General features: G+C 74.8%; 51 protein-coding genes and 2 pseudogenes (1 of these 53 only partly in view). 30 read left to right on the plus strand and 23 right to left on the minus strand.

What is annotated here, in order from left to right:
• From ACI792_RS16105 to ACI792_RS16120, 4 genes and pseudogenes are all read left to right on the plus strand, one after another.
• Window positions 1–329 (plus strand): annotated as a pseudogene (locus ACI792_RS16105) (CpaF family protein); the annotation flags it as partial.
• Window positions 326–1,267 (plus strand): type II secretion system F family protein, encoded by a 942-nt coding sequence (locus ACI792_RS16110; RefSeq protein ID WP_456603480.1) that lies wholly within the window; start codon window positions 326–328, stop codon window positions 1,265–1,267. The pseudogene ACI792_RS16105 and the gene ACI792_RS16110, both read left to right, overlap by 4 nt.
• 12 nt (window positions 1,268–1,279) lie before the next feature.
• Entirely contained in the window at window positions 1,280–2,161 is an 882-nt protein-coding gene (locus tag ACI792_RS16115) for a type II secretion system F family protein (RefSeq protein ID WP_456603481.1), read from the plus strand.
• A gap of 53 nt (window positions 2,162–2,214) precedes the next feature.
• Window positions 2,215–3,351 (plus strand): OmpA family protein, encoded by a 1,137-nt coding sequence (locus tag ACI792_RS16120; protein ID WP_456603482.1) that lies wholly within the window; start codon window positions 2,215–2,217, stop codon window positions 3,349–3,351.
• 31 nt (window positions 3,352–3,382) lie between these two features.
• On the opposite strand, the gene ACI792_RS16125 is transcribed toward ACI792_RS16120, so the two are convergent.
• Window positions 3,383–3,727, minus strand: a complete 345-nt coding sequence (locus ACI792_RS16125) for a hypothetical protein (protein ID WP_236825644.1) — start codon at window positions 3,725–3,727, stop codon at window positions 3,383–3,385.
• Between the two features lie 174 nt (window positions 3,728–3,901).
• Between ACI792_RS16125 and ACI792_RS16130 the strand changes: the two genes are divergently transcribed.
• The 4 genes from ACI792_RS16130 to ACI792_RS16145 are packed head-to-tail and all read left to right on the plus strand — an operon-like array spanning window position 3,902 to window position 5,954.
• Complete coding sequence (locus tag ACI792_RS16130) at window positions 3,902–5,035, plus strand: baeRF2 domain-containing protein (RefSeq protein WP_456603483.1); 1,134 nt, start codon at window positions 3,902–3,904, stop codon at window positions 5,033–5,035.
• 44 nt (window positions 5,036–5,079) lie between these two features.
• Entirely contained in the window at window positions 5,080–5,337 is a 258-nt protein-coding gene (locus ACI792_RS16135) for a DUF2795 domain-containing protein (RefSeq protein ID WP_456581879.1), read from the plus strand.
• 1 nt (window position 5,338) lies between these two features.
• Entirely contained in the window at window positions 5,339–5,569 is a 231-nt protein-coding gene (locus ACI792_RS16140) for a hypothetical protein (protein ID WP_456581878.1), read from the plus strand.
• 1 nt (window position 5,570) lies between these two features.
• A complete protein-coding gene (locus ACI792_RS16145; RefSeq protein WP_456603484.1) occupies window positions 5,571–5,954 on the plus strand; it encodes an acyl-CoA thioesterase in 384 nt (127 codons plus the stop codon).
• A gap of 7 nt (window positions 5,955–5,961) precedes the next feature.
• Here the strand turns inward: ACI792_RS16145 and ACI792_RS16150 are convergent, their stop codons facing one another.
• Entirely contained in the window at window positions 5,962–6,510 is a 549-nt protein-coding gene (locus ACI792_RS16150) for a DUF4240 domain-containing protein (RefSeq protein ID WP_456581876.1), read from the minus strand.
• Window positions 6,511–6,669: 159 nt separating this feature from the next.
• On the opposite strand from ACI792_RS16150, the gene ACI792_RS16155 reads away from it, so the two are divergent.
• A complete protein-coding gene (locus ACI792_RS16155) occupies window positions 6,670–7,098 on the plus strand; it encodes a ChaB family protein (protein ID WP_456581875.1) in 429 nt (142 codons plus the stop codon).
• 43 nt (window positions 7,099–7,141) lie between these two features.
• On the opposite strand, the gene ACI792_RS16160 is transcribed toward ACI792_RS16155, so the two are convergent.
• Together ACI792_RS16160 and ACI792_RS16165 are read right to left on the minus strand one after the other, a co-directional pair.
• On the minus strand, window positions 7,142–8,440 hold the full coding sequence (locus ACI792_RS16160; RefSeq protein ID WP_456603485.1) for a M24 family metallopeptidase: 1,299 nt from the start codon (window positions 8,438–8,440) through the stop codon (window positions 7,142–7,144).
• A gap of 57 nt (window positions 8,441–8,497) precedes the next feature.
• The gene (locus ACI792_RS16165; RefSeq protein ID WP_456603486.1) at window positions 8,498–9,619 is read right to left on the minus strand and encodes a diguanylate cyclase; all 1,122 of its coding nucleotides are present in this window, start codon (window positions 9,617–9,619) and stop codon (window positions 8,498–8,500) included.
• 173 nt (window positions 9,620–9,792) lie between these two features.
• On the opposite strand from ACI792_RS16165, the gene ACI792_RS16170 reads away from it, so the two are divergent.
• From ACI792_RS16170 to ACI792_RS16185, 4 genes and pseudogenes are all read left to right on the plus strand, one after another.
• Window positions 9,793–9,987, plus strand: coding sequence for a hypothetical protein (locus ACI792_RS16170; protein WP_456581872.1), 195 nt, complete (start codon window positions 9,793–9,795; stop codon window positions 9,985–9,987).
• A gap of 60 nt (window positions 9,988–10,047) precedes the next feature.
• Window positions 10,048–10,743 carry an NADPH-dependent F420 reductase gene (gene npdG / locus ACI792_RS16175; RefSeq protein ID WP_456603487.1) on the plus strand — a complete coding sequence of 232 codons (696 nt, stop codon included), beginning with the start codon at window positions 10,048–10,050 and terminating at the stop codon, window positions 10,741–10,743.
• A gap of 83 nt (window positions 10,744–10,826) precedes the next feature.
• Window positions 10,827–11,573: a helical backbone metal receptor gene (locus ACI792_RS16180; protein WP_456603488.1), complete on the plus strand. Its 747-nt coding sequence runs from the start codon at window positions 10,827–10,829 to the stop codon at window positions 11,571–11,573.
• A gap of 39 nt (window positions 11,574–11,612) precedes the next feature.
• A pseudogene (locus tag ACI792_RS16185) lies at window positions 11,613–11,870 on the plus strand (DUF2784 domain-containing protein); the annotation flags it as partial.
• A gap of 91 nt (window positions 11,871–11,961) precedes the next feature.
• Here ACI792_RS16185 and panB read toward each other — a convergent pair.
• The 3 genes from panB to ACI792_RS16200 form a co-directional block, all read right to left on the minus strand.
• Window positions 11,962–12,792 carry a 3-methyl-2-oxobutanoate hydroxymethyltransferase gene (gene panB, locus ACI792_RS16190; RefSeq protein ID WP_456603489.1) on the minus strand — a complete coding sequence of 277 codons (831 nt, stop codon included), beginning with the start codon at window positions 12,790–12,792 and terminating at the stop codon, window positions 11,962–11,964.
• Window positions 12,789–14,624, minus strand: coding sequence for an NAD+ synthase (locus ACI792_RS16195; protein WP_456603490.1), 1,836 nt, complete (start codon window positions 14,622–14,624; stop codon window positions 12,789–12,791). The genes panB and ACI792_RS16195 overlap by 4 nt, the downstream gene beginning before the upstream one ends.
• A 142-nt stretch (window positions 14,625–14,766) precedes the next feature.
• Window positions 14,767–15,630 carry a universal stress protein gene (locus ACI792_RS16200; RefSeq protein WP_456603491.1) on the minus strand — a complete coding sequence of 288 codons (864 nt, stop codon included), beginning with the start codon at window positions 15,628–15,630 and terminating at the stop codon, window positions 14,767–14,769.
• A gap of 151 nt (window positions 15,631–15,781) precedes the next feature.
• On the opposite strand from ACI792_RS16200, the gene ACI792_RS16205 reads away from it, so the two are divergent.
• The 7 genes from ACI792_RS16205 (at window position 15,782) to ACI792_RS16235 (ending at window position 24,165) form a co-directional block, all read left to right on the plus strand.
• Window positions 15,782–16,216, plus strand: coding sequence for a MarR family winged helix-turn-helix transcriptional regulator (locus ACI792_RS16205; RefSeq protein WP_456603492.1), 435 nt, complete (start codon window positions 15,782–15,784; stop codon window positions 16,214–16,216).
• Between the two features lie 123 nt (window positions 16,217–16,339).
• The gene (gene glnA / locus ACI792_RS16210; RefSeq protein ID WP_456581864.1) at window positions 16,340–17,680 is read left to right on the plus strand and encodes a type I glutamate--ammonia ligase; all 1,341 of its coding nucleotides are present in this window, start codon (window positions 16,340–16,342) and stop codon (window positions 17,678–17,680) included.
• Window positions 17,681–17,778: 98 nt separating this feature from the next.
• Complete coding sequence (locus tag ACI792_RS16215; protein WP_456603493.1) at window positions 17,779–18,510, plus strand: type 1 glutamine amidotransferase; 732 nt, start codon at window positions 17,779–17,781, stop codon at window positions 18,508–18,510.
• Entirely contained in the window at window positions 18,507–21,620 is a 3,114-nt protein-coding gene (locus ACI792_RS16220) for a bifunctional [glutamine synthetase] adenylyltransferase/[glutamine synthetase]-adenylyl-L-tyrosine phosphorylase (RefSeq protein ID WP_456603494.1), read from the plus strand. Before ACI792_RS16215 ends, ACI792_RS16220 begins: the two co-directional genes overlap by 4 nt.
• A 93-nt stretch (window positions 21,621–21,713) precedes the next feature.
• Window positions 21,714–22,787: an AMIN-like domain-containing (lipo)protein gene (locus ACI792_RS16225; protein ID WP_456603495.1), complete on the plus strand. Its 1,074-nt coding sequence runs from the start codon at window positions 21,714–21,716 to the stop codon at window positions 22,785–22,787.
• Window positions 22,788–22,844: 57 nt separating this feature from the next.
• Window positions 22,845–23,168, plus strand: coding sequence for a CDGSH iron-sulfur domain-containing protein (locus tag ACI792_RS16230; protein WP_456603496.1), 324 nt, complete (start codon window positions 22,845–22,847; stop codon window positions 23,166–23,168).
• Window positions 23,169–23,271: 103 nt separating this feature from the next.
• The gene (locus ACI792_RS16235) at window positions 23,272–24,165 is read left to right on the plus strand and encodes a bile acid:sodium symporter family protein (RefSeq protein ID WP_456603497.1); all 894 of its coding nucleotides are present in this window, start codon (window positions 23,272–23,274) and stop codon (window positions 24,163–24,165) included.
• Window positions 24,166–24,177: 12 nt separating this feature from the next.
• Here the strand turns inward: ACI792_RS16235 and ACI792_RS16240 are convergent, their stop codons facing one another.
• Complete coding sequence (locus tag ACI792_RS16240) at window positions 24,178–25,191, minus strand: iron-containing redox enzyme family protein (protein ID WP_456603498.1); 1,014 nt, start codon at window positions 25,189–25,191, stop codon at window positions 24,178–24,180.
• Window positions 25,192–25,266: 75 nt separating this feature from the next.
• Here ACI792_RS16240 and ACI792_RS16245 point away from each other — a divergent pair, with 75 nt between their 5' ends.
• Window positions 25,267–26,109 carry an SDR family NAD(P)-dependent oxidoreductase gene (locus tag ACI792_RS16245; protein ID WP_456603499.1) on the plus strand — a complete coding sequence of 281 codons (843 nt, stop codon included), beginning with the start codon at window positions 25,267–25,269 and terminating at the stop codon, window positions 26,107–26,109.
• Between the two features lie 165 nt (window positions 26,110–26,274).
• Window positions 26,275–26,679 (plus strand): DUF1353 domain-containing protein, encoded by a 405-nt coding sequence (locus ACI792_RS16250; RefSeq protein ID WP_456603500.1) that lies wholly within the window; start codon window positions 26,275–26,277, stop codon window positions 26,677–26,679.
• A 12-nt stretch (window positions 26,680–26,691) separates the two neighbouring features.
• On the opposite strand, the gene ACI792_RS16255 is transcribed toward ACI792_RS16250, so the two are convergent.
• Window positions 26,692–28,764: a GDSL-type esterase/lipase family protein gene (locus tag ACI792_RS16255; protein WP_456603501.1), complete on the minus strand. Its 2,073-nt coding sequence runs from the start codon at window positions 28,762–28,764 to the stop codon at window positions 26,692–26,694.
• Window positions 28,765–29,037: 273 nt separating this feature from the next.
• On the opposite strand from ACI792_RS16255, the gene ACI792_RS16260 reads away from it, so the two are divergent.
• Window positions 29,038–29,508 (plus strand): anthrone oxygenase family protein, encoded by a 471-nt coding sequence (locus tag ACI792_RS16260; protein WP_456603502.1) that lies wholly within the window; start codon window positions 29,038–29,040, stop codon window positions 29,506–29,508.
• Window positions 29,509–29,622: 114 nt separating this feature from the next.
• Here ACI792_RS16260 and glnA (ACI792_RS16265) read toward each other — a convergent pair whose 3' ends face one another.
• A complete protein-coding gene (gene glnA, locus ACI792_RS16265) occupies window positions 29,623–31,056 on the minus strand; it encodes a type I glutamate--ammonia ligase (RefSeq protein ID WP_456603503.1) in 1,434 nt (477 codons plus the stop codon).
• 186 nt (window positions 31,057–31,242) lie between these two features.
• On the opposite strand from glnA (ACI792_RS16265), the gene ACI792_RS16270 reads away from it, so the two are divergent.
• On the plus strand, window positions 31,243–31,662 hold the full coding sequence (locus ACI792_RS16270; RefSeq protein WP_456603504.1) for an RDD family protein: 420 nt from the start codon (window positions 31,243–31,245) through the stop codon (window positions 31,660–31,662).
• A gap of 194 nt (window positions 31,663–31,856) precedes the next feature.
• Here the strand turns inward: ACI792_RS16270 and ACI792_RS16275 are convergent, their stop codons facing one another.
• The 3 genes from ACI792_RS16275 to ACI792_RS16285 all read right to left on the minus strand — a co-directional run bounded on the left by ACI792_RS16275 (window position 31,857) and on the right by ACI792_RS16285 (window position 34,962).
• Window positions 31,857–32,705: a DUF4191 domain-containing protein gene (locus tag ACI792_RS16275; RefSeq protein ID WP_456603505.1), complete on the minus strand. Its 849-nt coding sequence runs from the start codon at window positions 32,703–32,705 to the stop codon at window positions 31,857–31,859.
• Between the two features lie 83 nt (window positions 32,706–32,788).
• Entirely contained in the window at window positions 32,789–33,775 is a 987-nt protein-coding gene (lipA, locus tag ACI792_RS16280; protein WP_456603506.1) for a lipoyl synthase, read from the minus strand.
• An 83-nt stretch (window positions 33,776–33,858) separates the two neighbouring features.
• Window positions 33,859–34,962 carry a hypothetical protein gene (locus ACI792_RS16285; protein ID WP_456603507.1) on the minus strand — a complete coding sequence of 368 codons (1,104 nt, stop codon included), beginning with the start codon at window positions 34,960–34,962 and terminating at the stop codon, window positions 33,859–33,861.
• Window positions 34,963–35,076: 114 nt separating this feature from the next.
• On the opposite strand from ACI792_RS16285, the gene ACI792_RS16290 reads away from it, so the two are divergent.
• Complete coding sequence (locus ACI792_RS16290) at window positions 35,077–36,006, plus strand: LLM class F420-dependent oxidoreductase (protein WP_456603508.1); 930 nt, start codon at window positions 35,077–35,079, stop codon at window positions 36,004–36,006.
• An 18-nt stretch (window positions 36,007–36,024) separates the two neighbouring features.
• On the opposite strand, the gene ACI792_RS16295 is transcribed toward ACI792_RS16290, so the two are convergent.
• Window positions 36,025–37,083 (minus strand): class I SAM-dependent methyltransferase, encoded by a 1,059-nt coding sequence (locus ACI792_RS16295; protein ID WP_456603509.1) that lies wholly within the window; start codon window positions 37,081–37,083, stop codon window positions 36,025–36,027.
• A 180-nt stretch (window positions 37,084–37,263) separates the two neighbouring features.
• On the opposite strand from ACI792_RS16295, the gene ACI792_RS16300 reads away from it, so the two are divergent.
• Window positions 37,264–37,956 (plus strand): winged helix-turn-helix transcriptional regulator, encoded by a 693-nt coding sequence (locus ACI792_RS16300; RefSeq protein ID WP_456603510.1) that lies wholly within the window; start codon window positions 37,264–37,266, stop codon window positions 37,954–37,956.
• A 6-nt stretch (window positions 37,957–37,962) separates the two neighbouring features.
• Here the strand turns inward: ACI792_RS16300 and ACI792_RS16305 are convergent, their stop codons facing one another.
• Window positions 37,963–40,317, minus strand: coding sequence for a putative bifunctional diguanylate cyclase/phosphodiesterase (locus tag ACI792_RS16305; RefSeq protein ID WP_456603511.1), 2,355 nt, complete (start codon window positions 40,315–40,317; stop codon window positions 37,963–37,965).
• Window positions 40,318–40,500: 183 nt separating this feature from the next.
• On the opposite strand from ACI792_RS16305, the gene leuS reads away from it, so the two are divergent.
• Window positions 40,501–43,443, plus strand: coding sequence for a leucine--tRNA ligase (leuS, locus tag ACI792_RS16310; protein WP_456603512.1), 2,943 nt, complete (start codon window positions 40,501–40,503; stop codon window positions 43,441–43,443).
• Between the two features lie 49 nt (window positions 43,444–43,492).
• Here leuS and ACI792_RS16315 read toward each other — a convergent pair whose 3' ends face one another.
• From ACI792_RS16315 to ACI792_RS16330, 4 genes are all read right to left on the minus strand, one after another.
• Window positions 43,493–44,086 (minus strand): carboxymuconolactone decarboxylase family protein, encoded by a 594-nt coding sequence (locus ACI792_RS16315; protein WP_456603513.1) that lies wholly within the window; start codon window positions 44,084–44,086, stop codon window positions 43,493–43,495.
• A 72-nt stretch (window positions 44,087–44,158) separates the two neighbouring features.
• Window positions 44,159–44,812, minus strand: coding sequence for a lipoyl(octanoyl) transferase LipB (lipB, locus tag ACI792_RS16320; protein ID WP_456581842.1), 654 nt, complete (start codon window positions 44,810–44,812; stop codon window positions 44,159–44,161).
• Between the two features lie 75 nt (window positions 44,813–44,887).
• Window positions 44,888–45,622 (minus strand): Type 1 glutamine amidotransferase-like domain-containing protein, encoded by a 735-nt coding sequence (locus tag ACI792_RS16325; RefSeq protein WP_456603514.1) that lies wholly within the window; start codon window positions 45,620–45,622, stop codon window positions 44,888–44,890.
• On the minus strand, window positions 45,622–46,869 hold the full coding sequence (locus tag ACI792_RS16330; RefSeq protein WP_456603515.1) for an NAD(P)/FAD-dependent oxidoreductase: 1,248 nt from the start codon (window positions 46,867–46,869) through the stop codon (window positions 45,622–45,624). The genes ACI792_RS16325 and ACI792_RS16330 overlap by 1 nt, the downstream gene beginning before the upstream one ends.
• 93 nt (window positions 46,870–46,962) lie before the next feature.
• Between ACI792_RS16330 and ACI792_RS16335 the strand changes: the two genes are divergently transcribed.
• Entirely contained in the window at window positions 46,963–48,573 is a 1,611-nt protein-coding gene (locus ACI792_RS16335; protein WP_456603516.1) for a protein kinase domain-containing protein, read from the plus strand.
• A gap of 16 nt (window positions 48,574–48,589) precedes the next feature.
• On the opposite strand, the gene ACI792_RS16340 is transcribed toward ACI792_RS16335, so the two are convergent.
• The 3 genes from ACI792_RS16340 to lpdA all read right to left on the minus strand — a co-directional run bounded on the left by ACI792_RS16340 (window position 48,590) and on the right by lpdA (window position 52,863).
• Window positions 48,590–49,495, minus strand: coding sequence for a TIGR01777 family oxidoreductase (locus ACI792_RS16340; protein ID WP_456603517.1), 906 nt, complete (start codon window positions 49,493–49,495; stop codon window positions 48,590–48,592).
• A gap of 86 nt (window positions 49,496–49,581) precedes the next feature.
• Window positions 49,582–51,435: a 2-oxoglutarate dehydrogenase, E2 component, dihydrolipoamide succinyltransferase gene (sucB, locus tag ACI792_RS16345; RefSeq protein WP_456603518.1), complete on the minus strand. Its 1,854-nt coding sequence runs from the start codon at window positions 51,433–51,435 to the stop codon at window positions 49,582–49,584.
• A gap of 48 nt (window positions 51,436–51,483) precedes the next feature.
• Window positions 51,484–52,863 carry a dihydrolipoyl dehydrogenase gene (gene lpdA, locus ACI792_RS16350; RefSeq protein ID WP_456603519.1) on the minus strand — a complete coding sequence of 460 codons (1,380 nt, stop codon included), beginning with the start codon at window positions 52,861–52,863 and terminating at the stop codon, window positions 51,484–51,486.
• A 152-nt stretch (window positions 52,864–53,015) separates the two neighbouring features.
• On the opposite strand from lpdA, the gene ACI792_RS16355 reads away from it, so the two are divergent.
• The gene (locus ACI792_RS16355; protein ID WP_456603520.1) at window positions 53,016–53,360 is read left to right on the plus strand and encodes an oxidoreductase; all 345 of its coding nucleotides are present in this window, start codon (window positions 53,016–53,018) and stop codon (window positions 53,358–53,360) included.
• A gap of 98 nt (window positions 53,361–53,458) precedes the next feature.
• On the opposite strand, the gene ACI792_RS16360 is transcribed toward ACI792_RS16355, so the two are convergent.
• Window positions 53,459–54,970, minus strand: coding sequence for a leucyl aminopeptidase (locus ACI792_RS16360; protein WP_456603521.1), 1,512 nt, complete (start codon window positions 54,968–54,970; stop codon window positions 53,459–53,461).
• Window positions 54,971–55,134: 164 nt separating this feature from the next.
• On the opposite strand from ACI792_RS16360, the gene gcvT reads away from it, so the two are divergent.
• On the plus strand, window positions 55,135–56,073 hold the 5' portion of the coding sequence (gcvT, locus tag ACI792_RS16365) for a glycine cleavage system aminomethyltransferase GcvT (protein WP_456603522.1). The gene runs 180 nt beyond the window's last position; 939 of the gene's 1,119 nt are visible here — the first part of the coding sequence; it begins with the start codon at window positions 55,135–55,137; the stop codon falls past the right edge of the window.

The following is a 56,073-nucleotide window of genomic DNA, read 5'->3' on the forward strand; positions in this document are numbered from 1 at the left end:
GGATGGACCTGCCGCTGCGGGCGATCCGGGAGCAGATCGCCTCGGCCGTCGACGTGGTGGTGCAGCTGACCCGGCTGCGGGATGGCACCCGGCGGGTCACCCACGTCACCGAGGTCCAGGGCATGGAGGGGGAGACGGTGACCCTGCAGGACGCGTTCCTGTTCGACTACTCCGCCGGGGTCGACCCGGTCACCGGCCGCTTCCTGGGCAAGCCGGTGCCCACCGGTGTCCGCCCCCGCTTCACCGACCGCTTCACCGACATGGGCATCACCCTCTCCCCCCGCGTCTTCGGAGTCCCCGCGGACCGTCTCTCCGGAGGCTGGCGATGAGCGGTACTGCGGTCCTGGCGCTGGGAGTCCTCGCCGCCACGGCGGCGCTGGTCCTCGGCGTCCTGGCGGTCGTTCCGCCGCAGCAGCGGATTGCCCTCGACCGGCTCGACCCGACCATCGGCCCACCGCCGAGCGCGCTCACGGGTCTCACCCAGCGGGCGCAGGGTGGGATCGAGACCGTGCTCGCGAAGCGTGACGGCGGTTCGGGGCTGGCCCGGGACCTGCAGGCCGCCGGCCTGCGGTTGCGGCCGGCGGACTTCGTGCTGCTGACGCTCTCCGGCCTCGTCGTCGCCGGGGCGCTGGGCCTGCTGCTCGGTGGGCTGGTCCTCGCCGTGCTCCTGGCCGCACTCGCGCCATTGATCGCGAAGGTGCTGCTCAGCGTGCTGGCAGGCCGGCGCCGGGCGGCGTTCGCCGACCAGCTGGACGACTCGCTGCAGCTCATGGCCAGCAGCCTGCGGGCCGGCCACAGCATCCTGCGGGCCGTCGACTCCGTCGCCCAGGAGGGTGCGGCCCCGACGTCGGAGGAGTTCGCCCGGATCATCAACGAGACCCGCGTCGGCCGCGATCTCGGAGTCGCGATCGACGAGGTCGCCGAGCGGATGGGCAGCGAGGACTTCACCTGGGTGGCCCAGGCCATCGCCATCCAGCGCGAGGTCGGCGGCAACCTCGCCGAGGTCCTCGACCGGGTCGGCCACACCATCCGGGAACGCAACGCCATCCGCCGCCAGGTCAAGGCACTCTCCGCCGAGGGCAAGCTCTCCGCGTACGTCCTCATGGCCCTCCCCATCGGGGTGGGGCTCTTCCTGTTCGTGATCAGGCCCGAGTACATGAGCGTCTTCACCGAGAGCCTCATCGGCTACGCGATGCTCGCCGCCGTCGCCGTGCTGCTCACGGCGGGTGGCTTCTGGCTGCGCAAGACCGTCCGCATCACCTTCTGAGGGGGGCACGACATGGTTCTCGTCTCCGGTGCCGCCTTCCTGGTGGTGTCCGCATTCTTGCTGCTGGGCTGGGCGCTGGTCGCCCGGCCCGACGCCGCGGCGGCGACCACCCGCGCGAACCTGGTGCGCGGGCTGGATGTGACGACCCGCAGGCCGGGCGCCGGTGCCCGGCCCGGGTCGTCCTCCCTCGTCGCCGCGCTCACCCCGCGCGGCACGGCCGCGCGCCTGCAGCGGCTGATCGCGGGCGCCGGCTACCCGAAGGAGTGGCCGCTGCCCCGGCTGGTGGCCGCCAAGCTGGTGCTGGCCGCCGTGGCCGGTGGTGTCGGGTTCCTCCTGCTGGCCGACGGGCTCAGCTTCCTCCGCGTGCTGCTGCTCGTGGCCATGGCCGGGATCTCCTACTTCGTGCCGGAGTTGCTGCTCTACAGCCGGGGCCAGGAGCGCCAGCAGGAGATCCAGCTCCAGCTCGCGGACACCCTCGACCAGATGACCATCGCGGTGGAGGCGGGCCTCGGCTTCGAGTCGGCGATGGACCGGGCCGGCAAGAACGGCAAGGGAGCGCTGGCCGAGGAGCTGACCCGCACGCTGCAGGACATCGCCGTCGGCCAGCCGCGCCGCGACGCCTACCTGGCCCTGGCCGAGCGCACCAACGTGCAGGACCTGCGCCGGTTCGTCAGCGCGATCATCCAGGCCGACCAGTACGGCGTCTCCATCGCCGACGTGCTGCGCACCCAGGCCGGGGAGATGCGGCTCAAGCGCCGCCAGCGCGCCGAGGAGAAGGCGATGCAGATCCCGGTGAAGGTCATCTTCCCGCTGATCCTGTTCATCCTGCCGACGCTCTTCATCATCGTGCTCGGCCCGGCCGTCATCGACATCATCGGCGCGTTCGGCGACTGAACCACGTCGCCGATCACCCGTCGTCGCGTTTGGCGCTGATCCCGAGGAGAACCATGTCCATGCAGTCCGTCCGGCGGCGCCTGCCGGCCGTCGCCGGCTCGCTCGCCGTGGCCTGGACCCTCATCGGGTGCACCGCCACCCCACCGGCCGACCCCAGCGGCGGGCTCGCCGTCGTGGTCGGTGCCCACAGCAACATGCCGCCGGCGGCGGCGGTGGACGGCGTTGCGGAGCAGGTCCTCACCAACGCCGTCCGCACCCGCGCCGAGATGTCCGTGGTGGTCGCCGACGGCGCCCCGTTCGTCGTGGAGGACGCCCGGTCGACGGGTGCCGACCGCGAGTCGCTCGACCAGCACCTGACCTCGGCGGCAGCCAGGACGCCGGAGACCGACCTGCTGGCCGCGCTCGGTCTCGCCGCCGCCGAGATCTCCGCGGCGGACGGCCGGCGCACGGTCCTGGTCGTCGACTCCGGGCTGTCCACCACCGGGGCCCTGGACTTCCGGCAGCGCGGCCTGCTCGACGCCGACCCGGCCGACGTGGTGGCGAGCCTCCAGGCGGCCGGCGCTCTCCCGGACCTCAGCGGCGTGCACGTCGTCTTCCAGGGCCTCGGTGACACCGCCGCCCCGCAGCCGCCGCTGGGTGAGGCGGTCCGCCGCCAGCTCGCGGACCTCTGGACCGCCGTCGCCCTGGCGGCCGGGGCGCTGGACGTCACCGTCGAGCGAACCCCGCTCGAGGGCGAGCCCGTCGCGGGCCTGCCGCCGGTGAGCTTGATCGGCCCCGGCGGGGGAGTGACATGCACGCAGAACACCGTCGTCCTCGACGGCGGGGCGGTCGCCTTCCAGGCCGACACTGCGGCGTTCCAGGACGCCGCCGCCGCGGCGGCGAAGCTGCAGCCGGTCGCTGACCGAATGCGCGCTGCCGGCGTCACCGCGACGCTGACCGGGACGACCGCCGATGTCGGGGACGACGACGGGCAGCGGCGGCTGAGCCAGCAGCGCGCGCAGGCCGTCGCCGATCTGCTCGGTGACCTCGGGGTGCCGGCCGAGCGCATGACCGTCCTCGGTCTCGGCAGCGACTTCCCCGGCTACGTCCAGGACCGGGACGGGAACGGCACGCTGCTCCCGGCGGCGGCCGCGCAGAACCGGAGAGTGACCATCGAGCTCGTCGGTGCGGGGCCGGCGGTCTGCGCGTAGACCGCCGGCCCCGCACCGGACAGGTCGAGGGTCAGCCGGTGGAGCGGGGCTGAGCGGGGTTGGTCGGGTCGCCCTGCGACGGCGGGTTCATGGCCGGGCCGGTCGTCGCCTCGGAGACCTTCGAGCCCCCCGCGGCGTGCGACGGGTCGTCGGCGGCCGGCGCGGCCGGGTCACCGCCGGAGGGCTGGGCGCCCTCGCGGAGCGACTGCAGGCGGTTCTCCATGATCGTGACCACCTGGACGCGGTCGGCGTGGGCGCGTTCGTACTCGAGCAGGGTCTCCAGACCCTGGGCGTCCAGCGTCCGGATCCGCGAGGCCAGGCCCTCCACGGGCAGGTGGTCGTAGTCGGGCAGGGGCAGCTGGTCGTGCTCGGTCATGCCTCGTCCTCTCTGCGGTTCCGTGTCGCGGGACCGCCTACCCCCGCCCTCCGAAATCGACACCGGGTGTGAGGGGCCGGTCGGTGGGTAGGCGGCGACGGCGGGAGCCGCGGCTCCGAGAGCCGGCCCCGCCCACCGAACACCCCCGATCGACCGAGGAGTTGTCCCCCCGACATGGACGTGTCCTTCCTGGAGCCGGTGTTCGCCGCCGCTGGTCCCTACGCCACGGTCTGCGCCGACGTCACGCACACGACCGAGAACGCCGACACCGAGCTGGACCTGCGCGTGCGGGCGCTGACCGAGCAGCTGACCGAGCAGGGCGCCCCCGAGGTGGTGACCGAGGCCGTGCGCGCCCGGCTGCTCGAGGGCAACGAGGGCGGCCAGGCCGGCACGCTTAAGGGGCGCGCCGTCGTCGTCGCGTCGGACGGGTCCGTCGTGCTCGACGAGGTGCTGGCCGACAGCCCCGCCCGGGAGACCGCCCAGTGGTCGGCGCACCCCGATCTGCTCCCGGTGCTGCGCCAGCTCGCCGGCCGCGTGCCGCACATCGTCGTCGTCGCCGATCGGGTGGGCGCCGATCTCACCGTCGCCGGGCTCTCCGGCCGGCCGGACGAGGAGCGGCAGGTGGAGGGTGACACCTTCCACATGCGCAAGGTGAAGGTCGGCGGCTGGGCGCACAACACCTACATGCACACCGCCGAGAACCAGTGGGAGGAGAACGCCGGCCGGGTCGCCGACGAGATCGACTCGTTCGTCCGGCGACTGCCGATCCGGTTCATCCTGCTCGCCGGTGACGTGCGCGCCCGCCAGATCCTGAGCGACAAGGCGCATGCGGCGTGGTCGGACCTCGTCGTGTCCATGGACGAGGGGGGTCGCGCCGCCGGCGCCGACCGCGAGCCCGTCCAGCGCCGCGCCGCCGAGCTGATCGCCGAGCACGAGGCCCGCGACATCGCCGACGCCGTCGACAAGGTGCAGGCCGCGGGCGCCCACGGGCTGGCCGTCACCGGTACCGACGCGGTCGTCGAGGCGCTGCGCAAGGGCCAGGTCGAGACCCTCCTCCTCACCGACGAGCAGGACGCCGACGCCACCCTGCTGGTCGGCGGCGGCCCGCTGGAGCTCGGTGTCAAGCAGCAGGACATGGACGCCCTGGGCGTGCACGGCGAGGTCGCACCGGCCGGCGCCGCCCTGGTCGAGGCCGCGGTGGCCAGCGCCGCCGGCGTGCTCGCCGTCCCGCGGGCGGCGCTGCCCGACGACGAGCCGGTGGCCGCGATCCTGCGCTACACCGACGCCTCCACCGACGCCGGCAACTGACCCCGGCACCCCGACATTCCACCGCCACGACGAAGGAGATCCCCGTGACCGACCCCCACCAGGCCGCCACCGCGCCCGGCACCGACCAGCGCGACATCGAGCACCGTGCCGCGCTCGCCGAGGCCCTCGGCAAGGAGGTGTGGCCCGCCGACCGCGACCAGTTGATCGCCAAGGCGCAGGAAGGCAACCCCACCGACCGGGTGCTGTCGGACCTGCGGCGGCTGCCCGCCGGGCAGCGGTTCGAGAACGTCCAGGAGGTCGCCCGCGCCCTGGGGATCGGCACCGAGCAGCAGCGGTTCTGACGTGACCACGCAGAAGAAGCCGAGCCCGGAGGCACTGGACAACGTCACCGAGGACAACGTCGGGACGCGGTCGCAGCTGCTGCCGGAGGAGGAGGCGTTGCGGGGCAGCGGCATGGAGGAGGTCGCGGCCGAGGTCATCCTCGCCGAGTCGGAGGAGCGGACGGTCCACCCCGACCCGGACGATGCGCAGGGGGCGCACCGGCAGTCCGCCGAGACCGCGGACCTGCCCTGACGTGCGGCACGAGCACCCGGTCCGGCTGCGCTGGTCGGACCCCGACATGCTGGGCCACGTCAACCACGCCCGTGCGCTGAGCCTCCTCGAGGACGCGCGGCTGGCGCTGGGCGGCGACCACACCGGTGGCGGGCTGATCCTCGCCCGCCTCGAGGTCGACTACCTGCGCCAGCTCTACTACCGCGTCGGCGAGGAGCTCTGCGTGCGGAGCTGGGTGACCCGGTTGGGCACGAAGTCCTTCACCCTCCGGCAGGAGCTGGAGCAGGACGGCCGGGTCGCGATCCGTGCGGACTGCGTCCTGGTGGTGTTCGACTTCGCGGCCAACGCCAGCCGGGCGATGACCGACGCCGAGCGGGCGCACTGGACGCGGTACCTGGACGGCTAGACCCCGGCTAGACCTGGCCGTAGGCCGCCCAGAGCCGGGGGAACCGGGCGGCGAACCACTCGTCGTCGTCCTCCGGGAACGGTTCGCCCGCGGGCTTGCCGAACTGGTCGTCGACCTCGTCGGGGCCCGGGTCCAGGTCCTCCTCGGCGAAGCCGCGGTCGTCCAGCACCTCCAGCGGGGCGTAGGCCCACTCCTCGGCGCAGCCGAAGTCGTCCTCGTCCTCGTCCCACTCGAGGTCGGCCACGGCGTCCGGGTCGGCGAGCACCCGCTCGTAGGCGTCCCGCCCCAGGCTGATCAGCCAGTTCCGGAAGTCGAGGAAGGCGTCGTCGCTCGCGCCGCCGAGCGCCAGGTACGCGGCGGCCCACAGGTCCCAGCGGTTCGCCCGGGCGCGGGCGGTCATCAGCTGGCGGTAGAAGCCGAGGACGTCGTCGTCGGAGAGCTCCTCGAGGGCGGCCGTGAGGGTGGCGACGTGCTCGGCGACCACCGAGCCACGCGCCGTCTCGGCGGCCTCCGCGCGGGTGTCCTCGACCAGCGTCCAGAAGGTGCTCTCGTCCACGGGCGGAACCTACCGGCGCAGGAGGGCCGCGTGGAGCTCGCCGAGCCCGCTTGACGGGCCGGTTCGCGGATCCGCTGGTGAGCGGCTCGTGACGGCTCGACGGATGTGATCGTCCGCGGCGCCCGGGGTAGGGCCTGGCGGACACGAGAGGAGAGAGCGATGCCGAAGACGACGAAGAAGGGCGACGCCAAGCAGTCCGAGCTGCCGAGCACCCTGCAGCGCTCGCCGAAGAAGGCACAGCGCACCTACGCCAAGGCCTACGACTCCGCGGTGGACGAGTACGACGACGAGGAGCGGGCCGCCCGGACGGCGTGGGCCGCGGTCAAGCACTCGTTCGAGAAGGTCGGGGACCGCTGGCAGAAGAAGGAGGGCGGCAAGAAGGGACCCTCCGACGCCCAGGCCGCCGGTGGTCGCGACACCGACCGGAAGACCAAGGGGGGCGTGGACGCCAACGCCTCGAAGAGCCACCTGTACGACCTGGCGAAGAAGCTCGACATCTCCGGCCGGTCGAAGATGAAGAAGAAGCAGCTCGTCGACGCCATCCAGAAGGCCAATGACAAGCGGACGGCGAAGTCGCGCCAGAAATGACCGCCCGGCTCTCGCCGCTCCCGTCCGCGGGGGCGGCGGGGTGTCAGCCGATCAGGACGAACGCGGTCTGCCGCCCGTCGAGGTACTCGACGCCGTCGGCGGTGAGGGCCACGCCTTCCTCGAGCCCCAGCCGGACGCACTGGCCGCCCCACTCCGGCACCGGCCGGCGCACCGCGAGCTCGAGCGCGTAGGCCGTGTCGGGGCGCACCGGGTAGTCCCCGGCCCCCGGCACGCCGTGCTGCTGGTCCCACTGGCCGATGGCCGGGCCGGCGCCGTGCCCGTGGTAGCCGATGGGGTGGGAGTAGACGTCGCCGTCGATGCCCTCGTCCGCCGCGGCGGCGCGGGCGGCGGCCAGCACCTCGTTGCCGGTGCGGCCCGGCAGGAGCGCGGCCGCGGTGAGCTCCTGCAGCCGGTTGGCCGCCCGCAGCGCGGCGCGCAGCCCGGCGGGAGCGTCGGTCTCGCCCGGCCGCAGGACGTAGGCGTTGCGCTGGGTGTCGGTGCGCAGGCCCAGGCAGCTCAGCCCGACGTCGCAGTGCACCAGGTCGCCGGGCAGCACCGCCGCGTCGCGGGGGACGGCGGGCAGCAGCGTGCCCTCGTCCTCCGCGAGCGGCACCCCGGCGCGCTGCAGCAGCACCGAGGGCTGGAACCACGGCTCCACCCCGAGGTCGTGGAAGCGCTGCCGCAGCCACCAGGCCAGGTCCAGGGCGGTCGTCTCGCCCGCCCGCACGACGGCGGGTGAGAAGGCCTCGGCGATCACCTGGTGCACCAGGCGGTTCATCCCGCGCAGCGCCTCGATCTCCTCGGGCAGGCGGGTCTCCAGCCAGCTCACCGCCAGCCGCTCCGCGGAGACCAGCCGGTCGGCGTACGGGCCCAGCGCCTCGCTGAGCAGCCGGTGCTCGGAGTGGGAGAGACCGTCGGCGAGGGCGAAGTGCTCGGAGACGTCGATGCCGATCCGTCGCGGATCGGCCTGCTCCACGAAGCGGCGGACCTCCGCCCACTGGTCGCGCCCGGCGGGCTCGCGGGTCTCGGCGGTCCAGGCGGGGAGGAACTGGCCGACCGGGTAGCGGGAGACCGCCGCGGGGGTCACGCCGTCGTCGCTGCGGTGCAGCAGCAGGATCGTGCGCCGCCGGGCGGAGAGCCAGGACGCCGGGAGCAGCGTGGCGAGCACCGGGTCCTCGTTGTACTCGCGGCCGGCCACGATCCACAGGTCGATGCCCGCCTGGTCCATCAGCCCCGGCAGGACGTCGAGCAGCCGCTGGGTCAGCCACCGGTCGCGGACGTCGGCCTGCTCGCGCAGCGGCGGCGGCAGCGTGCGCGTCGGGGCGGGCGCGGCCTGCGGCATGCCCCTAGGGAAGCAGAGAACCGCGGAATCCACCGGTCGAGGAACGCACCCGGGCGGCTAGGTGCTGGTCTCCTCGGCGCGCGGGCTGCGGGCGCGGGGGACGCCCGCGGTGGCCACCCGGTCCCGGCCCTCGCGCTTGGCCCGGTACATGGCGGCGTCGGCCTCGTCGACCAGCCGCCACAGCGCCGCCACCGCGTCCTCGCCGTCGAGCGGCCGGGTGACGGCAAGACCCACGGAGGCGGTGACGCCGTGCCCACCGGCGCCGTGGCCCCGGGCGACCGCCGACCGCAGCCGCTCGGCCAGCCGGCCGGCCTCGGTCGCGTCGCTCACCGAGCCCACCACCACCAGTTCCTCGCCACCGATGCGCGCCAGCACGTCGGCGGGGCGGACGGCGGCCGCGAGCGAGGTCGCCACGGCGCTGAGGACGGCGTCGCCGACCGCGTGCCCGAACTCGTCGTTGAGCCGCTTGAAGTGGTCGAGGTCGAGCACCATGGCGCACACCCGGGTGCCGTCCCGCCGCGCCTGCCGCCAGAGCCGCTCGGCCTGCTCGACGAGGTAGCGGCGGTTGTGCAACCCGGTGAGGGGGTCGATCCGGGTCAGCGTCTCGGTCGCCGCCAGGAGACGCTGCACCCGCCGGCGCAGCAGGAAGACCGATGTCGCCGCGCCGTTCAGCGTGCAGGCGTTGACCCCCACCTGGACGCCGAGTGCCATGGCGCCGTCGTAGCTCGGCCAGAGGGCGGCCAGGCAGACGGCGGTCGTCACCGCCATGTGCACGGTGAGCGCCCGCGCCTCCAGGAACCAGGCGGCCGCGAGCGCGGGGAAGAGCAGCATGAGCGGCGTGGCGTAGCGCAGCGGGTCCTCGATGCAGAGCACCACCACGAGGTAGATCAGGTCGCCGAGCAGCACCAGGGCGAGGGTGTACCCGGGCCCCAGCCGGCCGCGGATGCCCAGCGCGACGGCGAGGGTCAGCAGCAGGAGCATGGTGCCGGCGTAGGCCCACCGGGCGGCGCCCTCCCGCAGCACGCCGTCCACGACGAGGTTGATCGATCCCATGACGGCGCCGGTGGCCAGCAGCACGGCGACGGTCAGGGCGGCGACGCGGTGCTCGGAACCGTGCGGGGTCGCCGGCTCCGGGGTGACGGTGGCCTGGTCAGAGGCGCGCACGTCCCGGCCGGTCACCGGTGCAGGATGCCGCACGGACCGGCGTTCCGACACCCCCCGTTCCCTCACCGTCACCCTCCGGCGCCCTTCCGGGTGAGGTCGGAGGCGTCGCGCCGGCGCCACCGCCGTCCGAGCGGGCCCGCGCGACCGGTGGAAGGCTGGGGACGTCCGACGAGCGAAGGAGGTCGCGCATGAGCGAGGGGCCCTGGTTCTTCTGCCTCAGGCACCACACCGTCGAGCCGCGCGAGGGCTGCGCCGAGCGGCACCGGCTCGGCCCGTACGAGACCCGCGAGGAGGCCGAGCACGCGCTGGCCTCCATCGCCGAGCGCAACGAGGAGCTGGACGCCGAGGACCGCGAGTGGCGGGGCGACCCCCCGCCGTCCTGACCGGGCGGGGCATGATCGGTCCGAGCAGCCGGGCTGTCCGGCGCCGCGGGAGGGGTGGACGTGACGGACGGTCGCGCGGTCGAGGAACTGGTCGTGGGTGTGCTGGGCGGCACCGGTCCGCAGGGGCGCGGGCTGGCCGTGCGGCTGGCCGCCCAGGGGCAGCGGGTGCTGCTGGGCTCCCGCGACGCCGAGCGCGCCGCCGAGGTGGCCGCCGAGGTCGCCGAGCGCGCCGCGACGGTGGCCGGCGGCGTCGAGGTGTCGGTCACCGGCGGCTCGAACGTCGACGTCGCGGGCGCGGCGGACCTGGTCATCGTCGCCGTCCCCTTCGCGGGGCACGGCGACACGCTCCGCGACCTCGCCACCCCGCTGGCCGGCAAGATCGTCGTCGACTGCGTCGTGCCCATGGGCTTCGACGAGCTCGGCGCGTACGTGCTCGACGTCGAGGAGGGCAGCGCCGCCCAGCAGGCCGCCGCGCTGCTGCCCGACTCGCACGTCGTCGGCGCCTTCCACCACCTGTCGGCCAAGCTCCTCGAGGACCTCTCCCAGCCGACCATCGACGGCGACGTGATGGTCGTCGGGGACGACCGGGCGGCGATGGACACGGTGCAGGCCCTCGCGGGGCGGCTGCCGGGGATGCGCGGCATCTACGCCGGGCGGCTCCGCAACGCCCGCCAGGTCGAGGCGCTGACCATCAACCTCGTGTCGGTCAACCGCCGGTACAAGGTGCACGCGGGCGTCCGGATCACCGACGTCTGATGAAGGACCCCCTGCCCCCCACCGCTCGCACGCGCGCGGCGGGGCCCTGCAGGGGGCCGCTCCGGCACCTCACCGGCGGCGGCATGTGGGACGACCAGCGGCGGCTCTACGCGGGGCCGCCGCCGCGGCGGGTGGTCTCGCTGGTGCCGTCGTTGACCGAGGCGATCGCCGCCACCGACGTCGGCCTGCTGGTCGGGGCGACCGACTGGTGCAGCCACCCGGCAGGGCTCGACGTCCCGCGGGTCGGCGGCACCAAGTGGCCGGACGTGGGCCGGGTGCTCGACCTGGCGCCGGACCTGGTGGTCGCCAATGCCGAGGAGAACCGGGACCCCGACGTCGCGGCGCTCCGGTCTGCGGGCGTGCCGGTGTGGGTCACGGCGCCGGCCACCGTCGACCAGGCGCTGGACTCGCTGACCCGGCTCTGCGCCGTGCTGGACCGCCCCGACCCCGGCTGGCTGGCCGCGGCGCGGGCGGCGTGGACCGCGCCGGCGCGGCTGCCGGACGTGCCGGCGGTCGTCCCGATCTGGCGTCGTCCCTGGATGGTGCTGGGCCGTGACACCTTCGCCGGCGACGTGCTGGCCCGGCTCGGCGTCCGCAACGTGCTCGCGGAGCACGCCGACCGGTACCCGAAGCTCCGCCCGGACGAGCCCGCGACGGTGCCGGCGGAGCTCGTCGTGCTCCCCGACGAGCCCTACGCGTTCACGCCCGAGGACGGCCCGGAGGCGTGGCCGCAGGCCCGGCCGGTGTTCGTCAGCGGGCGGCACCTCACCTGGTACGGCCCCTCGCTGGCCGAGGCGCCGGCGGTGCTGCTGGCCCAGCTCGCCGGCTGACCGGCGCCCGAGCTCCGCCCCGGGTGGCACAGTGGAGGAGTGCTGCTCGCGAACGCGGTGGCGCTCGTGCACGCCGCCGCCGTCCTGTTCATGCTGGTCGGCGCCCTGCTCGCCCTCCGGTGGCCCCGGCTCGTGCTGCTGCACGCCCCCGTCGCACTGGTGATCCTCGTCGTCAACCTGGCCGGCGCCGACTGCCCGCTCACCGACCTCGAGCTGTGGCTGCGCGAGCGGGCCGGCGCACCGGGATACGAGGGCGGCTTCCTGGGGCACTACGTCTTCGACCCGCTGGGCCTGGACGTCGACGCGACCGGCACGCAGGCCGGCACCTACGCCACCGCGCTCGGCCTCAACGGGCTCGGCTACGGGTTGCTGGCGCTCCGGTACGCCCTCAGTCGAACGAGTGCTCCGGCCCCGGGAAGACCCCTCCGCGGACGTCGTCGGCGTACTCCCTCGCCGCCCGCAGCAGCTCGCCTCGCAGGTCCGCGTACTTCTTCACGAACTTCGGCACCCGGCCGCCGTTGAGCCCCGCCATGTCCGGCCACACCAGCACCTGCGCGTCGCAGTCCACGCCGGCGCCGATGCCGATCGTCGGGATGGAGAGCTCCTTGGTCACCTGCGCGGCGACGGCGGCCGGCACCATCTCCAGGACGACGGCGAAGGCGCCGGCCTCCTGCACGGCGTGCGCGTCGGCCAGCAGCTGCTCGGCCCCGGCACCCCGGCCCTGCACCCGGAACCCGCCGAGCGCGTGCTCGCTCTGCGGCGTGAAGCCGACGTGCGCCATGACCGGGATGCCGGCGTCGTGGAGCAGCCTGATCTGCGGCCCCACCCGCAGCCCGCCCTCGAGCTTGACCGCCTGGGCGCCGCCCTCCTTCATCATGCGGACGGCGGTCTCGAAGGCCTGCTGCGGCCCCGACTCGTAGGACCCGAAGGGCAGGTCGGCCACGATGAGCGCCCGCTTGGTGGAGCGGGTGACCGCCTTGGTCATCAGCAGGATGTCCTCGACGGTCACCGGCACGGTGCTGGTGTGCCCGAGGACGACGTTGCCGGACGAGTCGCCGACCAGCATCACCGGGATGCCGGCCTCCTCGAAGATGGCCGCGCTGTACGTGTCGTAGGCGGTGAGCATCGCCCACTTCTCGCCGCGCTCCTTGGCCTGCTGCAGGTGGTGGATGCGCACCCGCGCCGTCGACTGCCCGCCGTACAGGACCGACTCGCTCATGCCTGTGCTCCTTCTCGCACGGTGGGCACGGTCTCCCGCCACCGGTTGGTGACGGGCAGCCGCCGGTCGCGACCGAACGCCTTGAGGCTGATCTTGGTGCCGGGCGCCGACTGGCGGCGCTTGAACTCGGCGCTGTCCACCAGTCGGAGGACCCGCGCCACCACCTCCGGGTCGTGGCCGCGCTCGAGCAGCTGGGCCATGCCGAGGTCGCGGTCGACGTAGTCGGCGATCACCGCGTCCAGCTCCTCGTAGGAGGGCAGCGAGTCGCTGTCGACCTGCCCGGGCGCGAGCTCGGCCGACGGCGGCTTGTCGATGGAGTTCCATGGGATCGGCTCGGTCTCGCCGCGCCCGGCGGCGTGCGCGTTGCGCCAGCGGGCCAGCTCCCACACCAGCGTCTTGGGCACGTCCTTGATGGGGGCGAAGCCGCCGGCGGAGTCGCCGTAGAGCGTGGAGTAGCCGACGGCGACCTCGCTCTTGTTGCCCGTCGTCAGCAGCAGGTGCCCGTGCTGGTTGGACAGCGCCATGAGCAGCGTGCCGCGCACCCGCGCCTGCAGGTTCTCCGCCGCCACGCCGGAGAGCTCCACCGAGGCCTCGAACGCGTCGACCATCGGCGCGATCGGCACGACCGAGTAGTGCAGGCCGGTGCGGCGGGCGAGGTCCTCGGCGTCGGCCAGCGAGTGCTCGCTGGACCACTTCGACGGCAGCCCGACCCCGTGCACCCGGTCGGCGCCGAGGGCGTCGACGGCGAGGGCCGCGCAGACCGCGGAGTCGATGCCCCCGGAGAGGCCCAGGACGACCGACGGCATGCCGTTCTTGTCGATGAAGTCCCGCAGGCCGAGGACCAGGGCCCGCCAGACCTCCTCGCAGTCGCCGAGCGGCTCGGCCACGGTCGCCGGCCGCGCCTCGTACGCCGGCACCGGGGCCTCCGACAGCACGTGCCGGGTGACGGTCATCGGCCCGATCCGGCCCTCGCGCCGCTGCGGCACCGCGGCGGGGTCCAGCGCGAGGTCGACGGTGAGCAGGTGCTCGACGAACTGCGGCGCGCGGGCCAGCAGCTCGCCGGTGGGGGAGACGGCCATCGAGTCGCCGTCGAACACGAGCTCGTCCTGCCCGCCGACCTGGTTGCAGTACAGGATCGCGGCCCGCGCCTCGGCGGCCCGGCGGCGCACCAGCGGCAGCCGCAGGTCGTCCTTGGCCCGCTCGTAGGGAGAGGCGTTGGGCGAGACCACCAGGTCGACCCCGGCCTGCCCGGCGACCCCGCACGGTCCGCCCTCGACCCAGAGGTCCTCGCAGACGGTGAGCGCGACGTCGACCCCGTGCAGCCGCACCACCGGCAGCTCGGTGCCGGGCACGAAGTACCGCGCCTCGTCGAAGACCCCGTAGTTGGGCAGGTGGCGCTTGTAGTAGCGGACGACGACCTCGCCGCCGTGCAGCAGGGCTGCGGCGTTGCGCGGCGCGCCCCGGCGGGGGTTGGCGTCGCTGGGCCGGTGGTCGTCGGTCGGTGGCTCGTCGACCGGGGCGGGGCCGCTGCCCTCGGTGTGCGCCAGGTACCCGACGACGACGGCGAGGTCCCCGAGCCCGTCGGCCGCCAGCCGGGCGGCGAGGTCGACCAGCGCCTGCTCGCTGGCGCGGGCGAACGACTCCCGCAGCACCAGGTCCTCCGGCGGGTAGCCGGTCAGCGTCATCTCGGGGAAGACGACGAGGTGGGCGCCGGACCCGGCGGCCTCCGCCGCCCAGCGCACCACCAGGTCGCTGTTGCCCGCGAGGTCGCCGACCCGCGTGTCGACCTGGGCCAGGGACACCCGCATCTGCACCGGCTGCTGATCGCTCACGGCCCCATCCTCGTCTCGCCCCCGCCCGGGGTGCGAGGGGGGCCGGTGGTCACGGTCGCCAGAAGGCGACCACCTCGGTGCGCAGGTCGGCGCCCAGCCGCCCCCGGGAGCAGGGTCGTCGGCCATGGCAGCAGGATGCCGGTCAGCGGCCCGCGACGCTGCGCAGTCCCCGCCGGCTCGGCTGCGTCCCACGTCCCTCGTGGCCGACGACGACGACCGGGCCGGCGACCCCGGCCAGCACCCGCAGCCCCACCGGCCGGAGGTTCCCGGCCAGCCGTCGTCGGCCCGGGGTCCCCAGGACGACGAGCGCGGCGCCGTCGGACGCCGCGACGAGCGCGGCGGCGGCGTCCCCGCAGCAGACGTCCGCGGTCACGGGGACGTCGGGGAACTCCTCCCGCCACGGTGCGATCGTCCGGTCCACCAGCCCGACGGCGCCGGCCTCGGTGACGACGCGGGAGGCGCACACCCCCTCGAGGTCCGCGGGGGCGTCGGCGGTCCACGCGTGCAGGACGACGAGGGGGAGGCCCCGTCGGCGGGCCGCCCGGACGGCGAAGCCGAGGGCCGCCCCGGAGGACCGCGTGCCGTCGATCCCGACCACCACGCGAGGTGCCGACCGCGGATCGGTGGCACGAGGAAGGGCGCGGACCACCGTGACCGGGCACGCGGCGGCGGCCGCGAGCCGCAGGGGCGCATGCGCGGTCAGCACCCGGGTCAGCGTCGCGCGAGCAGGGGCGCCGAGCACCAGCAGGGCTGCCGTGCGGCTCTCCCGCAGCAACGCGCGGCGGGCCGGCCCGCTGACCCGGGAGCTCTCGACCGCGAGGCCACCGTCGACCGCGCGGGCCCGGGACGCCGCGGCCTCCAGCGCCTCGGCCGTGCTGCTCACCGGGTGCACCAGCCGCAGCGGCAGGCCGCGGATCGAGGCCTCGGCCGCCGCCCAGTCGACGGCGTCCTCGGAGGTGGCGGTGACCCGGACGACGACCAGCGGGGAGCCCGGGCGGGTGCTCATGGCCGCTCCCGCGCCGGTCCGCCGGGCTGTCCGCGCACGAGGTCCTCCTCGCCGACGCCCGGGCGGAGCCCGCCCGGGACGAGGCCGAACGTATCGCGGCACGATAGAAGTCGCCAGACCTCTGCGCGCGGCGCCGTGATGTGATGGCGCGGTGACGGCGACGGGTGAGAACTGCGACCCGGCGCCCCTGAGCAAGGCCGACTTCGAGGCGCTGGCCCGGTTCCGGTTCGGCATCCGGCGCTACCTGCGGTTCAGCGAGGAGGTCGTGCGCCGGCACGGGCTCACGCCGCAGCAGTACCAGCTGCTCCTGGCGCTCAAGGGGTTCCCCGAGCGGGACTGGGCCACGGTCCGCGAGCTGGCCGACCGGCTGCAGCTGCGCCACCACAGCGTGGTCGAGCTGGTCGACCGCGCCCAGAAGCAGGACCTCGTCGGGCGGACAGCGCACCCCGACGACGCGCGCGCGGTGCGGGTGGTGCTCACCGCGGCGGGCGAGGAGATCCTGGGCCGGCTCGCCTCGCTGCACCGGGCGGAGCTGAGCCGGATGGCGGCGGTGCTCAGCCCCCCTGACTGGCACCCGCCCGGCTGACCGGGCGCCGCCGACCGCGACACGTCGTCGTCCGTGGCGCAGGACGGTGTGCGGATCGCCCGGACGGGGCAGGCTTGCGCCGACGTCACACTCCCGAAACGAGCGGACTGGATCATGGCCGGCATGGACCGACAGCAGGAGTTCGTCCTGCGGACCCTGGAAGAGCGCGACATCCGCTTCGTGCGGCTGTGGTTCACCGACGTCTCCGGCTACCTCAAGGCCGTCGCGGTGGCACCGGCGGAGATCGAGGCGGCGTTCGCCGAAGGCATCGGCTTCGACGGCTCGGCGATCGAGGGCTTCGCCCGGGTCTACGAGTCGGACATGCTGGCCAAGCCCGATCCCGGCACCTTCCAGGTGATGCCGGCGCGCGAGGGCCGGCCCAGCGACACCGCCCGGATGTTCTGCGACATCACCCTGCCCGACGGCTCGCCGTCGTGGGCCGACCCGCGCCACGTGCTGCGCCGGGCGCTCGCCAAGGCCGGGGACATGGGGTTCACCTTCTACACGCACCCGGAGATCGAGTTCTTCCTGCTCCGGGACCTGCCCACCGACGGCACCCCGCCGCAGCCGGCCGACACCGGCGGCTACTTCGACCTCTCCACGCACAACGTGGCGCACGACTTCCGGCGCGAGGCGGTGTTCGCGCTCGAGGCGATGGGGATCTCGGTCGAGTTCAGCCACCACGAGGTCGCGCCGGGCCAGCAGGAGATCGACCTGCGCTACGCCGACGCGCTCTCCATGGCCGACAACATCATGACCCTGCGGCACGTCGTCCGGGAGGTGGCGCTGGCCCAGGGCGTCCACGCGACCTTCATGCCCAAGCCCTTCACCGAGCTGGCGGGCTCGGCGATGCACACCCACCTGTCGCTCTTCGAGGGCGACCGCAACGCCTTCCACGACCCGGCCGACCCCATGCGGCTCTCCACGACCGGCAAGCAGTTCATCGCCGGCCTGCTGACCCACGCCCGCGAGGTCACCGCCATCACCAACCAGACGGTGAACTCCTACCGGCGCCTGCTGGCCGGGACCGAGGCGCCCACCGCGGCGACCTGGGGCCGGGCCAACCGCTCCGCGCTGGTCCGCCTGCCGAGCTACAAGCCGAGCAAGGCCCAGTCGGCCCGGGTCGAGGTCCGCTCGCCGGACTCCGCCTGCAACCCCTACCTCACCTTCGCGGTGCTGCTGGCCGCCGGGCTGCGCGGCATCGAGAAGGGCTACGAGCTGCCGCCGGAGGCCGAGGACGACGTCTGGTCGCTCACCGACACCGAGCGGCGCGCGGCCGGGTACGAGGACCTGCCGGTGAGCCTCGGCGAGGCGCTGACCGCGATGCAGGGCAGCGAACTGGTCGCCGAGACCCTCGGGGAGCACGTGTTCCAGTTCTTCCTCCGCAACAAGTGGGAGGAGTTCAACTCCTACCGGCAGAACGTCACGCCGTTCGAGCTGAGGCGCTACCTCCCCGGGCTCTAGAAGGACCTCGTCGCCCCCCGAACTAGCGGACTCGGCACGGGACCCTGCGACGAGGCCGTTCCAGGCTTGCCTCCGCAGGCGCTCGTTAGGCTGCGACGGTGGCCCACCTGCTCGTCGTCGTCCCCAGCGAGACCGATCCGCCGGCTCGGCTGGGGGAGTGGCTGCGCGACGCCGGGCTGGAGCTCGACGAGCGCCGGCTCGGGCTCGGGCAGCCGCTGCCGCCGACCCTCGACGGCTACGACGGACTGCTGGTGATGGGCGGGCCGCAGTCGTCGATGGACGACGAGGCGACCAGCCCCGAGCTCGTCGGCGTGCGCGAGCTGCTCCGGCAGGCGCTCGCCGCCGACCTGCCCACGCTCGCCGTCTGCCTGGGCGCCCAGCTGCTGGCCCAGGTCGGCGGCGGCCGGACCCGGGTCGGCGTGGACGGGCCCGAGGTCGGCGCGACGCTGGTCGCCAAGCGGGACGCCGCCGACGCCGACCCCGTGTTCCGCCCGCTGCCGCTCTCGCCGGACGTCATCCAGTGGCACCACGACGAGATCTCCGAGCTGCCTGCGGGAGCGACCCTGCTCGCCGGCAACCCGCACTACCCGCACCAGGCCTACCGGGTCGGCACCGCCGTCTACGGGCTGCAGTTCCACATCGAGACGACGCCGGAGATGGTGAGGGCCTGGGCCGCGAGCGACCCGGTCGGCGTGGCGGCCAGCCCGCTCGACGTCGAGACGCTGTGCGCCCGGGCCGCCGCGGCGCACGACGACGTCGCCGAGGCGTGGCGCCCGTTCGCCGGGCGCTTCGCCGACCTGGTCCGCTCCCGGGCGCAGGTGGGCGCGTGAGCGTGCCGCAGGCGGAGGTCCCGCGGCGAGCGGTGGTCCGCCTCGTCCGGTTCGGCTTCGAGGAGGGCGAACGCGCGGCGCGGCTGCTGTCGGACCCGGCGCTCGGGCTCTGGGATCTCGACCGCAACGAGCCGGCCGACCCGGAGGCGGGGCCGGTCGTCGCGGCGCTGGCCCGCGCGGGCGACCCCGACCTCGCCGTCCGCTCGCTCCACCGGCTGGTCGAGGCGCTGGACGCCGAGGACGACACCGGGGGCGCGGCCGCCACGCTGCTGGCCCGGCTGCGCGGCTCCGGCCACCTGCGCGGCCGCCTGCTCGCCGTCCTGGGCGCGAGCTCCGGGCTGGCCGACCACCTCGCCGCCTACCCGCTGGACTGGGAGGTGCTCGACGACGCCAACGGCCCCAGCCGGCCCACCCCGCACGGGCTGGAGCAGCAGATGCTGGCCGCGGTCGGCGCCGACCCCGACGACCCGCCGTGGGGCGTCCGGCTGGGCTCCGCCGCCCCCGACGCCGGACCCTCGCGGATCGCGGCGCTGCGGCACGCCTACCGCCGGGCGATCCTCTCGCTGGCCGGGCGCGACCTGGCCGACGGCGTGCCGGCCGAGGACGCCGCCGCGGAGCTGGCCGACATCGCCGCCGCCGTGCTCACCGCCGGGCTGGCGCTCGCCGTCGCCGAGCAGCCGCGGGACACGGCCGCCTGCCGGCTGGCGGTCATCGCCCTGGGCAAGACCGGCGGGCGGGAGCTGAACTACGTCAGCGACGTCGACGTGGTGTTCGTGGCGGAGCCGGTCGACCCCGGTGCCCCCGAGCCGCAGGCGCTCGCCGGCGCCACGCGGGTCGCGGCCTCCCTCATGCGCATCTGCCGGGAGGCGGCCTGGGAGGTCGACGCGGCGCTGCGCCCCGAGGGGAAGGCGGGCGCGCTGGTGCGCACCGTGGCGGGGCACGCGGCCTACTACGAGCAGTGGGCCGACACCTGGGAGTTCCAGGCGCTGCTGAAGATGCGCCCGGTCGCCGGCGACCCGCACCTGGGGCGCGGCTACGTCGACGCGCTGTGGCCGCTGGTCTGGAAGGCCGGCGACCGGCCCGGGTTCGTCGGCCAGGTGCAGGCGATGCGCCGCCGGGTGGAGGCCAACATCCCGCCCGCCCAGGCCGAGCGGGAGCTGAAGCTCGGCCGCGGGGGGCTGCGCGACGTCGAGTTCGCCGTCCAGCTGCTGCAGCTGGTGCACGGCCGCGCCGACGCCACCCTGCGGGTCGGCGGCACGCTGCCGGCGCTGCTGGCGCTGTCGGCCGGCGGCTACGTCGGCCGCGAGGACGCCGCGACGCTGATCGCGTCCTACCGCTTCCTGCGCACCGTCGAGCACCGGCTGCAGCTCCTCCGGTTGCGCCGGACCCACCTGCTGCCCACCGACGAGCAGCAGCTGCGCTGGCTGGCCCGCTCGCTGGGGTACAAGCCCGACCACCGCGGCGACGCCGTCGACGTGCTGCGGGCGGAGCTCGCGCTGCACACCCGCGAGGTGCGCCGGCTGCACGAGAAGCTCTTCTACCGGCCGCTGCTGTCGGCGGTGGCCCGCGTCCCGGGCGAGCACCTGCACCTGGGGTCGAAGGCGGCCGGTGACTGGCTGCGGGCCCTGGGCTTCGCCGACCCGGAGGGGGCGCTCCGCCACCTGGCGGCCCTGACCGGCGGGGTCTCCCGGTCGGCTTCGATGCAGAAGTACCTGCTGCCGGTGCTGCTGCAGACCTTCGCCTCCTGCCCCGACCCGGACGCCGGGCTGCTGGCCTACCGGCAGGTGAGCGAGGCGCTGGGCGGGAACCAGTGGTTCCTCCGCCTGCTGCGCGACGAGGGGCAGGTCGCCGAGCGGCTGGCCCAGCTGCTGGGCTCCAGCCAGTACGTCGCCTCGCTGCTCACCCGCACGCCGGAGGCGCTGCGCCTGCTCGCCGACGACGCGGAGCTGGAGCCGCGGTCGGCGGCCACCCTGGCCAAGGCGTGGCGGCAGGCGGCCCGCCGGGCCCCCGACCCGCAGGCGGGGGTGCGGGTCATCCGCGGGCTGCGCCGCCAGGAGCTGCTGCGCATCGCGGCCGCGAGCCTGCTGGGCCGGCTGGACGTGCACCGGGTGGGCCGGGCGCTCACCGACGTCGCCGCCGCCACGCTGCAGGCCGGGCTCGACGCCGCCCTGCGGGCGCACGCCCAGGAGGCCCGCGTCGACGTCGCCGACCTGCCCATGGACCTCGCCGTCATCGGCATGGGGCGGCTGGGCGGCGGTGAGCTGGGCTTCGGTTCCGACGCGGACGTCCTGTTCGTCCACCGGCCGCGGCCGGGCTCGGACGAGGCGAAGGCCACGGCCGCCGCGAACGCCGTCGCCCACACGCTGCGGCGGCTGCTGTCCGAACCGGCACCCGACCCGGCCTTCGAGGTCGACGCCGACCTGCGGCCCGAGGGGCGGCAGGGCGCGCTGGTGCGCAGCCTCCCGGCCTTCCGCGAGTACTACGAGCGCTGGGTGTCGGTGTGGGAGGTGCAGGCGCTGCTGCGTGCCGTGCCCGTGGCCGGCGACGAGGCGCTGGGCGCGGAGTTCGTCGCCCTGGTCGACCCGGTGCGATATCCGTCGGAGGGGCTCACCGCCGAGCAGGTCGCCGAGATCCGCCGGATCAAGGCGCGGGTGGAGCGGGAGCGGCTGCCACGCGGCGCCGACCCCGCCACCCACACCAAGCTCGGCCGCGGCGGGCTGGCCGACGTCGAGTGGACCGTCCAGCTGCTCCAGCTCCAGCACGCCGCCCGGGTGCCGGCGCTCCGGGTGGCCTCCACCGTCGAGGCGCTGGCCGCGCTCGCGGCGGAGGGGCTGCTGCCGGAGGAGCAGGCGGAGGCACTGAGCGCGGCGTGGGAGCTGGCCACCCGGGCGCGCAACGCGATCTTCCTCGTGCGCGGCCGCCCCAGCGACCAGCTGCCGCGGCCGGGCCTCGAGCTCGGCGGGGTCGCCCGTGCCTGCGGGTACGGCCCCGACGACGAACCCGGCCAGTTCCTCGACGACTACCGCCGCACCACCCGGCACGCGCGCACGGTCGTCGAGCAGGTCTTCTACGGGCAGCCGGCCCCGGGCGGTGCCGCCGGACCCGCATGACGATCCGGTGGCGTCGCCCGTTCGATGGTTCGCGCCCGAAGGATCTGGCAATGGGGTCAGGGACTCCCTGCCCGACTCCAGTCAGGACCAGCCATGCGCCTCCTCCCCGCCGGGGTCTGCGCGGCCGTGCTCCTCACCGCCGCCTGCGGGACCGACGAGGAGCCGCCGACCGATGCGGCCCCGACCGCGTCGCCCACCACCACCTCGCCCCCGCCCGAGGACACCTCGGCGGAGCAGGAGCCCGTCGGGGAGGGGGACACCGACGCGTCCATCGCCACGGGCGACGGGCCGCCCGTCACCGTGACCGACGTGCGGCTGGGCACCCACGACGGGTTCGACCGCATCGTCTTCGAGCTGGCGGGCGAGGGAGAGGCCGGCTGGCGGGTGGCCTACACCGGTGATCCGCGGTCGCAGGGGTCGGGAGCGGAGGTCGAGGTGCCCGGGGACGCCGTCCTCGGCATCACGCTGACCAACATCGCGCTCCCGGGCGACGCGCCCTCGGACGCGGAGGCGTGGGAGGGGCCCGAGCGGCAGTCGGTCCCCGACGCGACGGTGCTCGACACGCTGGTCGGGGACACGGTGTTCGAGGGCCGGTACACGTTCTTCGCCGGTCTGGACGCGCGGCGCCCGTTCGCCGTCGCGCCCCTGAGCTCGCCGCAACGGATCGTCATCGACCTGCTCGACGAGGAGCCCGCGGAGCCGGTCGCCCTCGCCGAGCGCTGCGAGAGCCCGGTCGGCTTCGCGATCTCCTATCCGGAGGAGTGGTCGGTGAACCCGGGGACGCAGGTGCCGGCCTGCTCCCGCTTCGCCCCCGAGTCGTTCACCCTGCCGCCGGCCTCGGACGCCCGGGTGGCCCCGGTGAGCCTGCGGGTGGAGGGCATCCCGTTCGACCAGGTGGCCTCCACCGGGGCCGGGGAGGAGCTGAGCCGGGAGGAGGTCACGGTCGACGACCGGCCGGCCGTGCGGATCGAGAAGGTCACGGCGGGCGAGGGGCTCTGGCCCGAAGGGGTCCCGATCACCAGCTACGTCGTCGACCTCGGGAGCCAGGGCGGCGAACCGCGCACCCTCGTCGCCGACACGGTGGGGCTCCCGCGGTTCGACTACCCGCGCAACGTCGAGGTGCTGGACCGCATGGTCGGCTCGCTGACCTTCCCGGACGGCGGCTGACCACCGATGGGTGACCGCCGGGTCGCGCCCGAGTGGCGGCGGGGCATGCTGGGGTGCGTGTCACCATCACCAACGGCCGAGCCCGAGCCGTCCGAGGACCCCACCGCAGCCCTCGGTCCCGGCGAGGAACGCGCGGAGGGCGCCACGATCACGCCCTACCGGGACGGGCCGCTGATCGTGCGCGGCAACTTCCGGCTGCAGGACCAGGACGGCGCCGAGATCGACCCCGGGCGCGAGACCATCGCGCTGTGCCGGTGCGGCAAGTCGGGCATCAAGCCCTTCTGCGACGGCTCGCACAAGCGCTCCGGGTTCTCCGCGCCCAGCGCGCCGAGCCGGCCACGGCCCGCCCAGCTCCTCCGCGAGGCGCGTCGGGAGGACTGACCAGCCTCCGGGCGGGTCGGTTGCCTTCCGTGACCCCGATCGCACAGGATGCGCGGGACGTCTCGCCGGCGGGCTCCCCGGCCGGTGCCCGATCGGAGGACCCATGGATTCCGCGCTCACCGCCGTCGCGCTGCCGCTGGCGCTCGCCGTCGTCATGTTCGGCCTGGGGCTCTCGCTCACCACCGACGACTTCGCCCGCATCGCCCGGCAGCCCAAGGCGGTCGTGATCGCCCTGGCCCTCCAGCTGCTCGCGCTGCCGGTGCTCTGCTTCGGGCTGGTGCTGCTGTTCGACCTGCCCCCGCTGCTGGCGGTCGGCATGCTGCTGCTCGCCGCCTCGCCCGGTGGCACCACGGCGAACCTGTTCAGCCACCTCTACCGGGGGGACGTGGCGCTCAACATCAGCCTCACGGCGCTCAACTCGGTCATCGCCGTCGTCACCCTGCCGGTGGTCACCAACCTGGCGATCGCGTGGTTCGACCCGGCCGACGCCGGCAGCCTGGGGCTGCAGTTCGGCAAGACGCTGCAGGTCTTCGCGATCGTGCTCGTCCCCGTTGCCCTCGGCATGCTGGTGCGCCGGTCGGCCCCGGGCTTCGCCGACCGCTCCGACAAGCCGGTGCGCATCCTCTCGGCGGTGGTCCTGGCGCTGGTCATCGTCGGCACCATGCTGGCCGAGCGGGAGAACATCGGGGGCTACCTGCGCGACGTCGGCCTGCCGGCGCTGGTCTTCTGCCTCTGCAGCCTGGCCATCGGGTTCACGGTGCCGCGGCTGCTCGGCGTGCGGCGGAGGCAGGCGATCGCCAGCTCCTTCGAGATCGGGATCCACAACAGCACGCTGGCCATCGCGGTCGCCATCAGCGTGCTGGACAGCGTCGAGCTGGCCGTGCCCGCCGCGGTCTACGGGGTGCTGATGTTCCCCGTCGCCGCGGCGTTCGGGTGGCTGATCACCCGCAACCGCACCGCCGCCGCCGAGCGCGACGAGGCCGTGCCGGCCGGCTGACGGCGCGCCCCCTCAGGCCGCGAGGGCCGGGCGCCGGTGCAGCCCGGTGCGGCCGGCCTCCCAGGCGCCCAGCAGGTGGGTCGCCGCCAGGCCGTCCATGGCCAGCGAGCTGGCCGCCCCGAAGAGCACGTCGGGCACCAGCTCCGGCTCGGTGGCCACCAGCGAGCCGCACATGTCCACCGACGCGATCTGCTCGTGCACCGCGTCGGCCTCCACGTGCTCGTCGTAGAAGACGGTGGTCCGCCCGTCGAAGCCGAGCCGGCGAAGCCCGGCCGAGTACCGGCGGCTCGGCTCGGAGGAGGTCATCTCCACCGTGGCCAGGTGCCCCAGCGCCGCGCCCCGCCAGCGGCGGTGCAGCCCGAACAGCGACATCGTGTTGACCGAGGCGAACGCCACCGCGGGGGCGTCGTCCCAGAGCGCCCCGTAGCCGGCGTCGAGGTCCAGGTCGCGCATGAGCCCGGCGAACAGCTCGCTGTGCATGCGCTCGGCCGACCCGCCGCCGTACTCGTCGGCCTGGATCTCGACCATGGCGGCCTTCGTGCGGCCGGAGAGGCGGGGGACGGCGAAGGTGTGCGGGTCGGCCTCCTTGAGGTGGTAGACCGATCGGAGGACGAGGTACTCCCGCCACTGCTCCAGCGTGCCGTGCTTGGCCATGTAGGCCGAGAGCGAGGGGCTGTCGTCCGCCGCGATGAGGGTGGTCAGCTGCCGGTCGATCGGGTCCCCGGTGTCGGGGACGTCGCCGACGAGCTCCTGCAGAGCGGCGAGGTGGCGCCGCTCCAGCCCGGCCCGCAGGCGGAGCAGCTCCGGGTCCCACTCCCAGTCCTCGGAGACCTCGTCGAAGCCGCGGTAGTGCAGCTCGTAGCAGACGGCGAGCGCGAGCTGCAGGTCGTCGTCGACGAGCGCGCCGGCGGGGTCGACGGCGAGGCGCTCGGCGCACTCCCGCGTCGCCGCCGACAGGGCGGGGCGGGTGGCCAGGTCGCGGGCGAGGGCGTCGGTGAGCGGGCCGCGGGGTTCGGGCAGGCGCATGATCAGCAGCATGCCCAGCGGCCCGGGAAACGATGCACCGGTGGGTGTGATGTCGCCCGGGGGTAGGAGGCGCCCATGACATCGCTGTCCGACCGCGTCGTCCTCGTCACCGGCGGGAGCGCCGGCATCGGCCGCTCCACGGTCGCCCGGCTCGCCGGGGACGGCGCCCGCGTGGTGACCTGCGCCCGCGACGGCGAACGGCTGCGGGAGGCGGTGGCGGGCCTGCCCGGGGTCACCACCGCGGAGGCCGACGTCGCCGATGCCGCCGACCGCGCCGCCCTGGTGGACCGGGTGCTGGCCGAGCACGGCCGCCTCGACGCCGTCGTCAACAACGCCGGGCTCGGCTGGGCGGGCCTGGTGGAGGACACGCCGGGGGAGGTGGTGGAGGGCATCGTCGCCACCAACCTGACCGCTGTCGTCGACCTGACCCGGCTGGCGCTGCCGCACCTCCTGCGGTCGGCCGCCGAGCGGGGACGGGCCGACGTCGTCACGGTGTCCTCGGTGGCCGCCTGGTCGCAGGTGCCGCCGCTGACCGTCTACTCGGCGACCAAGGCCGGGGTGCACGGGTTCGTGACGGGGCTGCGGCGGGAGGTGACCACCCGGGGGATCCGCGTGCACACGGTGAACCCCTTCTTCGTCCAGACCGAGTGGCTGGCACGCGGCCACGGCCACGCCCCTGAGTCGGACGCCGACGCGCGCGGGCGGCTGTCCCGCGGCATCTCGCCGGACCGGGTCGCCGACCGGGTGGCCGAGTGCCTGGTCTCGGACCGGGGGCGGACGATCGCCGTCCCCCGCTGGTCGGGGCTGGCCCGGCTGGGCGAGATGGCCCCGGTCAACCGCGTGCTCGACCGGGTGCTGTCGGCGAACGCCGGCCGGATCCGCGCCGCGGCGGAGCGGGCGGTGCGCCGGAGGATCTGAGCGCGCCCGGCGGCTGGGTTGGCACGATCCGCCCGTGCCGTTCCAGTCCGACGACGTCGTCGTCCGCCGCCTGGACGACGTCCGCTGGTCGGTGGTCGAGCCGCTGGTGTACCGGGGCGACCGCGACCGGTTCGTCGTGCCGGCCGCCCCCACCGACTTCCGACGGTGCCCCGCGTCGTGGTCTGGCTGGTGCCGCGCTTCGGGCGCTGCACCGCCGCGGCGATCCTGCACGACTGGCTGGTCACCGCGGGTATCGCCAGCGGGGCGGTGAGCCCGCGTGAGGCCGACGGCATCTTCCGGCGGGTGCTGCGGGAGAGCGGGGTGCCGGTGCTGCGCCGCTGGCTGAAGTGGTGCGCCGTGCGGTGGGGAACCTTCGGGCACCCGGTCCGGGGGAGGGGGTGGTGGAGCAGCGCGCCCGGGGTGCTGGCCATCTCGCTGGTCGCGGCGCCGGTGGTCGTGCCACCGGCCGCGCTCATCGCGGTGGTGCTGACGGTCTACGGCCTGGCCGAGACCACCGTGGGGCTGGTCACCGGCCGCCCGCCGGAGGACGCCGGCTCGATGCGGACCTGAGGCCGGCGCGCCTCAGCCGGCGGCCAGGAAGCGGTCGAGCGCCTCGGCGAGCTGCGCGTGGCCGGTCGCGGTCGGGTGGACCCCGTCGCCGGACATCCCGAAGTTCGGGATCGTGGAGAGGTCGGCGAAGGCGTAGCCCTGCTCGGCCGCGACGCCGGCCATGGCGTCGAGGTAGGCCTGCCACGCGGCGGCCGTGACGTCGGTGCGCCGCGGGTAGCCGACGACCACGACCGACGGGTCGGGGCCGACGTCCGGGCCGAGGAGGTGCGCGACGGTCGCGGTGAGGTACTCCCGGAACTGGGCGGCCGTGAACCCGGCGACCACGTCGTTGTAGCCCAGCGCAACCACGACCAGGTGCGGCGCGGCGGCCGCGACGGCCTGACCGTGCTGCGGCGCCGTGGGGCGGTTGGCGTAGTCCTCGGCCTGCCAGCCGGAGTGGCCCGCCTCCCAGAGGCGGACGCCGGCCGCCTCGTCGCCGTCGTACACGCTGATGCCCTCCACCAGGACGGTGCGTCCGCTGGTGTTGGTGAGGGTGACGGTGTGCGTGCCGCGGGGGAGCGGCGGGGAGGTCCAGCTGCCCCCGTCGGCCGGGGTCCAGCCCCCGCCGTTGGTCGCCACCGGGATGCCGGGGCCGCCGTCGACGGAGACGGTGATCGTGCCGGTGTTGAGGCTCGCGGCGTAGTGCAGCTCGAACGACGTACCGGTGAAGGTGGTGGTCATCGAGTTGCCGGCGCCGGAAGGCATGTGGTTGGCGCGCATGCCGAAGCCGTACTGGGAGCCCAGCGTGGCGCTGCCGGAGAAGGTGAAGCGGTCGGCCATGCCGCCGGCGGCGTAGTAGGCGGGCACGTAGCCCTCGCCGCCGGGTACGTCGGCCGGCTGGTGGCGGTCCCGGAGCAGGCGCAGCAGCACGTCGACCCACCGGTTCCCCATGCCGACGTCGCGCCCCTCGGTGACCGAGTCGCCGACGACGACGACGTCCAGCGTGCCGCGTCCGGCGGCGCTGTCGGCGCGGGCGGCGCGGAAGGCGGCCAGGGCGTCGGAGCCGGTCGGCGGGGGCGTCGTGGTGGTGCTCGGGGCAGTGGTGGTGGTCGGGGCCGTGGTCGTCGGTGTCGTCGTCGTGGTGGGTGTCGTGGTGGTGCTCGGGGCAGTGGTGGTGGGAGCCGTGGTGGTCGGCGCGGGCGACGACGTCGTCGGCGTGGGGGTGGGCGCGGGGACGATCGCGGTTGCGATGTCCCGCGCCGCCTGCAGGAGCAGCGGGCGGTAGCCGGTGCCGGTGTGGATCTTCGACGCCTCCTTCAGCGCCGACAGGGACGGGCTGACGCCCCCGTGGAGGAGGCGGGCCGCGTCGAAGTCGCAGGCGATGTCGCGGGCGAGGCAGAGGTCGAGCACCGGGGGCGTCGCCGCGACGTCGCGCCCGACCGGCTCGAGCGCGGTGCGCACCCCCTGCGCGGTCGCCGGCGCCGTGCCGCGTCGCGTGGCGGCCGTCTGGCCCACCCGGTCCCCGTCGGCGACCAGCACGGCCGCGGAGACCCGCGCGAGCACGTCGCCCCGGCCGGTGTCCGCGAGCCGGGTCAGCGTCCCGTGCACCGCCATGGCGCCCTGGGAGTAGCCGGCGAGGACGAAGGCGGCGTCGGCGCAGCGGGCGTGCAGGGCGGACATCTGCTCGACGGCGGAGGTCACGCCCTGGTCGACGCTGCGGGTGTAGGAGCCGAGGTTGCCGGTCCGGTAGCGCTGCATCGCCGCGTCCCGCCGGGCCGGGTCCGCGAGGGCGGTCAGTTCGGTCCGCGACGGGGTGAGCACGCCGACGGAGGTGGGGGAGTGGGCGACGGCCAGGCTCTGCACCACCAGCGTGCCGCCGTACCGTGCGGTCAGCTCCCGCTCCAGGGAGTCGGCGAAGTAGTCGACGTTCGCGCCCATGCCGCGGTTGGTGGTGGTGATCGGGTCGGTCGAGCCGCGCGCGCCCACGACCACCACGTCCGGGCAGTCGTCGGCGGCCGACCCGGCGGCCAGCGTCACGACGGCCGAGGAGGTGAGCAGGGCGACGACCCCCACGGCCGTCAGCGCGCTCCGGCGTGCAAGTCCCACGACACGATCCCCCCGTGACCGGGATGCGCATCGCGTAGCGGGTGATGGCCGCCGGGTGAGCATCCGCCTGAGGGTGCGGACGCTACGCCGCGGCGCGCTTCGCGGCTACGGCCCGGGGCGCGTCCCTCCTGGCCGGCGACACCACCGGCAGCCGCGGTCGGTTCCTGCCCCCTGACCGGGTTGCACCCGTGCCCGCTGGGCTCGTCACCATGGAAGGCGGCCGGTGGTGTCGCAGCCCACCGGCACCGTGACGACCCGGATCGGAGGTACTCCATGAGGAAGCTGCGTGTCGCACTGCTCGCCGGCCTGACCGCCACGGCCGTGGAGGCCGGGCTCAGCTACGGTCACGCCCTGCAGGAGCCGGGGAAGCGGGAGCTGCCCGCTGAGCGGCTGATGCACTTCCACACCCGCGTCCTCGGGCCCTACCGGGTGGGCGCCGGGGTGCCGGAGGTCTCGGCGATGGCAGCGCTGGCCCTCGCGTCCTGGTTCGCGCGCCGGGAGCCCGGGAGACGGCTGCCCGGCGCCGTGGCGCTCGCCGCGGACGTGGCCGCCTTCGGTGTGTGGGCCGGCGGGATCCAGCCGGTGAACCGTCGGCTGAGCACCTGGGACGGCTCGGTCGCCGAACAGCGGGTGCCCGACGACTGGGTGGCCCTGCGCGACAGGTGGCACGCGCTCCACAGGGTGCGCCTCGCGCTGCTGTCAACCGGGACGGCAGCTGCTGCCGCGGCCCTGGCCGCGGAGTGATCGGCTCGCCGGCCGGTACGTGCAGGCCGGCGCCGGAGGCAGCGCGGCCCCCGCCGGGAGATCCTGGCGGGGGCCGCGCGACGAGCAGGTCAGGGGCGGTGCCGCCCCCTCCGATCAGATGTCGTAGTACATCGCGAACTCGTGCGGGTGCGGGCGCAGGCGGATCGGGTCGATCTCGAACTCCCGCTTGTACTCGATCCACGTCTCGATCAGGTCGGGGGTGAACACCCCGCCGTCGATCAGGTACTCGTGGTCGGTCTCGAGGTTGTCCAGCGCGGCGTCCAGCGACGCGGGCACCTTCTCGATGCCCAGGGCCTCCTCGGGCGGCAGCTCGTAGAGGTCCTTGTCGATCGGCGCCGGCGGCTCGATCTTGTTCTTGATGCCGTCGAGGCCGGCCATCATCATCGCCGAGAAGGCGAGGTAGGGGTTGGCCGACGGGTCGGGCACGCGGAACTCGATGCGCTTGGCCTTCGGGCTGTCGCCGGAGATCGGGATGCGGAGGCAGGCCGAGCGGTTGCGGGCCGAGTAGACGAGGTTGATCGGGGCCTCGTAGCCGGGCACCAGGCGGTGGTAGCTGTTCACCGTCGGGTTGGTGAAGGCCAGCAGCGACGGGGCGTGGGACAGGAGACCGCCGATGTAGTGGCGGGCCATGTCGGAGAGCCCCGCGTAGCCGGTCTCGGCGTGGAAGAGCGGCTGCCCGTCCTTCCAGAGGCTCTGGTGGCAGTGCATGCCCGAGCCGTTGTCACCGAAGAGCGGCTTGGGCATGAAGGTGGCCGTCTTGCCGGCGGCCCAGGCGGTGTTCTTGATGATGTACTTGAACAGCATCAGGCTGTCGGCCGAGCGCAGCAGCGTGTCGAACTTGTAGTTGATCTCGGCCTGGCCGCCGGTGCCCACCTCGTGGTGTCCCCGCTCGAGCTCCAGCCCGGCGCTGATGAGGTTCTTCATCATGTCGGCGCGCAGGTCGCTCTGCTGGTCGTAGGGCTCGACCGGGAAGTAGCCGCCCTTGGGGCGGGCCTTGTAGCCGCGGTTGGGGCTGCCGTCGAGCTCGGTGCCGGCCCCCGAGCGCCAGGAGCCCTCCTCCGAGTCGATGTGGTAGTAGCCCTCGTTGATCGAGGTGTCGTACCGCACCGAGTCGAAGACGTAGAACTCCGCCTCGGGGCCGAAGTACGCGGTGTCGGCGATGCCGCTCGCGGCCAGGTAGGCCTCGGCCTTCTTCGCCACGTTCCGCGGGTCGCGGCTGTAGGCCTCGCGCGTGATCGGGTCGTGGATGAAGAAGTTGACGTTCAGCGTCTTGTGCTTGCGGAACGGGTCGACGAACGCGCTGTTGGCGTCGGGCAGCAGCAGCATGTCCGACTCGTTGATCGCCTGGAACCCGCGGATCGAGGAGCCGTCGAAGCCCAGGCCCTCGCTGAACGTGTCCTCACCGAACGTCGATGCGGGGATGGTGAAGTGCTGCATGACGCCGGGCAGGTCGCAGAAGCGGACGTCGACGAACTCGACATCGTTGTCGCGGATGTAGGCGGCGACCTCGTCGGGACTGGTGAACATCGATCCTCCGGGTGTGGGCTGACTGCCGAACGGCACGCTACGAGCGGGGAGTTGCCCCGCCGTGTCCCGAGTGTTTCGGGGCGGTAACAACGCGCTGGGCGTGTCGCGGGTGCGGCCACCCTCCAGCGGCCCGCGCCGAGCGGAGCGAGGCGTGGGGGAGGGCGGTCCCTTACTACGCTGGCGGTCATGGTCAGTGATGCCGGTCAACCCTCTCAGGCTCCCGCCCAGGGCGCGTCCCTGGGGTTGCCGGCGACCGGGCCGGGGTCGCTGGCCCCGTTCACCCGGCGCGTGGGCGGCTACCTGGTCGACGCGGTCGCCTCGGCGCTGATCGCCTGGGCGTTCACCGCGCCCGCCGCCCCGGGCAACTGGAGCCTGCTGGTGTTCGGCGTCCTCACCGTCGTCACGCTGGTCCTCTTCGGCCAGACCCCGGGCCACCGGGTGCTCGGCATGCGGCTGGCCCACCCGATCCCCGGCGCCCGCCTCGCGCCGTGGCGCGCCGTCGTCCGCACCGCCCTGCTCATGCTGCTGGTGCCGGCCCTCGTGGTGGACGGCAACGGCCGCGGGCTGCACGACCGGCTCACCGGCACCGCCGTCGTCCTCGACTAGGCCCCCTCCCCGCCCGATGATCAGCTCCCCTGATCATCGGGCGTCCTCCCCGAGCGCCCACGGTGAGGGAGGACGCTGCACGATCAGGGACGTTGATCATGGCCAGCGGGGCAGGGCTGCGCGGCGGGCTCGTCGGGGTGCCGGACGGAGAAGGGCCCCGTCCGGCTCGGACGGGGCCCTCCTGGGCGGGCTGGTCAGCCGCGGCGGCGGACCTGGCGCTGGCTGACCGACATCTGCCGACCGCCCGGGAGCGGGCCACCGGGGACGGGCATGCGCGGGCCGCCCAGCGCGCTCATCCGCCGGCCGAGGGCGTTGACCTCGGCGGCGCTGAGGTTGCGCGGCAGCTTCATCACGTGGCTGCTGAGCTTCTTCAGGGGCACCTGCCCCTCGTCCTCGCCGATCATCACGTCGTAGATCGGGGTGTCGCCGACGACGCGGGCGATCTTCTTCTTCTCCTGCGCGATCAGCCCGCGCACCCGCCCGGGCGCCCCCTCGCCGACGAGCACGATGCCCGGCCGGCCGAGCACCCGGTGGACGGCGTCGAGCTGCGGCGTGCCGGCCACACCGGAGGAGACCCGCCAGTCGCCGCGCATGCCCTCCAGCACCCAGGCGGCCGCACCCGGCTGCCCCTCGACCTGGGTGTAGGCCGAGCGCTGGGCGCGGCGCCCGAAGACGATCAGCGCCGCGAGGCCACCGAGGAGGAGCGCGAGCGGGAGGAACAGGAACGGAGCGCTGAGCAGGATGCCGATCAGCTCGACTACGGCCGCCACGGAGACGAACCAGATCAGCATGATCCAGGGCAGCTTCGGGTCGTTGCGCCGCGTCAGCGTGTAGGCCTGCTTGATCATGCTGACCTGGCTGCGCATCTTCTTGAAGCGCCCGACCTTGGGCTGGCCGTTCTTGTCGAGCTTCGGGGCCTTGCCGCGCTTGCCGGCCTTGCCGGCGCTCGCGGCGGTGGCGCCAGAGGCCCGGCCACCGTCCTTCGGGGTGCGCCCGGCGTCGCCGCCCGGGGCCGTGGGGTCAGAGGACTTGCTGCGCGCCATGGCCCCAGGATAGTGAAAGGACCAGCCGTCCCCCGCCACGCGCATGCTCGTGGCGGGCCGCTGCGGCGGAGCGGGGCCCGAGGTCAGGCCTGCGGAGCGAGCTTCCGCGCCTCGACCGCCTGCTGGTAGAGCCGGCCGGCGCGGTAGGAGCTGCGCACCAGCGGGCCGGCGAGCACACCCGGGAAGCCGATCTCCTCGGCGTCCTTCTGGAACTGCACGAACTCGTCGGGCTTGACCCAGCGGACGACGGGGTGGTGCCGCGGCGAGGGGCGCAGGTACTGGGTGATCGTGAGCAGGTCGCACCCCGCCTCGTGCAGGGCGCGCATCGTCTCGACGACCTCCTCGGGCTCCTCTCCCATGCCGAGGATCAGGTTGGACTTGGTGACCAGCCCGGCCTCGCGCGCAGCGGTGATGACCGCCAGCGAGCGCTCGAACCGGAAGCCGGGGCGGATGCGCTTGAAGATCCGCGGGACGGTCTCGACGTTGTGGGCGAGCACCTCGGGCCGGGAGGAGAAGACCTCGGCGAGCTGGTCGGGGTCGGCGTTGAAGTCGGGGATGAGCAGTTCGACGCCGCAGCCGGGGAGCTGGGCGTGGATCTGGCGCACCGTCTCGGCGTACAGCCACGCGCCGCCGTCCGCCAGGTCGTCGCGGGCGACGCCGGTGACGGTGGCGTACTTCAGCCCCATGGTGGCGACGCTCTCGGCCACGCGCCGCGGCTCGTCGGCGTCGAAGTCGGCGGGCTTGCCGGTGTCGATCTGGCAGAAGTCGCACCGGCGGGTGCACTGGTCACCGCCGATGAGGAAGGTCGCCTCCCGGTCCTCCCAGCACTCGTAGATGTTGGGGCACCCGGCCTCCTCGCACACCGTGTGCAGGCCCTCGCGGCGGACGAGCGACTTGAGCTCGGTGTACTCGGGCCCGGTCTTCAGCCGGGTCTTGATCCACTCGGGCTTGCGCTCGATCGGCACCTGGCTGTTGCGCACCTCGAGGCGCAGCATCCTGCGGCCGGCCGGCTCGATCCGGGAGTCCTGGACGGGGGGCTGCTCAGGGTTCCTCGCCGGCGCCTCGCTCATGATCCCCACCGTACTCGTGCAGACGACGCAGCCCCCGTCGCGCGAGGCGGCGGGGGCTGCGTCGGGGGACCGTCGTCGGGCGGTCAGACCTGCTTGTCGTCGGGCCCTGCGGTCGGGCCCTCACCCTGGGCACCGCCGCCGCTGGTGAAGGGCTCCGGCGGACCCGAGTGGGTCGTGGTGCTGCCGGCGTCGTCGCCCTCCACGAGCTGCGCGTCACGGACGCCCATGTCGGACTCGCTGGGCGCGGAGTCGCCGGCGGTGAACTGGGCGTCGGAGACGGTCTTGCCGGAGTCGCTGGAACTCGGGGAGCTGGGCACGGGGTCCTCTCGGTAGCTGGGCACCGGGCCGTCACCGGCCGGAGCGGGTGTCCACGACTCCTGCTTGCTGCGCCGGAGGAGGACGAAGGCCGCCGTACCCGCGGCCAGCAGCGCCAACACCCAGGGCCACCGGCGGGGCTCGGGCTCCACGCCCGTGCGCCGCTTGACGGTGGTCGCGGTGGCCAGGGCCGCCTTCTCGAAATCGCGCCGCTTCTTGCCGGCGTTCTTCCGCGCCTTCTTCGCCGCCTTCCGCGCCTTGCGGGTGGACTCGGCGGCCGAGGCGGCCAGCTCGGCGCGGCGTGCCTCGAGCTCGCTGCGCGCGCTGTCCACGCCCGCGAGCAGCGTGCCGCGCGCGCTCTCCAGCGCCGGCGACACCGCCTCGCGGGCCGCGAGGACGCGCGGGGTGGCGTAGCCGAGCGCCGCCGCCTGGGTGGCGGTCAGCCGCGGGCCGACCTCCTCCCTGAGCGCCTTCTGCGCCGCCTCCACCCGTGGGCCGAGGTCGGTCGCGGCCCGGTTGGCCGCCAGCTGGGCCGCCGCAAGGGAGGCGGCGACCCTGGGCGCCGCCGCCTCGCGGGCCGCGTCCATGCGGGGCCCGAAGGCGTCCCACGCCGCGTCCACGCGGGGCCCGAGGGCGTCCCGCGCCGCATCCACCCGCGGACCGAGCGTGTCGCGCGCGGAGGCGACGGCGGGGGCGGCGACGGCGGCCGCCGCGGCCACCTTCGGCGCCACGGCCCGCTGGGCGGCCTCCACGCGTGGAGCGAGTTGTTCAGCGGCGGCGCGACCTGCTTCGGTCACCGCCGCCCCCAGGTGGGCCAGGCCCTCCTGCACTTCGGCGCTGATGATCTCGCCGCGCGTCTTCTTCCGGAACACGTGCCGCACCTCCGAGTTGACGTCTGGCGGTCATCCTGCCCGGTCCCGGCCGTGCGCACACCCCGAGGCGCGGCCGGATGAGCGACCGGGCGCGGTGCTGGTTACGGTCCGGCGGTGCAGTTGCGCATCTTCACCGAGCCGCAGATGGGCGCCACGTACGACGACCTGCTGGCCGTCGCCCGGCGCACGGAGGAGACCGGCTTCGACGCCTTCTTCCGTTCCGACCACTACCTGACCATGGGGGGTGACGGGCTCCCGGGGCCCACGGACGCCTGGATCACGCTGGCCGGGCTCGCCCGCGAGACCAGCCGGATCCGGCTGGGCACGCTGATGACCGCGGGCACCTTCCGGCTCCCCGGCCCGCTGGCGATCTCGGTCGCGCAGGTCGACGCGATGAGCGGCGGACGGGTGGAGCTCGGGCTCGGCTCGGGCTGGTTCGAGGCCGAGCACACCGCCTACGGCATCCCCTTCCCGTCGCTGGGGGAGCGGTTCGACCGGTACGAGGAGCAGCTCGCCGTCATCACCGGGCTGTGGCGCACGCCGGTGGGGGAGACCTTCGACTTCGACGGGCGGCACTACCAGCTGTCCGGCTCCCCGGCGCTGCCCAAGCCGGTGCAGGAGGGTGGCGTGCCGATCCTCGTCGGGGGGAGGGGGGCGCGGCGCACGCCCCGGCTGGCCGCCCGGTACGCGCAGGAGTTCAACGTCCCCTTCATGCCCGCCGCGGAGAACGCGCGGCTGTTCGCCGGCGTCCGCGAGGCCTGCGAGGAGGCCGGCCGCGACCCGTCGTCCCTGGTGTGCAGCTCGGCGCTGGTGCTCTGCGTCGGCCGCGACGACGCCGAGCTCGCCCGCCGCGCCGCGGCGATCGGCCGCGACGTGGCGGAGCTGCGCGAGAACGGCGTCGCCGGCAGCCCGGCCGAGGCGGTCGACGTCCTGGGGCGGTACGCCGAGGCCGGTGCCCAGCGGGTGTACCTGCAGGTGCTGGACCTCGCCGACCTCGACCACCTGGACCTCGTGGCGGCCGAGGTGGCGCCCCAGCTTGGCTGAGGCGCCACCGGGCGCGGGCTACGGGCGGCGGCCGTAGGTGAGCGCGTGCATCGGGGTCAGCTGGACCGAGCCCGGGTCGGTGAACCCGTGGCGGGTCAGCAGCTCGTCGTAGGCGCTGCGGGGGAGCAGCTGGTCGTCGATCTGCGCCTCGAAGAACTGGATGCCGCTCATGATCCGCCCGGGCACGCTGCGCAGCCCCTCGTCGGTGTCGGGGAACGGGAAGTCGGAGATGACGAACCAGCCCCCGGGTTCGAGCGCGGCCTTCACGTTCTCGGTCACCCGGTCGATGTCGCGGCACTCGTGCATCGAGATGTTGTTGACGACGACGCGCGCCGGCGTCTCGAGCTCCATGTCCTCGAGGGCGCTGTGCACCAGTTCGACACGGTCGCCGAGCCCGGCCGCGTCCAGGCGGGCCCGGGCGAGGTCGATCGAGTGCCGGTCGCCGTCGACCCCGACGACGGTGCACGCCGGGTAGGTGCTGGCCAGCCGCACCAGGCCGACCCCCGCGCCGCAGGCGGTGTCGACGACCCGGCAGCCCGCCGCCAGCGCGTCGGCGACGCCGGGGACGCGGTCGAGCCCGCCGGGGACCAGCCTCGTGTAGAAGGGCGTCCCGGTGCCGGAGACGGCGGCGATCCACTCCGGGCTGGTGTCCTCCCACCACATGCGCTCGCCGGTGGCGAAGGCCTGCTCGAACCGCCCGAAGACCTCGTGCGCCTCCAGGACGCCGAACACGCCGCCGACGAAGGCCGGGGAACCGGTGTCGAGCAGCAGCGTGGCCATGTGCGGTGCCAGCCGGAAGCCGGACCCCGTGCGCTCGAGGATCCCGGCGCCCACGGCGGCGCGGCACCAGACGGAGACGTAGAAGGCGTCGAGGTCAAGCGCCTCGGCGAGCTCGTCGGCGGTGGATCCCGGGTGCTCCGCGAGCCGGCCCAGCAGCCCGGCGCGCAGCCCGATCGCCACGGTGCGGTGGCCGACGTAGCCGGCGATCAGCGAGAGGACGGCGGGGGCGGTCTCGGCCAGCGTGGGGGTCGCGGGGCTCGGGACGGGGGTCGTGGGGGTGGGGGCGGTGGTGGTCATGGGGGCCTCCTCGCGGATGGGTCGGTGGCCCCGTCACCGTCCCGCCGTCCCGCGCGCCCGCTCCAGTGCTGGATCTGAACCGCCCCGGTACTCGCTCTGTACCGCGGGCCTCCGGCCCTTCCGGGAAGCCGTGGTCGGTCCTACGGTGATCCCGCACGGGGACGTCGGGAGGGACCCGTCATGCCCTCGCAGTACGGCCAGTTCTGCCCGGTCGCCAAGGCCATGGAACTGCTCGACGAGCGGTGGACGCTCCTCGTCGTCCGCGAGCTCATGCTGGGCAGCCGGCACTTCAACGCCCTCCGCCGGGGCCTGCCCCGCATGTCGCCGGCGCTGCTGTCCAAGCGGCTGCACACGCTGGTCCGCGCCGGTGTGGTGGAGCGGTGGGAGGACGGCAACCGGGTCACCTACCGGCTCACCGAGTCCGGCCGGGAGCTGGAGCCGATCGTGGACGCGCTCGGCCGCTGGGGCATCCGCTGGATCCCCGAGCTGGGCGACGCCGACCTGGACCCGCACCTGCTGCTCTGGGACATCCACCGCAACGTCGACACCGAGGCGGTGCCGGACGGCCGCACGGTGATCTTCTTCCGCTTCCCGGAGCTGGCGACGTCGGGGCGCTGGTGGCTGGTGATCGCCACCGACGGGGTCGACGTCTGCGACGTCGACCCGGGGTTCCCGGTCCGGGTGACGGTGGAGACCGCGCTCCGGACCCTCACCGAGGTGTGGCGGGGCGACGTCGGGTGGTCCGAGGCGCTCCGCTCCGGGGACCTGGTGCTCAGCGGGGAGCCGCAGGCGTGCCGGGCCCTCCCACGCTGGCTCACGCTCTCCGCGACCGCCCGGACCCCGCGCCCCGTCCGGGTCCCGGCCGGCGTGTGACCGAGGTCAGCGGGCCTGGGGGAAGCGCATGCCCACCGGTCCCCGCGGGGCCGGCACCGCCGGCCGCCGGGGCTCCGACGTCCCGAGCCACGCGAGGAGGTCGTCGATCGGCATGGGTCGGGCGATCGCGTACCCCTGGGCGACGTCGCAGCCGAGCGAGGCGAGCACCGCGCGCGTCTCGTCGTCCTCCACCCCCTCGGCGACGAGGGTGAGCCCCAGGTCGTGGGCGAGCGCCACGGTGTGCCGGACGATCGCCGTCGCCCGGTGGTCGCGGCCCACGTCGTAGGTGAGGCTGCGGTCCAGCTTCAGCTCGTCGGCCGGCAGGTGGCGCAGGTAGGCCAGCGAGCTGTAGCCGGTGCCGTAGTCGTCGATCGAGGTGCGGATGCCCAGCCGCCGGAGCTCGCCCAGCACGGTGCGCCCCCGGTCGGGATCGGCCATGAGGGTGTCCTCGACGAGTTCGACGGTGAGCGCCTGCGGCGGCAGGCCGTGGGTCCGGAGCAGGGTGCACACGCTGGCAGGCAGGTCCGGGTCGCTGACGTTGGCGGCGGAGAGGTTCACCGACACCGGCACGGGGAGGTCCCGCCACCAGCGGGCGGCGGCGTCGAGGGCGAGGCCGAGGACGGCGTCGGTCAGCGGCCGCATGAGGCCCGCCTGCTCCGCGGCGGGCAGCACGACGCTGGGGGAGAGCAGCCCGCGCGAGGGGTGCTGCCACCGCACCAGCGCCTCGACGCCGACGACGTGCCCGCCGTCGAGGGAGACCTGCGGCTGCAGGTGGACCACGAGCTGCCCCTCGTCGAGCGCGGTGCGGAGGTCCTCCATCGTGCGGAGCCGGTCGCCCGAGCCGCTCGCCGGGTCGGGGACGTAGCTGCGCACGCCCTCGCGGGCGTTCTTCGCCGCGTACATCGCCACGTCGGCGCAGCGCAGCAGCTCGGTCACCGTGGCCGCGGGCACGGGGCCGGTGGCGATGCCGATGCTGACGCCGACGTGCAGCCGGACCCCGTCGACCACGAACGGCTCGAGCACCCGGGCCCGCAGCAGGTCGGCGCGGGCGACCGCGTCGTCCAGACCGCAGCCCGGCAGGAGGACGGCGAACTCGTCCCCGCCCAGCCGGGCGAGCAGGTCGTCGGGGCCCAGGTGCGGCCACAGGCGGGGGCCGATCATGCGCAACAGGTCGTCACCGGCGGCGTGCCCCAGGCTGTCGTTGACCTCCTTGAACCCGTCCAGGTCGAGCAGCAGCAGCGCGACCGGCCGGTTCGTGCCCGGTCGCAGCGCGGTCCGCGCCCGCTCGAGCAGGTCCCGCCGGTTGGGCAGCCCGGTCAGCTCGTCGGTGCGTGCCTGGGCGCGGATCTCGTGCAGGCCGCGGAGCTCCTGCACCGACATCGCCGTCCGCGCGAGGAGGGCCAGGAGGCAGGTGACGGCGGCCCAGCCCGCGACGCCGAGACCGGGTGAACCCCACGTGGCGACCAGCACCGCGACGCTCATCACGCCGGCGCCGAGGGGGACGAAGGCCACCCGCCAGCTCAGCCGCGCCAGCGGGTCCGCGTGCGCCGGCTCGATGCGGGCGGTGCGGCCGGCGACGTGGGCGGCCACGGCGGTGAAGGCCGCACCCGTCAGCCAGACGAGGGTGAGCGAGCCGCCCGGGGTGACGTCCCCGAGCAGCGCCTGCTGCACGTAGAGCGCGTCGGCGGTGAGGGTGCACAGCAGCCCGGCCACGATCAGGACCACCGGCCAGTCCCGGCGGATACCCATGACGGCGCAGACCGCGGACACGGCGGCCAGCAGGACGGTGTCGGTGACCGGGTACAGCTGCACGACCGCGAGGGGGCCGTCGACCGGGCCGACCGCGATCGAGGGCAGCAGGGTGACGGCGAAGACGACCGCGCCGCAGGCCCCCGTCAGCGCGTCGAACCACATGCTCGGGTGGATCACGGTGACCCGTGACCGGACCAGCCCGACCAGGCCCACCGCCATCGCCGGGTAGGCCGGCGCCCAGAGGATCACCCGCAGCCAGGTCGGGACCTCGCCGAGCACGGGGACGAGCACGAGGACGTAGAGCAGCGTGCTGGCCGCGGTGCACCCGAAGGCCACGGCGAGCGCCTGCCACATCAGCCGGTCCCGTCCGCGACGCCGCGCGGCCCGCCGGCAGACCGCCGCACCCAGCACGTAGACGGCGGTGTAGAGGACAAGGTCGTGGACGACGGAGGCCGTGGTGCCGGACGGGCGGTCGAACGCGCCGAAGGCGTAGGCCACCAGCGCTCCGAGGCAGGCGAGCAGCAGCCCACCGGTCGCGGGTGGGCTGTCACGGCCGGCCGACGCGTCGAGGGGGTGCACGAGACCGTCATCGGCCCCGCGGGGAGGCACGTCGAGACGAAACCGTCCGCTGTGGCCCGATGGGGGGAGGCCGGCGCTGCCGCCCGTGGGCGGTGCCCGCGCCGCACCGCGATAAGCTCGGGGGTGTGACCGGGCGGCTCCTGCTTCGCCGGCCGTGCTGACCTGAGACCCCTCGGACAGCACGGCGACCCCTCCTGCGAGAGGGGTTTTTTGTTGCCCACCACCGGTACCGCACCGCGCACCACGATCCGGGAGCACGAGACGATGAGCCAGACCGACAGCCCCGCCACCGAGGCCACGGGCGACGGCGTGCCGCCGCACCGGTACACCCCGGCGCTGGCCCAGCAGATCGAGCTGGCCTGGCAGGACCGGTGGGAGTCCGAGGGCACCTTCCACACGCCGAACCCGGTCGGCCGGCTGAGCGCGGGCTTCGAGCGGGTCGCCGACCGGCCCAAGTTCTTCGCGATGGACATGTTCCCGTACCCCTCGGGGGCGGGGCTTCACGTCGGCCACCCCCTGGGCTACCTGGGCACCGACGTCACCAGCCGGTTCCGCCGCATGGACGGCGACAACGTGCTGCACCCCATGGGCTACGACGCCTTCGGCCTGCCCGCCGAGCAGTACGCCGTCCAGACCGGGCAGCACCCGCGGATCACCACCGAGGCCAACATCGCGGCGATCTCGGCGCAGCTGCGCCGGCTGGGCGTCGACCACGACCAGCGCCGCACCTTCGCGACGATCGACCCGGGCTACTACAAGTGGACCCAGTGGATCTTCCTGCAGATCTTCGGCTCCTGGTTCGACGCGGAGGCGGGCAGGGCGCGGCGGATCGAGGAGCTGGTCGCCGAGCTCGAGGCCGGCACCCGCGAGCCGGCGGAGGGCACCAACCCCTCCGACCGCCCCTGGGCCGAGCTGGACGAGGTGCAGAAGGGTGCCGTCGTCGACGCGCACCGGCTCGCCTACCTGCACGAGGCGCCGGTCAACTGGTGCCCGGGCCTGGGCACCGTGCTGTCGAACGAGGAGGTCACGCCCGACGGCCGGTCGGAGCGCGGCAACTTCCCCGTCTTCCGGCGCCCCCTGAAGCAGTGGATGATGCGGATCACCGCCTACGCCGACCGCCTGCTGGCCGACCTGGACCGGCTGGACTGGCCGGACTCGCTGAAGCTGATGCAGCGCAACTGGATCGGCCGCTCGACGGGCGCGCGGATCCGGTTCGCCGCGGGGGCCGAGACGATCGAGGTCTTCACCACCCGGCCCGACACCCTGTTCGGCGCGACGTACATGGTGCTGGCCCCCGAGCACCCGCTGGTCGGGTCGCTGACCGCCGCGGCCTGGCCCGACGGCACCGACCCGCGCTGGACCGGCGGTGCGGCGAACCCGGCCGAGGCGGTGCGGGAGTACCAGCGGCAGGCCTCGCGTCGGTCGGAGCTGGACCGCCAGGACGCCGGCCGCGAGAAGACCGGCGTCTGGCTGGGCGCCACCGCGGTCAACCCGGTGAACGGCCGCGAGCTGCCGGTGTTCATCGCCGACTACGTGCTCACCGGCTACGGCACCGGCGCCATCATGGCCGTGCCGGGTGAGGACCAGCGCGACTGGGAGTTCGCGCGCAAGTTCGGCCTGGAGATCGTGCCGACCGTCGAGCGGCCCGAGGGCTTCGACGCCGACAGCGGGGCGTACACGGGCCCCGGCCGGATGATCAACTCGGCGAACGACGAGATCTCGCTGGACGGGCTGGACAAGGCCGAGGCGATCGCGCGCATCACCGCGTGGCTGGTGGAGAAGGGCTCCGGCGAGGCGACCACCACCTACAAGCTGCGCGACTGGCTGTTCAGCCGGCAGCGCTACTGGGGCGAGCCGTTCCCGATCCTCTACGACGAGGACGACCGCCCGGTCGCGGTTCCCGAGTCGATGCTGCCCGTGCTGCTGCCCGAGGTCGACGACTACTCGCCCAAGACGTTCGACGACGACGACGCCGACTCCGCGCCCGAGCCGCCGCTGTCGCGGGCCACGGAGTGGACGACGGTCGAGCTGGACCTGGGCGACGGCCTGAAGAAGTACCGCCGCGAGACCAACACGATGCCCAACTGGGCGGGCTCCTGCTGGTACTACCTGCGGTACCTGGACCCGGGCGACGACGAGCGCATGGTCGACCCGGAGCTGGAGCGGTACTGGATGGGTCCGCGCGGCGCGGGCGACACCGGCGGCGTGGACCTCTACGTCGGCGGGGTCGAGCACGCCGTGCTGCACCTGCTGTACGCCCGCTTCTGGCACAAGGTCCTGTTCGACCTGGGCCACGTCTCCAGCGAGGAGCCGTTCCGGCGGCTGGTCAACCAGGGCTACATCTCGGCCTACGCCTACACCGACGAGCGGGGTTTCTACGTACCCGCGGCCGACGTCGAGGAGAAGGACGGGCGGTTCTTCTACGAGGGCAAGCCGGTCAACCGCGAGTACGGGAAGATCGGCAAGAGCCTCAAGAACATGGTGACGCCGGACGAGATGATCGGCGCCTACGGCGCCGACACCTTCCGGGTCTACGAGATGTCCACCGGCCCGCTGGAGCAGTCGCGGCCGTGGGAGACCAAAGCGGTCGTCGGTTCCCAGCGCCTGCTGCAGCGCATCTGGCGGGTCGTCGTCGACGAGGGGACCGGCGCGGTCCGGGCCGCCGACGTCGAGCCGGCCGAGGAGACGCTGCGGGCGCTGCACCGGGCGATCGACGGCGTCCGCGACGGCTACGCCACGCTGCGGTTCAACATCGCCATCGCCCGCATCACCGAGCTGACCAACCACCTCACGCAGGCCTTCGGGGCCGACCGGCCGGTGCCGCGCTCGGTCGCCGAGCCGCTGGTGCTGATGGTGGCCCCGCTGGCGCCGCACCTGGCCGAGGAGCTGTGGTCGCGGCTGGGCCACGACTCGTCCTCGGCGTGGACGCCCTTCCCGGTGGCCGACGAGCGGTGGCTGGTCGAGGACACGGTGCAGGTCGCCGTCCAGGTCAACGGCAGGGTGCGGTCGCAGGTGTCGGTGCCCGCGGACGCCGACGCCGCCGCGCTCGAGGCGGCCGCGCGGGCGGACGAGAAGATCGCCGGCTACCTGGACGGGGCGACGATCCGCCGCGTCGTCGCCGTCCCGGGCCGGCTGGTCAACTTCGTGCTGGGCTGAGGACCCGCGCCGGGCCGAGGTGCGGCAGCACCTCAGCCCGGCGGGGTCCTCAGGAGCCGGCGTGCTTGCCGGCCTCCCACCCCGCGTCCTGCAGGCGGTCGGTGGCCCAGGCCAGCGGCGAGCGCTCCAGCTGCGTGGCCATGGTGTCGTTCCACCGGTTGAGGAAGCCGAAGTTGGCGATGACCGCGACGATCTCGACGATCTGGTCGTCGTCGAAGTGCCGGCGCAGGTCGGTCATCTCCTGGTCGGTCACGGCGTTCGGCGTCAGGCCCGCGCCACGGGCAACGCGCAGGGCGGCCCGCTCGGCGTCGGTGAAGAGCGGGCTGGCCTCGAAGTCCCAGACCGCGGCCAGCTTCTCCGCGTCGGCACCCCGCTGCTCCGCCACGTGCGAGGTGTGTGCCTGGCAGTACGCGCAGCCGGCGGCACCGGAGACGACGGTCGCGACCAACTGCTTGAGCACGCCTCCGACCGTGCCCTCGGCCATGACCACCGCATTGAGGCGGGCGAACGCCTCCATGATGTCGGGCCGCCGGGCCATGGTCAGCGTGCTGTTGGGCAGGACCCCCAGCGCGGCCTCCACGGCACGGAAGGTCTCCTCGTACTCCGGCAGCGACTCGCGCGGCAACGGCTCGATCCTGGGCATCTCGGTTCTCCTCCCGGCGGGAGGACTACCTTAGCGCTGAGATTTCCCGCGGGCGCGGTTCCGGCGGACGGGCTAGCGTGCCGCGGTCGTCGTCGCGCCGATGGTGAGGACGGCGCGCATCGCCTCCTCGACCGGCGCGATCGCCTCGGCCGTCGTGACGTCTCGGCCCAGTTCGGCCGACAGCGAGGTGACCCCCGCATCGGGGATGCCGCACGGGATCATGTTGGCGAACGCGGTCATGTCGGGGTCGCAGTTGAGGGCGAAGCCGTGCATCGTCACGCCGCGGGCGACGCGGACGCCGATCGCCGCCACCTTGCGCTCGGGGCGAGCCCCGTCCGCCGCCACCCAGACGCCGCTGCGGCCCTCCACGCGGACCGTCTCCAGCCCGAACCCGGCGCACACCTCGATCAGCGCGCCCTCCAGCCGCCGGACGTAGGCGACCACGTCGACCGGGTCGGCCAGCGCGACGATCGGGTAGCCGACCAGCTGGCCGGGCCCGTGCCAGGTGATCTTCCCGCCGCGGTCGACGTCGATGACCGGCGTGCCGTCGAACGGTCGCTCGTGGGGCTCGGTGCGCTTGCCGGCGGTGTAGACCGGCGGGTGCTCGAGCAGGAGGAGCGTGTCGGGAGCCTCGCCGGCGACCCGCCGGGCGTGCAGCTCGCGCTGCTGCGCCCACGCCTCCTCGTAGGGAACGGTGCCCGCCCGGATGATCCGCAGCTCGCTCACGGCCGCCAGCCTATAGAAAGGACCCCGTCCTCCTCATCGCTCGCGCGCTCGCGACGAGCCCCTGGACGGGGCCGGTCACGCCAGGCGGCGCGGCTCGAGGCGGGTCTCGACCGCGGTGCCGTCGGGGCCGCGCTCCACCCGGTAGGCGGCGGCGCCGGGGCGGTCGCTGACCGCCTCCACCAGCGCGGTGCCCCGGTAGACCAGCCCGGCGCCGTCGTCGGTGGCGTGCCCACCGGGGAGCGTGCCGTCGGCGACCAGCCGGTGGTACAGCGGGCGCCGCTGCGCCTCGGAGTCGTGGTGCACGCCGTTGCTGGTCGGGATCAACCCGAGCCCGTTCGTGACCGGCCGGAGATCGGGGCCGTAGGAGTCGGTGGTGCCGCCCACGTGCCAGCAGAGCGATCCCGCCGAGACGCCGGAGAGCACGACGCCGGCCTCCCACGCCTCGCGGAGAACCTCGTCCAGCCCGTGCACCCGCCAGACGGCCAGCAGGTTGGCGACGCTCCCGCCCCCGACCCACACGACGTCCTGCGCGAGCAGGTGCGCCCGCAGGTCGGGCACCGTGGGCATCGGGAAGAGGCTGAGGTGGCTGGCCTGGACCCGGCTGCCGGCGAAGGCGCCGTAGACGGCGGCGACGCGGGCCGGGTCGTCGCCGGTGGCGGTGCCCAGGTAGCAGAGCCTCGGGCGCTCGGGGGCGCCGGCGAGCTCGACGGCGAGGTCGAACACCGGTCCGGGCCGCCAGTCGGCGGGGCCGCGGCCGCGCGGGGCGAAACCCATGCTGGTGGCGAGGATCGTCGGCGCGGTCGCGGGCATCAGGCGGCTCCTCCCGTTCCGGCCGGGCGCAGGCGGCGGAGCACGGCGCGGGCCGCCCGGGCGCCGCTGGCCATCGCGCCCTGGATGGACGGGGTGTCCCGGTGGTCCCCGCACACGAACAGCCCGTTGCCGAGGTCGACGGGCCGGCGCAGCTGCAGGGGCGGGAGCGCGGCCGGCTGGGCACCCGGCACGGTGACCGACGTCAGGTGCTCGAGGTCCGAGCGGGCGACGCCGTGCGCGGCGGCGATCTCGCCGCGCACCTCCTCCTCCCGGGTGCGGTCGAGGGTGGAGCTGGCCACCAGTGCGCGGCCGTCCGGGCTGTAGCGGGGCTGGGCGTCGGAGACCACGGCGGTGTTGACCAGCCGGCCGCGCGGCTGCCCCAGGACGATCAGCGGCGTGGGCCACGGCGAGCCGGGCAGCACGTGCAGGTGGGTGGTCACCTCCCGGGGCGCGTCCGCCTCGACGCCGGGCAGCAGCCGCGACGCCGTCGCCGGGTCGGTGGCGACGACGACGGCGTCGGCCGACCAGGTTCCCTCGTCGGTGGCCGCGGATCCGGGGGAGACCGACCGCACCGCGGTGTGCAGGTGCACCCGCCCGGCGTCCAGACGCCCGGCCAGCTGCTCGCCGACCGCCTGCATGCCCGCGGCGGGCAGGCCGGTCGCCCCCCGGACGAAGCTGCGCCACAACAGGCCGAGGTATCGGCTGGAGGTGGCGAGCTCATGCTCCAGCAGCACACCGGCGAGGAACGGGCGGAGGAAGCGGTCCAGCGCCGCGTCGCCCACGCCGGCCGCGCGCAGCGCCGCCTCCGCCGTGGTCTCCGGGGCGCGGAGCAGGCGGTCGACGGGGGAGTAGCCGGCGCGCAGGGAGTAGGCGACCAGGGCCGCCTTCTCACGGACCGAGCCCAGCGGTGCCACAGCCGTGCCGACGACGGCGGTCGGCTGCCGGCGGGGGTCGACCACCCGGTGCGCCCGCCCGTCGACGCGGATGACCGCGCCACGCTCGAACCACCCGAGATCCAGGGCGGCGAGATCGAGGTCGGCCGCGCGCGGGTAGCCGGTGTTGAACACCTGGAAGCCGCGGTCGACCAGGAAGCCGTCGATGCGCTCGGTCGCGAGCCGCCCGCCGGTGTGGCCCCCGGCCTCCAGGACGTGCACGTCCAGACCGGCGGCGGCCAGCCGGGTGGCGGCGGAGAGCCCGGCCAGGCCGGCTCCGACGACGAGGACCTCGGCCCGTGGCGACGTGGACACCGCCCGACGGTAGCGGGCACCGGAGGTCCGCGTGGCCCAGGCCTGTGGACGACGGGAGCGCCGGCGGGCCGGGTGCCCCTAGCGTGCTCCCTCGTGCCGATCCCCGTCCCCCCGCCCGCCGCGCCGGGCTCACCGCCGCCCCCGGCCGTGCCGGGCTACGTCCTGCAGGCCCTGCTGGGCCGCGGTGCGTCGGGGGAGGTCTGGCAGGCGGTCCCGCGCGAGGGCGGCGACCCGGTGGCGGTGAAGGTGCTCGTCGCCGGGGACCCTGCCCGTCAGGCGCGCGAGGCGGCGCTCCTGGGCGAGCTCGACCACCCGCACCTGGTCCGGCTGATCGAGGTGGTGCACCAGCCGCGCCGGGGCGGGGTCGCCCGGGTGGCGCTGGTGCTCGAGCTGCTGCCCGGCGGGAGCCTCGCCGCGCTGCTGGCCCGACGTGGCCGGCTGCGCCCCGGCGAGGTCGTCACCGCGATCGCGCCGGTCGCCGCGGCCCTGGCGCACGCCCACGACCACGGCGTGGTGCACGGGGACCTCGCTCCGGGGAACATCGTCTTCACCGCCGAGGGGCGGCCGGTGCTCACCGACCTCGGGGTGGCCCGGGTGCTGGGCGAGACGGCGGCGGCGGAGGTGACCCCGGCCTACGTCGACCCGGCGGTGGCCCGGGGTGGCGCCCCCGGTCCCGCCTCGGACGTCTTCGGCGTCGCCGCCGCCGCGTTCCACGCCCTGACCGCCATCGCCCCGTGGAACGCCGCCACCCCCACCGGCACGCTCGCGGTGGCCGCCGCCGGTCACCTCCCCGATCTGGCGGAGCTCGCCCCGGGCGCGCCGCCGCGGCTGGTCGAGGTGATCGCCCGCGGGCTGGCGGCCGACCCGCACGAGCGCGGCACCGCGGCGGAGTTCGCCCTCGACCTGCGGCACGCCTGCCGAGCGGAGCCCGTGGCGCTGAGCACCGCCTCCCCGGGCGGCCACGGCCGCCCGGACGGGTCGGCCGCCCTGACGCACGTGGTGCCGGGGCGACGCCCTGGACCCGGCCCGGCGGAGGTGGTGCCGCCGGCGCGGCGGCGGTGGTCGGTGCGTGCGGCGGCCGGCTCGGCTCGCGTGGCCCGCGGGCTGCTCGTCACCGCGCTGGTGGTGGCGGCGCTCGCGGTCACCGCCTGGCTGGGCGCGCGCTGGGGTGGCGCCGAGGCGCCGGGCTCCACCGCCGCCGGGACGCCGGCCGGGTCCCGCACCCCGGCTCCGACCGCGACGCCGACCTCGCCTCCGGGAGTGGCGTCCGTCCTCCCGGCCCCGTCGGCCGGTGGGGCCGCGGCGCCCACGTCCCCGGAGGGGTGGCGGGCGCTGGTGGCCGAGCTCTACGCCCGGCGTGCCGAGGGGCTCAGCGGTGCGCCGGACCGGCTGCAGTCCGTCCACCTGCCGGGCAGCCCTCTCCTGGCGGCGGACCAGGAGTACGCGCGTGGCCTGGCCGGTGCGGAGGAGGCGCTCAGCGGGTTCGCCCCGGAGGTGGTGGACGTCGCCGTCGTCGAGGCGTCGGCCGACCGGGCCGAGTTGCTGCTCACCGACCGCTGGCCGGGCTACCGCGTGGTGTCCGCCGACGACCCGGGTGGCCCGGCGGGGCGGACGGTCGCCGGCCGGGGCGAGGCCCAGGTGCGGATGGTCCTCGTCCGCACACCGGAGGGCTGGCGGATCGACCGCGCGGAGCGCGTGGCCTGACCTCGGCGGCGGAGGCTCAGTCCCGGGCCACCGCGGCCCGCACCGCGGCGTCGACGTCCGTGTGGGTGAACCGGAACCCGGCCTCGGTGAGCGCGCGGGGCACCGCCCGCTGGCCGGCCAGGACGCCGACCTGGGCGAACTCGCCGAGCACCACCCACAGCGCCGGGCCGGGCACCGGCAGCGCCGTGGGCCGGTGCAGCACCCGGCCCAGCGCCGCGGTGAACTCCGCATTGGTGACGGGCTCCGGGCCGCAGAGGTTCACCGGGCCGGCGACCGGGTGGGTGAGCAGGAAGAGGATGGCGGCGACCTCGTCGGCCTGGCTGATCCAGGGGACGTACTGCCGCCCGGAGCCCAGCCGCCCGCCCAGGCCGGCGCGGAAGATCGGCAGCATCCGCGCGAGGAGGCCGCCTCGGCCGAGCACCAGGCCGGTGCGGAGGGTGGTCACGCGCACCCCGGCGTCGGCGGCGGGGGCGGTCGCTCCCTCCCAGGCCACGCAGACGCGGGCCAGGAAGTCGTCGCCGGGCGGGTCGGACTCGTCGACCACGCGGTCGCCGGTGTCGCCGTACCAGCCGACCGCGGATCCGTTCAGGAGCGCCCGGGGCCGGTCGGGGTCGGCGGTGGCGGCCTCGGCCAGCGCCTCGCTCAGCGTGGCGGTGCTGTCCACCCGGCTGCTGAGCACCGCCTGCTTGTGCCGCTCGCTCCAGCGCCGGTCACCCACCCCCACGCCGGAGAGGTTGACGACCGCGTCGACGTCGCGGAGGACGCCGGGGTCGATGCGCCGGTGCTGCGGGTCCCAGCGGTGCTCGTCGGCGGTCCGAGGGGTGCGGCGCACCAGCTGGACCACCTCGTGGCCGTCCGCTCGCAGCACGGGCAGCAGGGCGCTGCCGATCATCCCGGACGCGCCGGAGACGGCGACCTTCACGGACCCTCCTGGTGGGTGGGGGCAGCGGCGGGCCCCGGTGCTGGGGACCCGCCGCGAGCCGGCGAGCGGTGGGTGGCCGGGCTCCCTCAGCCGAGGCCGAGCTCGCCGTGGAACTGACCGGCCTCCAGGCGCTCGCGCACCGTGGTGAGGAAGCGGGCGGCGTCGGCGCCGTCGACGATCCGGTGGTCGTAGGTCAGCGCGAGGTAGACCATCGACCGCACCGCGATGACCTCGCCCAGCTCGGCGTCCTGCACCACGACCGGCCGCTTCACGACCGAGCCGGTGCCCAGGATCGCCACCTGCGGCTGGTTGATGATCGGGGTGTCGAAGAGGGCGCCGCGGCTGCCGGTGTTGGTCAGCGTGAACGTCCCACCACCGAGCTCGTCCGGCGTCACCTTGTTGGTGCGGGTGCGCTCGGCCAGGTCGCTGATCTTGCGCGCGATCCCGCCGAGGCTGAGGTCGCCCGCCTCGTGGATCACCGGCACGAGCAGCCCGCGCTCGGTGTCGACGGCGACGCCGAGGTTCTCGCTGTCGTGGTAGGTGACGGTGCCGGCCTCGAGGTCGATCGAGGAGTTCACCGACGGGTGCTGCTTGAGCGCCTCGACCGCTGCCTTGGCGAAGAACGGCAGGAACGAGAGCTTGACGCCCTCGCGGGCCTCGAAGTCCTTCTTCGCCTGCTGGCGCAGCTGCGCGATGCGGGTGACGTCGGCCTCGACGACCGTGGTCAGCTGGGCGCTGACCTGCAGCGACTCCACCATGCGGCGGGCGATCACGCCGCGCAGGCGGGAGAGCTTCTCGGTGCGGCCGCGGACGGAGGTGTCCGGGGTCGCGGCCGGGGACGGGGTGCGCGCGCCGCCGGACGGCGCCGACGCCGCGGGCTGCGCGGGAGCCGCCGGGGCGGGCTTCTCGGCTGCCGCGAGGACGTCCTGCTTGCGGATCCGACCACCCACGCCGGTGCCGGACACCGCGTTCAGGTCGACGCCGTGCTCGGCGGCCAGGCGGCGCACCAGCGGGGTCACGTACTGCCCACCACCGCCGTCGCCCGACGGGGCCGGTGCCTGCGGGGCCACCTGGGGGGCGGGGGCGGAGGTCGGCGAGTCCGACGGCAGGGCGCCGCTCGCGCCGTAGTCGCCGCCGGGCTGCTCGCTGGCCGGGTCGGCCTGCTTGGCCTTGGGGGCTGCCTGCGGCTCGGGCTCCGCCGGCGCCGCCTGCTTCGGGGCCTCCTGCTCGGGCGCCTCCTGCTCGGGGGCCTCCTGCTGCGGGGCGGCGCTGCCGCCGCCGGACGCGCCGCTGCCGATCACCGCGAGCTGCGCGCCGACGTCGACGGTCTCGTCCTCCCCGACCGTGATCTCCAGCAGCGTGCCGCTGACGGGGGAGGGGATCTCGGTGTCGACCTTGTCGGTGGAGACCTCGAGCAGCGGCTCGTCCGCGGTCACCTCGTCGCCGACGGCCTTGAGCCAGCGGGTGACCGTGCCCTCGGTGACGCTCTCGCCCAGGGCCGGCATGGTGACCGGCGTCCCGTCGCCACCGCCGGAGCCGCCCCCCGAGCCGGACTCCGAGGTCTGCGCCTCCTGCGGCTCGGGCTCGGCGGCGGGCTGCTCCGGTTCGGTGCCGGCGTCCTCGACCTGCTGGTCGGGGGTCTGCGGGCTGGTGTCCGCGTCCTCCGCCGAGGCCGGGGGGCTGCCCGCGCCCTCGTCCCCGTCGCCACCACCGATCACCGCGAGCTCCGCGCCGACGTCGACCGTCTCGTCCTCGGCCACGAGGATCTTGGTGAGCACACCGGCGGCCGGGGAGGGGATCTCGGTGTCGACCTTGTCGGTCGACACCTCGAGGAGGGGCTCGTCGACCTCGACCTGGTCCCCCTCCTGCTTGAGCCAGCGGGTGACCGTGCCCTCGGTGACGCTCTCGCCCAGGGCGGGCATGGTGACGGAGGTCGGCATCGGGGCGGTGCTCCTTCTGGCGCTGGGTGGGTGGGGGTAGAGCGGGGATCAGCCGTGCACGTGCAGGGGCTTGCCGGCGAGGGCCAGGTGGGCCTCGCCGAGCGCCTCGCTCTGCGTCGGGTGCGGGTGGATGAGGCTGGCGACGTCGTCGGCCTCGGCCTCCCAGTTGTAGATCAGCTGGGCCTCGGCGATGAGCTCGCCGACGCGGCTGCCGACCATGTGGATGCCCACGACCGGCCCGTCCGGCGCCTGCACGAGCTTGACCGCGCCCGTCGTCTTCAGGATCTGGCTGCGGCCGTTGCCCGCGAGGTCGTAGGTGAGCGTCTTGACCTCGCCGTAGCGCTCCTTGGCCTGGGCCTCGGTGAGGCCCACCGAGGCGACCTCGGGGTCGGAGTAGGTGATGCGCGGGACGCCGGCGTAGTCGATCGGCGCGGGCTCGAGCCCGGCGACCCGCTCGGCGACGAGGATGCCCTCGCCGAAGCCGACGTGCGCCAGCTGCAGGGTGGGCACCAGGTCGCCGACGGCCGAGACGGTCGGGATGTTGGTCTGCATGTACTCGTCGACGAGGACGTAGCCGCGCTCCATGGCGACGCCCACCTCCTCGTAGCCGATGCCGGAGCTGACCGGCCCGCGGCCGACGGCGACCAGCAGCAGCTCGGCCTCGATCTCCTTGCCGTTCTCCAGCGAGACCTTGACGCCGTTCTCGGTGGACTGCACGCCGGAGAAGCGGCTGCCCAGCTCGAAGGCGATCTTCCGGCGGCGGAACGCGCGCTCCAGCAGCTTCGAGGCGGCCTCGTCCTCCAGCGGCACCAGGTGGGGCAGGGCCTCGACGATCGTGACGTCGACGCCGAAGGACTTCCAGGCACTGGCGAACTCGCAGCCGATGACACCGCCGCCCAGGATGATCGCGGAGCTGGGGACGCGGTCGAGGTTGAGCGCGTGGTCGCTGGTGATGACCTTCGTGCCGTCGATCTCCAGGCCCGGCAGCGAGCGGGGGTAGGAGCCGGTGGCCAGCAGCACGTGCTTGCCCTCGTAGGTCTCACCGTTCACCTCGACGGTGGTCGGCGAGGTGAGCCGGCCCTCGCCCTCCACGTAGGTGATCTTGCGGGCCTTCACCAGGCCCTGCAGCCCCTTGTAAAGCTTGGAGATGACGCCGTCCTTGTAGCTGTTGACGCCGTCCATGTCGATGCCCGCCAGCGACGTCTTGACGCCGAACTGCTCGCCCTCACGGGCCAGGTCGGCGACCTCGCCGGCGTGGAGCAGGGCCTTGGTCGGGATGCACCCGCGGTGCAGGCAGGTGCCGCCGACCTTGTCCTTCTCGATGAGGACGACGTTCAGGCCAAGCTCCGAGGCGCGGAACGCGGCGGCGTATCCGCCCGAGCCACCGCCGAGGATGACCAGGTCGGCGGGGGAGGTGGGTGCGCTCACGGATGCTCCTCGAATGCGACGGGCGGCGTCCCCGCTCGAGCGGGCGGGGGCTGCTGCACATCCTGCCACTCCGGGAACGACCTGGCCCGGACCACCGTTGCCCTCGCGAGCGTCGCGGTGATCACGCGACCCCGGGAGGACGGAGAAGGTGCATGGGGTTGTTCGACCGGTGGCGCGGACGACGGGGTCCTGCGGGGGGCGCCGGCCGCCCGACGCTCGACCGCGCGTCGCAGCGGGGCGACCTGCGGCACCTGGAGGAGTTCGTGGCCAGCCGGCGGGGCGTCGAGGGTTTCGTGGAGCCGCGGACGGCGGTCACCGAGGCGACCATCGTGCTCGTCGCGGCCGACGGGGAGTGGACCCGGCGGCGCATCGGCGGCCCCGACGTGGCCCGCCGGCTGTCCCAGGAGCTGTCGATCCCGGTGTACGACGCCCAGGTGACCGGCTACCCGCAGCGTATGCGCGACTACAGCGCCCGCCAGAAGCGCGACCGACTCTAGGCGCGAGGAGCCGTCCACCCCCACCGCGCGGCGTCCTCCCTCACCGCGGGCCATGAGGGAGGACGCTCGACGATCAGGTGACCTGGTCATCGCCGCGGTCAGTCGGCGATGAGGGCCTCGATGGTCGCCAGCAGGGTGCGCACGGGGACGCCGGTGCCGCCCTTGGGCGTGTAGCCCCACGGCGACGAGGTGTTGTAACTCGGCCCGGCGATGTCGATGTGCGCCCACGGCAGCCCGTCCGGCACGAACTCGGCGAGGAAGTGGCCGCCGACCAGCATCCCGCCCATCCGGTCGGTGTTGGCGTTGACGAAGTCCGCGACCGTCGAGTCGATCCCCTTGCGCAGCTCGGGAGGCAGGGGCATCGGCCACATCAGCTCGCCGCTGCGCCCGGCGGCGGCGATCACCGCGTCGCGCAGGTCGTCGCTGCCCATGACGCCGGCGGTCCGGGCGCCGAGGGCGACCATCTGCGCGCCGGTGAGCGTGGAGGTCTCCAGCAGGACGTCGGGGGAGTCCTCGGCCGCCCGGGCGATCGCGTCCGCCAGCACGACGCGGCCCTCGGCGTCGGTGTTGGTGATCTCGGCCTTCTTGCCGTTGCGGAACGTGACCACGTCGGCCGGCCGGTAGGCGGTGCCGCTCGGGAGGTTCTCGGCCATGGGCACGGTCGCGACGACCTCGACCGGCAGCCCGAGCTGGGCGACGAGGCAGACGGTGGCGATCACGGCGGCGGCGCCGGCCATGTCGCTCTTCATGTCCTCCATCTTCGCGGCGGGCTTGATCGAGATCCCGCCGCTGTCGAAGGTGATGCCCTTGCCGACCAGGGCCACCTTCTTGCGGGCGCCGGCGCCCGCGTAGGTCAGGCGCAGCAGCCGCGGCTTGCGGGTCGACCCGCCACCGACGGCGAGGATGCCGCCGTAGCCACCGGCGGCGAGGTCGTCCTCGTCGAGGATCTCGGCGGTGAGGCCGAGCTTCTCGCCGGCGGCCGCGCCGCGGGCGGCGAGCTCGGCCGGGTAGAGGTCGTTCGGCGGGGTGTTGACCAGGTCGCGCACCAGGGCGACGGCGTCGGCGACCGCGCGCACCCGGCGCAGCGCCGACTCGGCCGCACCCGCCCCGGGGACGACGATCGTGAACTCGCTCGGCGGGGCCGGGCGGTCGGCGGGCAGGTGGGACTTGTAGGCGGTGAACTCGTACGCGCCCAGGAGGGAGCCCTCGCCCACGGCGTGCAGGCGCTCGTCGTCCGGCGTCCCGCCCACGGCGGCGAGCAGGCTGACGACGGAGCGGCGGCCGCGGAGCGCGCGGCTGGCGGCACCTGCGGCGCGGCGCAGGCTCTCGGGGGTGTAGCCACCCGAAGCCTCCGGGGCGCCGAGCCCCACGACGGCGAGGACGGGGAAGGGGCCCTGGCCGAAGGAGGGCAGGCGGGTCACCTCGTCCTCGGCGCCGCGGGCGCCCAGGTCGGTGAGCGCCGGGAGGAGCCGGCCGCCGAGCAGGCGGTCCAGGGCCTCGGCGCCGGGGGTGGCGAGCGGCCCGTCAGGACCCTTGCCGACGGCGACGACGACGGCGTCGCCGGTCAGCTTCTCGAGCGGGTGGTCGGTGGCGGTGATCGTCGGCGGCACCGCACGATCCTAGAAGGACCCCGTCGCCCCCCAGCACTCGCTCCGCTCGTGCCGGGTCCCTGCGACGGGGCCGTTCCATCGCGTCACCGGCTCGTGCCGGGTCCCTGCAACCGGGCCGTTCCAGTACGTCGTCCCAGACGCGGGGGTGGCGTTAGCGTGACCGCGTGACCCCACGCACCTCGCCCCTCCACGACCGGCACGTCGCGGCCGGCGCCAAGCTCGCCGACTTCAGCGGCTGGTCCATGCCGATCGAGTACGCCGGCGGGGGCGTGCTGGCCGAGCACGCCGCGGTCCGCGAGGGCGTGGGCCTGTTCGACGTGTCGCACCTGGGCACCGGGACGGTCCGCGGGCCGGGTGCTGCCGCGTTCGTCGACGCCTGCCTCACCAACGACCTCTCCCGGATCGGGCCGGGCCAGGCGCAGTACACGATGTGCTGCGTCCCCGACGGCGAGCCCGGTGCCGGGGGAGTGGTCGACGACCTGATCGTCTACCTGCACGGTCCCGACGACGTCCTGCTGGTGCCGAACGCGGCGAACGCCGCCGAGGTGCTGGCACGGCTGGCCGATGCCGCCCCGGCCGGCGTGCAGGTGACCGACCGGCACAGCGACGTCGCCGTCCTCGCCGTGCAGGGACCGCGCTCGCTGCAGGTGCTGGAGCTGCTGGGCGTGCCCGGCGAGATCGGCTACATGTCCTTCGTGACGGGGACCGGTGGCGCCGGGGCCGAGGTGACGGTGTGCCGCACCGGCTACACCGGTGAGCACGGCTACGAGCTGCTGATCGCCGCCGACCGGGCCGGCGAGATGTGGGACGCCGTCCTGGAGGCCGGGCAGGACCTCGGCATCCGGCCCTGCGGCCTGGGCGCCCGCGACACGCTGCGGACCGAGATGGGCTACCCGCTGCACGGCCACGAGCTCTCCCGGGAGATCAGCCCCGTCCAGGCCCGCGCGGGGTGGGCCGTCGGCTGGCGCAAGCCCGCGTTCTGGGGACGTGACGCCCTCCTGGCCGAGAAGGAGGCCGGCCCGGCGCGGTTGCTCTGGGGGCTGCGCGCGTCCGGCCGCGGCATCCCGCGGCCGGGCATGGTCGTCCTGGACGGCGACGGTGCG

This window comes from Blastococcus sp. SYSU DS0669, assembly GCF_054050895.1.

Coding starts and splice junctions, on each gene's coding strand:
- ACI792_RS16110 (WP_456603480.1), top strand. CDS start 326: ATGAGCGGTACTGCGGTCCTGGCGCTGGGAGTCCTCGCCGCCACGGCG.
- ACI792_RS16115 (WP_456603481.1), top strand. CDS start 1,280: ATGGTTCTCGTCTCCGGTGCCGCCTTCCTGGTGGTGTCCGCATTCTTG.
- ACI792_RS16120 (WP_456603482.1), top strand. CDS start 2,215: ATGTCCATGCAGTCCGTCCGGCGGCGCCTGCCGGCCGTCGCCGGCTCG.
- ACI792_RS16125 (WP_236825644.1), bottom strand. CDS start 3,727: ATGACCGAGCACGACCAGCTGCCCCTGCCCGACTACGACCACCTGCCC.
- ACI792_RS16130 (WP_456603483.1), top strand. CDS start 3,902: ATGGACGTGTCCTTCCTGGAGCCGGTGTTCGCCGCCGCTGGTCCCTAC.
- ACI792_RS16155 (WP_456581875.1), top strand. CDS start 6,670: ATGCCGAAGACGACGAAGAAGGGCGACGCCAAGCAGTCCGAGCTGCCG.
- ACI792_RS16160 (WP_456603485.1), bottom strand. CDS start 8,440: ATGCCGCAGGCCGCGCCCGCCCCGACGCGCACGCTGCCGCCGCCGCTG.
- ACI792_RS16170 (WP_456581872.1), top strand. CDS start 9,793: ATGAGCGAGGGGCCCTGGTTCTTCTGCCTCAGGCACCACACCGTCGAG.
- ACI792_RS16180 (WP_456603488.1), top strand. CDS start 10,827: ATGTGGGACGACCAGCGGCGGCTCTACGCGGGGCCGCCGCCGCGGCGG.
- panB (WP_456603489.1), bottom strand. CDS start 12,792: ATGAGCGAGTCGGTCCTGTACGGCGGGCAGTCGACGGCGCGGGTGCGC.
- ACI792_RS16200 (WP_456603491.1), bottom strand. CDS start 15,630: ATGAGCACCCGCCCGGGCTCCCCGCTGGTCGTCGTCCGGGTCACCGCC.
- glnA (WP_456581864.1), top strand. CDS start 16,340: ATGGACCGACAGCAGGAGTTCGTCCTGCGGACCCTGGAAGAGCGCGAC.
- ACI792_RS16225 (WP_456603495.1), top strand. CDS start 21,714: ATGCGCCTCCTCCCCGCCGGGGTCTGCGCGGCCGTGCTCCTCACCGCC.
- ACI792_RS16235 (WP_456603497.1), top strand. CDS start 23,272: ATGGATTCCGCGCTCACCGCCGTCGCGCTGCCGCTGGCGCTCGCCGTC.
- ACI792_RS16240 (WP_456603498.1), bottom strand. CDS start 25,191: ATGCGCCTGCCCGAACCCCGCGGCCCGCTCACCGACGCCCTCGCCCGC.
- ACI792_RS16245 (WP_456603499.1), top strand. CDS start 25,267: ATGACATCGCTGTCCGACCGCGTCGTCCTCGTCACCGGCGGGAGCGCC.
- ACI792_RS16260 (WP_456603502.1), top strand. CDS start 29,038: ATGAGGAAGCTGCGTGTCGCACTGCTCGCCGGCCTGACCGCCACGGCC.
- glnA (WP_456603503.1), bottom strand. CDS start 31,056: ATGTTCACCAGTCCCGACGAGGTCGCCGCCTACATCCGCGACAACGAT.
- ACI792_RS16270 (WP_456603504.1), top strand. CDS start 31,243: ATGGTCAGTGATGCCGGTCAACCCTCTCAGGCTCCCGCCCAGGGCGCG.
- ACI792_RS16275 (WP_456603505.1), bottom strand. CDS start 32,705: ATGGCGCGCAGCAAGTCCTCTGACCCCACGGCCCCGGGCGGCGACGCC.
- lipA (WP_456603506.1), bottom strand. CDS start 33,775: ATGAGCGAGGCGCCGGCGAGGAACCCTGAGCAGCCCCCCGTCCAGGAC.
- ACI792_RS16295 (WP_456603509.1), bottom strand. CDS start 37,083: ATGACCACCACCGCCCCCACCCCCACGACCCCCGTCCCGAGCCCCGCG.
- ACI792_RS16300 (WP_456603510.1), top strand. CDS start 37,264: ATGCCCTCGCAGTACGGCCAGTTCTGCCCGGTCGCCAAGGCCATGGAA.
- ACI792_RS16315 (WP_456603513.1), bottom strand. CDS start 44,086: ATGCCCAGGATCGAGCCGTTGCCGCGCGAGTCGCTGCCGGAGTACGAG.
- ACI792_RS16325 (WP_456603514.1), bottom strand. CDS start 45,622: ATGCCCGCGACCGCGCCGACGATCCTCGCCACCAGCATGGGTTTCGCC.
- sucB (WP_456603518.1), bottom strand. CDS start 51,435: ATGCCGACCTCCGTCACCATGCCCGCCCTGGGCGAGAGCGTCACCGAG.
- ACI792_RS16355 (WP_456603520.1), top strand. CDS start 53,016: ATGGGGTTGTTCGACCGGTGGCGCGGACGACGGGGTCCTGCGGGGGGC.